Genomic DNA, 57,671 nt, shown 5'->3' with positions numbered 1-57,671 from the left:
CGATGAAGGACAGCCTGGCGGCCGGGGTGGCCAGTTCGACGGTCTGGCCGGCGGCCGAGGCGTTGTCGGCGCGGCCCGCGGGCGAGCCGGGCCAGGTGAAGGTGAGCCCGTCGGCCGTGTCCCGCGTGCCGGGGGTGAGGCCGGCGGCGGCGAGGGCCTGGCGGGAGTAGCTCCAGCCGCCGCCGTCGTAGTCGGCCTCGTCGTGGTCGCCCTGGTCGTCGGAGACGCCGGTGCTGTTGTAGGCGGCGAGCAGGGTGCCGGGGGCGGCCACGGTCAGCGAGACGGGCTGCTCGTAGGAGGTGTCGCCCGAGGTCACCGTGACCTGGGCGGTGGCGAAGCCCTGGGGGGCGTCACCGGCCGCGGTGAGGGTGACCTCCCGGGAGCCGTCGGTGACGGTGCCCTCGGCGGGCTCGGCCGTGACACCGGCCGGGGTCCGCACCCGGAAGCGCACCTCGGGTCCGGTGCCGCCGTTCAGCGCCAGCGCGCGGATGGCGACCTTCGTGCTCCCGCCGGGCGCGAGGGTGGCGGCCGTGGGGCCGACGCCGATCTGGTACGGCTGCTCGCCCTCCCGGAAGGACGGCGGCGGGGAGCCGGCGCCCCAGGTACGGTCCGGGGTGGTGGCGAGGGTGTAGTCGAGGCGGCCGCCGTCCCGCACGAAGGAGGCGGGCAGCCAGGGACGGCCGCTGGTACGGCCGTCGACCTTCAGGGACCGCACGTAGGGCGCGTCGGCCGCCGCTCCCCGGGCGCGGACGGAGATGTCGTTGCCGTGCGGGCGCTTGATCTCCACGCGCTCGAACAGCGGTGAGGCCAGGACGAGTTCGGCACGCGAGGGCACCTGGGGGTACATGCCGAGGGCGGAGAAGACGTACCAGGCGGACATCGCGCCGAGGTCGTCGTTGCCGGGGATGCCGTCCGGGCGGGTCGACCACAGCTGCCGCATGGCCGCGCGGACCGTCTCCTGCGTCCGGTACGGGGCGCCGGCGTAGTCGTACAGGTAGGGGACGTTGAGCGAGGGCTCGTTGTCGAGCTCGGACTTGGTGCCGCCGTTGCCGGTGAAGGCCCAGGCGCCGTCGGCGGTGTGGAAGAAGGAGTCGAGCCGCGCGAGGGCCTTGTCCGTGCCGCCCATCGCGGCGAACAGGCCGGCGGGGTTGTGCTGGACCATCCAGGTGTACTGGGCGGCGCTGCCCTCCACGAAGCCGTTGCCGGTGTCCGGGGTGAAGCCGGTGACCCAGCTGCCGTCGGCCTTGCGGTTGGCGGAGTAGCCGCCGCCCGGGTCGGCCGCGATGTCGAAGTTGTTCTGCCACCACTGGGCGCGGCGGGCGAACTCGGCGGCGGTGTCCTTGCGGCCGGCCGCGCGGGCGAGCTGGGACAGGGAGAAGTCGGCGGTGGACATCTCCAGGGTCTCGGCGGCGCCGCCCCAGGCGTTGGAGACGCTGGGCATGTAGTGCAGCTTCAGGTACTTGTCGAGCGAGGGCCGCTGCCCGGCCGACAGCACCGGCTTGCCGGACGCGGACAGGTCGGCGGGCGTGGGGACGGTGGCCGCGCGGATCAGGGAGTCCAGGGCGCCGTCGAGGTCGAACCCGGTGCCGCCGAAGGCGCGGATGCCGGCCAGCGCGGTCGGCGAGGGGTCGCCGTTCATGACGTGGGTGCCGCTCGCGCCGTGCAGCCAGCGGTCCCAGGTCCCGCCGTTCTGCCGGGCGAGTTCGTACAGCGACTGCGCGATGTCGGAGCCGGTGCGCGGGTCGAGGAGGGTGAGCAACTGGACCTGGTCGCGGTAGACGTCCCAGCCGGAGAAGGTGCCGTACTGGGCGCGGTGGCCGCGGCCCGTCCGGTGGACCTTGCCGTCGCCGCCCCGGTAGCGGCCGTCGGCGTCGCTGATGACGTTGGGGTGCAGCAGGGAGTGGTAGAGCGCGGTGTAGAAGGTCCGGCGCTCGTCGCCGGTGCCGCCGCCGACGCGGATGGCGCCGAGCCGGTCGCGCCAGGCACCCCGGGCCGCCTCGCGGACGGTGTCGAAGGAACGGCCGGGCGGGTTCTCGGCCTTGAGGTTCGCGGCGGCGGCACGCGGGCTGACGTAGGAGATGCCGACCTTGGCGTTCACCGGTCCGGTGCCGGGTGCGAAGCGGACGTATCCGCCGGCGCCCTTGCCGGCGACGGGCCGGCCGCCGTGCGAGAAGCCGCCGGTGCCGCCGGAGGCCTGCGTGGAGCCGGGGTCGAGCTTGTCGTCCTGCCAGGTGCCGGAGGCGGCGAAGTCCCGGTCGAAGCGTGCGGTGAAGTACAGGGTGTAGTAGGACCGCTGGCCCTCCGGGTCGAGGTAGCCGCAGAAGTTGCCGGAGGTGACCGAGCCGGAGACGGTCCGGGTCGCCGGGTCGATGGTGACCGTCGAGTTCTCCGATCCCACCTCGGAGTTGGCGGTGCGCACGAGCAGCGAGGCGGGCTTGCCGGCCGGGTAGGTGAAGCGGGCCGAGCCCGTGCGGGCGGTCGCGGTCAGGTCGGCGGTGACGCCGGAGGCGAGGCCCACCTTGTAGTGGCCGGGCTCGGCGGTCTCGTCGGTGTGGCTGAAGTCCGAGGCGTAGACGGCGTCCTTGGTGTCGCTCGCCGGTGAGGAGGTGACCTCGCCCGCGTAGGGGAAGAACGGGATGTCGCCGCTGCCGCCCGCGCAGCCGGTGCCGGACATGTGGGTCAGGCTGAAGCCGCGGACGCGGGTGGCGTCGTACTGGTAGCCGCCGGGTGCGGCGGTTCTGGTCGCGTCGCCTCTGGTGTTCTCCGGGCTCCAGGAGAGCATGCCGAAGGGCACGACGGCACCGGGGAAGGTGTCGCCGCCGTTGCTGGTGCCGATCAGCGGATCGACGTACGGGGTCGGGTCCTCGACCAGTTCGGGGGGAGCGGCGTTCGCCGCGAGGGCGGGGGTGGCGCCGCCGGCCGCGAGCACCGCGGCGAGCAGCACGGACAGGGGACGAAAACGCATGACGCGGCCCTTCCTCCTTACGGACGGGTCGCGCACCACCGGTCGCACAAGCCGCAGGGACAGTAACGTGCGCCACCGGTACCACGGAAGACCGCGTACGCCGGGGCGGACAGCGGCGCGGCTTCGGCCCGGATCACCCGGCCGGGCTACCTCAAGTGGGTTGACATCGTTGTCGATCGAGGCGGTAGAGTCATGTGCAAACCATCAGACAACGTTGTCGTGCTCCACCCCGGTGAGGCCGCGCGAGCGTCCTCGCCGCACAAGCCACGCAACACCCGCGCGCCGCGCGGTGATCAGTGCGTTTCCCGGATCCGCCGGTCCCGCGACAGTCGCGGGGCCCGCGGGACCGGCCGTTCCCGTGTGCCGCGGGAGCCGCCCGGCAGGTGCGGCACGCGCGCGTGCGGGACCCGCGGGACCGGCGCCGTTCGCGGCGCCCTCAGGACCAGCGTCACCCGGGCGGCAACCACCCCCCTTGCCCGCCCGGCTCGCGGACCCGGTGGACACAGCCCACTCTCACCGGGTCCGCCCGGAGCGGCGAAGGGCCGCACCCCCGTCACCGGGAGTGCGGCCCTTCAGCGCTGTGTGCGGAACCGTCAGTTGCGGATCAGGTTGCGCAGCACGTACTGCATGATGCCGCCGTTGCGGTAGTAGTCGGCCTCACCGGGGGTGTCGATGCGGACGACCGCGTCGAACTCCACACCGGTGTCGGTGGTGACCTTGACCGTGCGCGGGGTGGTGCCGTTGTTCAGCTCCTCGACGCCGGTGAAGGAGAAGGTCTCCTCGCCGGTCAGACCGAGGGACTCGGCGGTCTGCCCCTCGGGGAACTGCAGCGGCAGGACGCCCATGCCGATGAGGTTCGAGCGGTGGATGCGCTCGTACGACTCGGCGATGACGGCCTTGACGCCGAGCAGCGCGGTGCCCTTGGCGGCCCAGTCGCGGGACGAACCGGAGCCGTACTCCTTGCCCGCGAGCACGACGAGCGGGATGCCCTGCTCGATGTAGTTGCGCGAGGCGTCGTAGATGAAGGAGACCGGCGCGCCCTCGACGGTGAAGTCGCGGGTGTAGCCGCCCTCGGTGCCCGGCGCGATCTGGTTGCGCAGGCGGATGTTGGCGAAGGTGCCGCGGATCATGACCTCGTGGTTGCCACGGCGCGAGCCGTAGGAGTTGAAGTCACGACGCTCCACACCGTGCTCGGTGAGGTACTTGCCGGCCGGGGTGTCGGCCTTGATGGCGCCGGCCGGGGAGATGTGGTCGGTGGTGACCGAGTCGCCCAGCTTGGCCAGCACGCGGGCACCGGCGATGTCGGAGACCGGGGCCGGCTCCATGCCCATGCCCTCGAAGTACGGGGGCTTGCGGACGTAGGTGGACTCCGCGTCCCACTCGAAGGTGTTGCCGGTCGGGATCGGCAGCGCCTGCCACTGGGCGTCGCCCGCGAAGACGTCCTGGTAGGACTTGTTGAACATGTCCTCGCCGATGGCGTTCGCCACGACGTCGTTGACCTCGGCCTCGGAGGGCCAGATGTCGGCCAGGAAGACCGGCTTGCCGTCCTGGTCGACGCCGAGGGCGTCCTTGGTGATGTCCACCTTCATGGAACCCGCGAGGGCGTACGCGACGACCAGCGGCGGGGAGGCCAGGTAGTTCATCTTGACGTCGGGGTTGATGCGGCCCTCGAAGTTGCGGTTGCCCGAGAGGACCGAGGTGACGGCGAGGTCGTGGTCGTTGACCGCCTTGGAGACCTCCTCCGGCAGCGGGCCGGAGTTGCCGATGCAGGTGGTACAGCCGTAGCCGACGAGGTTGAAGCCGACCTTGTCCAGGTACGGGGTCAGACCCGCCTTGTCGAAGTAGTCGGTGACGACCTTCGAGCCCGGGGCGAGGGTGGTCTTGACCCACGGCTTGCGGGTCAGGCCCTTCTCCACGGCCTTCTTCGCGACGAGCGCGGCGGCGACCATGACGTACGGGTTCGACGTGTTGGTGCAGGAGGTGATGGCCGCGACCGTCACCGCACCGTGGTCGAGGGTGTAGGTCGAGCCGTCGGGGGCGGTGACGGTGACCGGGTTGCTCGGCACGCCGTCGACGGTGGCCGGGGAGTCGGAGGCCGGGAAGGACTCCTTGCCCGCCTCGTCCGCGGTGTCGACGTAGTTGAGCACGTCCGTCTTGAACTGCTCGGCGGCGTTCGCGAGGACGATGCGGTCCTGCGGGCGCTTCGGGCCGGCGATCGAGGGGACGACGGTGGAGAGGTCGAGCTCCAGCTTCTCGGAGAAGTCGGGCTCGGCGGCCGGGTCGAGCCAGAGGCCCTGCTCCTTGGCGTACGCCTCGACGAGCGCGACCTGCTGCTCGGAGCGGCCGGTCAGCTTCAGGTAGTTCAGCGTCTCGCCGTCGATCGGGAAGATCGCGGCGGTGGAGCCGAACTCCGGCGACATGTTGCCGATGGTGGCGCGGTTGGCCAGGGAGGTGGCGGCCACACCCTCGCCGTAGAACTCGACGAACTTGCCGACGACGCCGTGCTTGCGCAGCATCTCGGTGATCGTGAGGACGAGGTCGGTGGCGGTGGTGCCGGGGGTCAGCTCACCGGTGAGCTTGAAGCCGACGACGCGCGGGATGAGCATGGAGACCGGCTGGCCGAGCATCGCGGCCTCGGCCTCGATGCCGCCGACGCCCCAGCCCAGCACACCGAGGCCGTTGACCATCGTGGTGTGCGAGTCGGTGCCGACCAGGGTGTCGGGGTAGGCCTGGCCGCCTCGGACCATGACCGTGCGCGCCAGGTGCTCGATGTTCACCTGGTGGACGATTCCGGTGCCCGGCGGGACGACCTTGAAGTCGTCGAACGCGGTCTGGCCCCAGCGCAGGAACTGGTAGCGCTCCTTGTTGCGGCCGTACTCCAGCTCGACGTTCTGGCCGAAGGCGTCCTTCGTGCCGAACTTGTCGGCGATGACGGAGTGGTCGATGACCAGCTCAGCCGGGGAGAGCGGGTTGACCTTCGCCGGGTCGCCGCCGAGCTCCTTGACGGCCTCACGCATGGTGGCGAGGTCGACGACACAGGGAACGCCGGTGAAGTCCTGCATGATCACGCGGGCCGGCGTGAACTGGATCTCCTGGCTCGGCTGGGCCTGCGAGTCCCAGCCGCCGAGGGCGCGGATGTGGTCGGCGGTGATGTTCGCGCCGTCCTCCGTGCGGAGCAGGTTCTCCAGCAGGACCTTCAGGCTGTACGGCAGCCGGGCCGAGCCCTCCACCTTGTCCAGCCGGAAGATCTCGTAGGACTCGTCGCCCACCTGCAGCGTGCTGCGGGCGTCGAAGCTGTTCGCCGACACGACAGTCTCCTTCATTGATGTGCGCGTACCACCGCATCCTGCCGCCACGCCGGTCCGGCCGATCCGCTAAGGTAAGGCTAAGTTAGGTAACCCTTACTAGGGTGGCGGCCACGGTGCGCCTGGGCAGATATCTCGATGTCGAGATAACTCTAGTACATGGGGGCTGGATGGTCATGCCCGGATGGGTGACGGGGGCGCCTCCGGGGCCCCAGGAGCGGCACGGAACCCCGGGGGCGACCCCGGAGCGGGCGGGCGGCGTGACGCGCCTCTCATCGTCCGGGCCACCCCCTCTTCCTCCGGATGCACGAAAGGCGGCCACTCTTTTCGGTGAACACAGCATGAAACCGGACCAGTGAACCAGGAGTGGACAACTCCGGCAACTCGCCATAAAGACCCGAAACGCGCTGGTCATTGACGTCGCGTCACCCGAATGGACCCCCCAGGAGGCGCCATCTCATATCTGAGATAGCCTCAACCTCATGTCAGACGACTACCTCGTACGCATCGGCAAGCTCATCCGTGACGCCCGGCAGCACAGGGGCTGGACGCAGACGCAGCTGGCCGAGGCGTTGAGCACCAGCCAGAGCGCCGTCAACCGCATCGAGCGCGGGAACCAGAACATCAGCCTTGAGATGATCGCCCGGATCGGTGAGGCCCTGGACAGCGAGATCGTGTCGCTGGGCTACGCGGGACCGATGCATCTGCGGGTCGTCGGCGGCCGCCGGCTGTCCGGCGCGATCGACGTCAAGACCAGCAAGAACGCGTGCGTCGCGCTGCTGTGCGCGTCCCTGCTGAACAAGGGGCGCACGGTCCTGCGCCGGGTGGCCCGGATCGAGGAGGTCTACCGCCTGCTGGAGGTGCTCAACTCCATCGGCGTGCGCACCCGCTGGATCAACGACGGCGTCGACCTGGAACTCGTCCCGCCGGCCGAGCTGGAGATGGCCGCGATCGACGCGGAGGCGGCCGTCCGCACCCGCTCGATCATCATGTTCCTCGGCCCGCTGCTGCACCGCATGGACCGCTTCATGCTGCCGTACGCGGGCGGCTGCGACCTCGGCACGCGGACCATCGAACCGCACATGATCGCGCTGCGCCGGTTCGGCCTGGACATCGCGGCGACCGAGGGCCAGTACCACGCCGTGGTGGACCGCACGGTCCGCCCCGACCGCCCGATCGTCCTGACCGAGCGCGGCGACACGGTGACCGAGAACGCGCTGCTCGCCGCGGCCCGCCACGACGGCGTGACCGTCATCCGCAACGCCTCCTCCAACTACATGGTCCAGGACCTGTGCTTCTTCCTGGAGGCCCTGGGCGTACGGGTCGAGGGCATCGGCACCACCACCCTGACCGTGCACGGCGTGCCCAACATCGACGTCGACGTCGACTACTCCCCCTCCGAGGACCCGGTCGAGGCGATGAGCCTGGTGGCCGCCGCCGTGGTGACCGAGTCGGAGCTGACGGTCCGCCGCGTGCCCATCGAGTTCCTGGAGATCGAGCTGGCGGTCCTGGAGGAGATGGGCCTCGACCACGACCGCAGCCGCGAGTACTTCGCCGACAACGGCCGTACCCGCCTGGTCGACCTGACGGTCCGCCCCTCCAAGCTGGAGGCGCCGATCGACAAGATCCACCCGATGCCGTTCCCCGGCCTCAACATCGACAACGTCCCGTTCTTCGCGGCCATCGCGGCGGTCGCCCAGGGCCAGACCCTGATCCACGACTGGGTCTACGACAACCGCGCGATCTACCTCACGGACCTCAACCGCCTCGGCGGCAGGCTCCAACTGCTCGACCCGCACCGCGTGCTGGTCGAGGGCCCCACGCGCTGGCGCGCCGCCGAGATGATGTGCCCGCCGGCCCTGCGCCCGGCGGTCGTCGTCCTCCTGGCGATGATGGCGGCCGAGGGCACGTCGGTGCTGCGCAACGTGTACGTCATCAACCGCGGTTACGAGGACCTCGCGGAGCGCCTGAACTCGATCGGCGCGCAGATCGAGATCTTCAGGGACATCTGAGACGCACGCACATGCCGCCGCACCTCGTCCGGCCCGCTGTTCAGCGGGCCGGACGAGGTGCGGCGGCATCTCTGGGACTTCTCGAGGGGCGCGATGCGAGCTTCGGGGCGGGATGGTGAGGGGCAGAAGTACGCGTTGACCTCGGACGAGGACGACAGCGACTTCTGGGGTCGGGCCCGAACCTCTCCACGCACAGATCCGAGCTCTGCCGGAACGGAGCGATCACCTGGTCGAGCTCGCACGTCACGCGGTAGGCGCGCCGGCGAGGTTGTCGCGGGTGGCGAGCGTGGCGGGGTGTTCGCTTCCCCGTGCGCGTTCGTAGTGGGTACGGGCGCGTCGGGGACAGCGGATCGCCGTGTGCGCGAGGCACTGCTGTCGGACGAACAGTCTGGTTCCGGGACCGTCGACGAGCTCCACCATCTGACACGCGCGGCCCGTGAGCGGGGACCGGCGGTGGACGTCGTGACGGTACCGGGCTGCAGCTCGGAATCCGTATACCCTTTCGCAGCCGACCTCAGCGCCGGCTTCCAGCCGGGCCCGGCCCGGAACGAATCAGGGGGACGAGATGACCATCACAAAAACCTCACGCCCGGCAGTATCCGTGCCCGGTCGTACACCGGGCGCCGTCGGCGCCCTCTTCAGCGACGAGGCGTCCGCGGTGACGAGAGCCGTGCCTGGCGCGGCCCGGAACCTGCCGCGGCCACTGGACACCCTGACCTGGCAGGAGCCCTCCGCCCTGGACGACGGAGACGACGGCGCGCGGTGACCGCATGGTCCGAGGCACGTCGCCTCTCGCCGCTCGGCTGATCCGGCCAGGCGCCCAGCGCGGTCAGTGGTTGTGCCGAGCGGCGTGGTCCTTGAGCCTGCGGGATCTGCGGCAGATCCGCCAGGACTTGAGCCGTGCCCTGCCGCGTTCGACGGGGGCTCGGGCCCGGGCGAGTGCGCGTGGATGTTCCTCAACCCCGTAACCCCGTACGACGATCGTTACGTCCAGGGGCCCTGCGGTCTTGACATCGGCCACCTGGTCCCGCTCACCGAAGCGTGAGACTCCGGCGCCCAAGAGGTGCAAAGGCTGTTTCCGTGTCCGGCAGGCCGGCCCTTGACGCCACATAGCTTTACGCGACGCGGACTTGTCGATCTGGCGGCCTGAGCGTTTCGGTTGGAGACGGCGGCGGCCCCCACCCTGCGCGGATGGGGGCCGCCGTCTCTCTGCGGTCGTCGTACGGAGGACGGCGGGGCCGGTCTCCCCGGGTCAGGCGCGGCGGTTGCGGTTCAGTGCGCGGCAGGCGAGGTCATAGGCCATGCCGGCGATCGCGAGGGTCACCGCGGGCCAGACGACGCCGGGCTGTACGTGGCCGGTGACGATCGCGGCCGTCAGGCTGGAACCTCCGCCCGCAGCCGTCAGAGCCGAGACCGCGGAGACCGGGGGGACCGGGATCCCGACGCGCCGCCACGCACGCTCCTGCACGGGGCCGGCGTCGCGGCGGTCGCCACCGTTCTCCGCTTCCGCGGACTGCTCGCGAAACCTCTTGTGCTCCCTGCCTGCAGAAGCACGCCGATTCGTGTCACGCTGGGAAGGCATAGCGCTCCATCTACTGAGTTCGACCGGCTGTTGCCGTTTGGTGGACCGGGGCGTTCAAAGGGGTGGGCGCACCGCGTGCCTAGGAACACGCGGCGTGCCCACCCCTTACTCCGGCTTCTTCATGCACCTCTCCCGCAGCTTTTCGAGCCTCCGGACCACTACGCGGTGGCGCCACGACAGGCTGAGGCTTCTGTCGATGAGCACATTGGCGCTCATGAGGACCAGAGGCGTCGTGACTTGGATGAAGGCGAGAAGGCGGTCGTTGCCGACGAGGCCCATGACGTCGCTCAACGCGACGGCGAAACTGACCGCCATCGCGGAAGCCAACAGCACCGCGCGGCTCCGTGCCCGGTGCACCTTGCGGGCGCGCGCCTCGTGAAGCTTGCGCTGCTTGGCCTGCCGCATGCGCACCTGTGGGGGGACGGCGGGGACGGCGGGAGCGTTGAAGGTCTCTTCCAGGGCTGCGGATTCCGCCCACCGCTCACGGAGCTTGGCGCCGTCCGAGATGATCGACTTCAGTCGGTCGGCCTGGACCGTGGGCGACTCCCGCAGGTCCACGGGCGCCCACAACGCGTTCGAGATCTCCTTGAGCAGCGGATCGTCGCTCTCCCTCAGCGCCATCCGCGTGAACTCGGCCTCGCTGAGCCTCGAGGGCGGGTCGTCCCATCGCGAAGGCATGGCGGGCAGCTCCAGCTCGTCCATGTCGTCGACCGAGTCACGCTGCTGCGGGACCTCGCTGTTCGGCTTCACTTCTCCTCCCCCTCCTTCGTGGCGAGCTCGTTCTCGGGCTTCTTGGGCGCCTTGAGCACCTCCGGCTTCTTCTCCGTCCTCAGCGCCGCGAGCAAGTGGCTGAACTTCGTACGGGCCCGGCTGGTGTGCGTGCGTTCGGTGCTCTCCGGCACTTTCTTGACGGCAGCGCGCTCGCTCGCGGAGTAGCCCTCGGCCATGAGGATCAGACTCAGCCGGTAGTGCTCGGGGAGCGAGGCCAGCACGCGGCGAATCGCGGTCACGTCCTCCGAGTCCGTCCAAGCGTCCTCGGGCGTGGTGTTGACGACGAGCGCTTTCCTCACCTGCTCAGGAATCACGGCATCGTCGCCGTCGGATGCGTGCGGCAGCGGGGTTTCCTGTACGCGGCGCTGGTTCGCGCGGAGACGGTCGATCGCGCGGAGATTGACGACGTGCTGGAAGTACGCCTGAGGGCTGACCATGTCGCCCCACGCGGCATAGACGGCCGTCATGGCGTCGGCCGACACTTCCTTGGCGTCCTCGAGGCTCAGACCGTAAAGCCGCATCGCGAGGCCGGCGCCGCGCGAGAACCACTCGTCGTTGAACCGCGTGAAGGAGTCCGCGGTCTGAGATCGGTCTTCGTGCCCTGTCATGGGCTCCCACCCATCTGATCCGACACCTGCCCACCCCTTCACTCCGAGAGCCGCGCCTACACCTCCTTCGTCGTCCCAGAGATGCCTTGCGTCCCACCGTGTGACGACCGTCACGAAAAAGAGTGAACGGTGGGACCGGAGAGCAGGAGGCAGGCGTTCCAGCCGGACGATGGACGGCCCGCCCGTGGCCTTGCCGTGCTCGGGCCGGCGTCGGGCGGCCTCGTCACCCAGCAGCTGCGCAACCTCTTCCTCGAAGACCGGCACCGGCACCTCGCCATACCGCTCGATCGTGGACGGGTCACCGGTCCGGGCGGGCCACCGATGCCTGGCGGTGCCGTCCCTGAGAGAGACGGCCCCCTCGCGCGGATCGACCAGCTCGCCACGGCGAGCGTCTGCCTGCCGCGGCCGGCGTTCAGTCCAGCCTGGCCGACGGTCTGCCACAGGTTCGCCCAGTGATCCCGATTCCGCTCCTGGGCCCGGCCGCACCGCGAGCCGGCGGCGGACACGCTCATGGCGAACAGCTCCGCGGGGTGCGCTCGCCGTGTACCACCGTGAGCGGATGATCGAAGAGACGATTGCCGAGGTGTTCGCCGCGGGCGGCTGTCAAGGAAGCCTGAGCGCGCTGGAGATCGACGGGCCAGGACGGCTGTCGGTGGCGGGCGGCGAGCTCGCGGTGGCGGCCTCCACCTTCAAGGTCACTATTGGTCTGGAGTTCTTCTGCCAGGCGGCGGAGGGGACGCTGGACCTCACCGAGCGGGTGGTCGTCTCGCCGGCCGAGGCGTCGCTGGGTGGCCAGGGGCTCTGCATCACCGAGGACCCGGTCGAGATGTCGCTGCGGGATCTCGCCCGGTCGATGCTGACCATCAGCGACAACACCGCGACCGACGTGCTGATCCGCCGGGTCGGCATCGAACGGGTCAGAGCGCGCCTCGACAAGCTGGGGTTCACGGGCTTCCATCTGCCGGGCACGATCCAGGACGAGTTCGACACCGCGGCCCGGGACATCGGATTCACCGGCTGGGGCGCGATGGCCGACGCGATGCGGGACGCCGCTTCGCCGGAGGAGGGCGACGCGATCTGGCAGCGGGTGCTGGCGTCGCCGGGGATGCGGCCGGGGCGGATCGGCAGTGGGACCGCCGACGACCTGGCCGGCCTGATCCGCGCGGTCTGGCGGGACGAGGCAGGTCCCGCCGAAGCGTGCGCGAACCTGCGCCGGGTGATGGGACAGCAGCGGCTCACCCGGAAGATCGCCACCGGATTCGGACCCGAGGTGACGGTCGCCTCCAAGTCCGGCACCGTGCCGGGCGGCGTCAGCAACGACGTCGGCGTGGTCACCTTCCCCGACGGCCGGCGGTTCGCGGTCGCCGTCCTGACCCGGCCGCTGACGCCCGGAACACCCACGCGCGAGGGCGTCCTCGGCACGGCGGCGCGGGTGGCCCTGGAACACCTTCGCGCGAACGGGTCGCACCACCGCGAGTGAGGATCACATCACTGCGAGTGAGGATCTCGGCGCACGCCGGGGCGCGGAGGCGCGGTCGGCGGGGTACGTCACCGCGCCCCGGCGTCCTGCCGCGTCCACCTGCCGGGATCGGTGTGGCCCGACAGGGAGGGGGTGCCGCCTGGGCAGGAGATCTCCGACCGGATGCGCAGCCGGTCGGCGAGGGCGTCCTTCGGGCCGCCGCATCTCGTCCTGCTCGCTGCTCAGCGGGTCAGGACGGGGTTGCGGCGGCATCTTCGTGCTTCGTCCGGAGCTGCGGGGCCACGCGGGCGGATCGCCCCTGGGTGCGGGGCGCGGGGCTTTCTACAGCTTGGTCATCTTGGTGTACGGGCTCGGGATCCGCCTCTGCTCCGAGCCGAAATCCACGGTTGCCGCGATCCCGTTCTCGACGCCGATCACCCGGCCGAGGCCGTACATGTCGTGCGTGACCTGGTCACCCGTGGCGAAGTGCTTCGGGTCAGGTGTGAGCGGGGCTTTGAAGGGGCTGCTGGGCAGATGTCTCTTCGGCGTCGCATGATTTGTCATCGCCCTCAGTATGCGCCTATGAACCATGCTGGTGTCGACCTCACCGCAGCCCGTACAGATGGGCGTGGACCGCCGGGGCCGGTCGCCGGCGTCGGACTCGCCCCGAGGGCCGGGTTCCGGCAGGCCCGGCCGGGGTGTCACTCTCCGAGACGCTCGCCCTGATCGCGATGGGCGGGGGCGCCCTCGGGGCTGCTTCTCAGGGCTGCTCCTCGGGGCTGCTCCTCGGCGGCCGGTTCGCCGGGACGGCCGGTCTCAGGGGCCGGGCTCAAGGGTGGCCGGGCTCAGGGGTGGCCGGGCTCAGGGGTGGCCGGGCTCAGGGGTGGCCGGGCTCAGGGGTGGCGGTGATAGGCCTTGTTCGCGATGCGCCAGCTGTCGTGGGTGCGGATCAGCAGGAAGACGTCGGTGAAGGTGTCCGTGCCGTGCGAGAGGGTCATGGCCGCGGTCGCGACGGTGCCGTGGACTTCGACGGCGTCGACGCGGCGGGAGCGGGCCGGTTCGTCGGGGGCCGGGCGGCCGTCGAAGAGGGCGCAGTAGTCGTCCAGGGGCCAGGAGACGAACGCCCCGTCCCGGATTCCCTCGATGTGGGCGGTGGGCAGGAACGCGTCGCGGAAGTGGGCGGGGTCGCCGGTGGCGTGTCCGCGGATGTAGGCGCGCAGCGGTTCGAGCACGGCGTCCTCCAGCGCGCTGTCCTCGGCCGGTGCGCCGGTCGTGTGCGGTGTGGTCATGCGGGTCAGCGTGGTCCACGGTCAGGGCTGCGACAAGCGCGGATCTCGCGGGCCGGCCCTGCGGGGCGCGCATGGCCGCTGGTCATACTGGGGCCATGGAACTGACGGTGTGGCGGACCTTCGTGACCGTGTGCCGGCTCGGGTCGCTGTCGGCCGCGGCCGCGGAGCTCCACCACACGCAGTCGGCCGTCTCCCGGCAGATCGCCGGGCTCGAACGGCAGCTCGGCGTGCCTCTGGTGGAGCGCCATGCGCGCGGGGTGCGTACGACGCCGGCCGGCGAGGTGTTCCGGCGCCATGCCCTGACCACGCTCGACGAGGCCGACCGCGCCGTCCGTGCCGTACGGGACGTCCGTGACGGGGCGTACGAGCGGCCGTTGGCGATCGGGGCGACGCCCTCTCTGGCGGCGGGGATCGTCCCCGAGGCCGTCCGGGGTCTGCTGGAGGACGCCGGAGCACTCCGGTGGAGTCTGCTTCCCGGGCTGAGCGCGGAGCTGCACGACCGCGTGGCCGCCGGCGATCTCGGCGTCGCCGTCGTCACCGACGCACCGCCCGGGCTCCCCGACGACCCGCGGGTCGAGCGGCGGTTCCTCGGACTGGACGACATGGTCGTCGTCCTGCCCGTCGGTCATCCGCGGGCCGGCGGCGGGCCGGTGCACGTGGCGGCGCTGGCCGGCGAGACCTGGGTCGAGGACAACGACGGCTCGGCGGCGCTCCTGCGCCGGCACGCCGCCCGCGCCGGGGCCGGCGTCCGCATCGGTCTCGCCGCGGCCGATCTGCCCGGCAAGCTGGCCCTGGTCGCCACCGGCCACGCCATCGCGCTGATACCCGGGGTGCTGACGCGCGCGCTGCGGAGCGACGTCACCACCGTGGCCCTGGCCGATCCCCCGGCCCGCGGCGTCTACACGATCACCCCGCGCCGTGACCCCCACCCCTGGGCGGCACCCCTGGGCGACCGGCTCGCCGCGGCCTTCGCGGGGCCCCGGCGCTGAACGGCCGCCTCCCCACGAGATTCAGCCGCTCTTCGCCAACCCCCCTTGCTCTGCGGCACCTTGTGGGACGTACACGCGAGACGATCTTCATCGTGCCGCACAAATGCCGCTTTCCGTACCGTATCGACCGGGTGGGCGCCCGCCGGGCGACGGCCATAATCTGCCACGCGGTCCGCGATAAGGACACGCGATCACCATTTCGCCCAATCTGCTGGACGGGGTGACGTGAGTACGGGTTGAGTACGGGTGTACCAGCTCAACGATGTCCGACTCGGAATCCATGCAGTGGACCGCATCATCATCGGTGACTTGTCGACAACTCCCCGCTCTCCGGGGACGATCGCGCGCCCGTCCGGTGGCCAGATGGTGCGAGCGCTCCGGGGCCCCTCACCGCACGGTGCCGGTGACGGGCCCACTTCTCGGTCGCACCCGCGTGGAACACGTCATCGGCGTACGAAGAACCACCAGTTCCGCCGCAACTGCCGACAGCATGGCGACGGCCCGCACCACGCCGTCGAGGGGTGTCGCCCAGAGGAGTCGAACGTGCGCTCGTGACCAGCCATGGCGGACTCCGAGCGCCGCGAAAGGAGTGAGAGGGATGATCGTTACGCCCACTCTTGCGGATGTGCCGGACGCCCCGCCCGCATACCTGTCGGTGTGCTTCTTCGGGCGGTTCACCACCTCGGTGGGCGGAGTGCCGGTCGCGCGATGGAGGGCCGGCAAGTCGCGCAGTCTCTTCCAGTACCTGATGCTGCACCGGAACCGGGTGATGACCCGTGACCAACTGCGGGACGCGCTCTGGCCGGAGGCCGAGTGGCGCGCCTCCTCCAGTTCGCTGAAGGTCGCGTGCTGCGGGGCGCGCAGCACGCTCGGCGCCGGCAAGCACCCGGAGGGCGCCGGATCGCCCATCCTGCTGCTGCACCGCGACGGCGGCTATCTGCTCGACGCCACCGACGCCTGGTGCGACATCGAGGAGTTCCGGGAATGCGTCCACGAGGGGCTGCGGCACCGCGCCCACGGCCGCCCCGATCTGGCCACGGAGAGCCTGACCCGCGCGCTGGACCTGTACCAGGGCGACTTCCTCGCCGGCCAGGACGAGGACTGGATCGCCGAGACGCGGGAGTACTACCGCTCGCTGGCGCTGGGCGCCCTGGACGTCCTGCGCGAGAACGCGATGCGGCTCGGCGACACCGAGGCGGTCGTCGCGATCGGCCGGCGCACGCTGCAGATCGACGCCCTCCACGAGCCCACCTACCAGGCCCTGATCGGCGTCGCGGGTCTGCTCGGACAGCCCGAACAGGCCCTGCGCTGGTACCAGTTGTGCGAGCGCCGACTGCGCCGCGTCATCGGCGTCGAACCGTCCGTCCAGACCCGGCAGGCTCTCCAGCAGGTCCTCGACGGACTCGGCCGGCCGTTCATCCCGGGCCCCCGCGACGCGCGCCCGGTGGAAGGAAGGGCCGGCGTATGAGCGCGACCTCTTCGACCACGACCCCGCCGGCCGTCGTCGGCCGCCTGCTCGGCCATCTGGCCCGGCACGCCGCCGAGCGCCCCGGCGAGCCCGCAGTCCTGACGTCCGACGGCGGACTCGACTGGACCCGGCTCGACGCCTCCGTCGCCACGGCGACGCGGGGCCTGCGCGCGCACGGGATCGGGCGCGGCACCGCGGTGGCGCTCACCACCGGACGCGACCGGCACGCGGTCACCGCTCTCCTGTCCGTCTGGGCGCTCGGGGCGACCGCGGTGCTCCTCGACGAGCGGCATCCGGCGGCACACATCGGCGAGGTCGTCGCCAACTCCGGCGCCGAGTGGATCGTCGCGGCCGAACTGACCCCCCAGGTGCTCGGGAACGGCGTTCCCGTACTGACGACCTCTGACCTGTTCGAGGAGCCGTTCGAGGAGCCCGCCGCGGACACCGGTGCGGACGCCGGTGCGGACGCCGGCGCCCCCGCGGCCGGGGCCGGCCCGGTCCGCCCCGACGATGTCGCCTACGTGATCCACACCTCCGGCAGCAGCGGCCGCCCGAAGGGGGTCGAGGTCTCGTTCGCGAACCTGGAGGCGTTCCTCGACGCGATCGAGACCCTCGGGATGCCGCGCGGGGGCAACGGCATCAACGCGGTGTCGCCCGCCTTCGACGGCTGGCTGTGGTGCACCCTGCTGTACCTGGTGTTCGGCAACGCGCTCGGCATCGTGGACCTCGCGCGGTCGGCGGCCGACGGACCGGCCGCCGCGATCGCCGCCCTGGCCCCCCGGGTGGTGTGCCTGACCCCGTCCCTGCTGGCCGCCTGCGAGGCGGGGGTGGACAGCGCGGAGGCGATCGTGGTGGCCGGCGAGCCCTGCCCCCCGGACCTGACGAAACGGCACGCGGACGGCCGCCGGATACTCAACGTCTACGGTCCGACCGAGGCCACCATCGCCGCCACCTGGGCGGACAGCGCCCGGGGCGACGACCTGGACACGATCGGCACGGCGATCCCCGGCTACACCGTCCATGTGCTGGGCCCCGAGGGCCGGCCGGTGCCCGACGGCACCCAGGGCGAGCTGTACATCGGCGGCCCCGGGGTCGCGCTCGGCTACCGGAACGAACCCGCCCTGACGGCCCGGCACTTCGTGACCGACCCCCAACTCGGCCGGGTCTACGGCACCGGGGACCTGGTCCGGCGCCGGGACGACGGCCTGCTGGAGTTCTGCGGCCGCAGCGACGCCCAGGTCAAGGTGCGCGGATTCCGCGTGGAACTCACCGAGATCGAACGACGGGCCGTCGGCCCGGGCGTGGCGCAGGCCGTCGCCTACCTGCTGCCGGGAGGCCGGACCATCGGTCTCGCGGTGGTGACCGCCGAGGGCTATCCGGGCGACGGCGAGCTGCGCGACCGGCTCGCCGCGTCGCTCCCCGCGCACCAGGTGCCGAGCGGCATCCGGCGCCTGGAGAAGCTGCCGCTGACCCCGAACGGCAAGACCGACCGGGCCGCGCTCGCCACGGCACACGCGCACGCGTCGGCCTCGGCAACGGCGTCGGCGTCGGCGGACATGGACGCCGACGGCGCCGGGCCGCACCCGCCGGAGATCACGGACACGCTGCTCGGCACCGTGACGAAGGTCTGGAACTCGGTCCTGGAGCAGTCGGTGACCGACGCGGACGCCGACTTCTTCGCCTCGGGCGGGCACTCCCTGCTGGCCGCCGAGATGATCACCACACTGCGCCGGGAGACCGGGGTCTCCCTGTCGATGCGCGATCTGCTGGGCAGTCCCACCATCCGGGCTTGCGCGGATCTCGTCCGCACCCGGCTGGCAGAAACCGCGGCGGCGTCATGACCTACCTGCGCACCTGGACGAAGGACACGCCGGCGGACCGGCCCGTCCTGCTCTGCCTGCCGCAGGCCGGCGCCGGCGCCCTGCAGTTCCAGAACTGGCAGCTCCGGCTCGGCTCCCGCGCCACGGTGTGCGCCGTACAACTGCCCGGCCGGGAGGACCGGTGGGGCGATCCGGCGCCGTCCGGCATCGCCGAGGTGGTCGGGACCGTGATCGCGGAACTGGCGGACGCCGCCCTCCTGGACGGCCCGCTGGTCGTGTTCGGGGACAGTTTCGGCGGGCTGCTCGCGTACGAGCTGGCCCGGGCCCTCGGTCCGGCCGCACTCGTGGTCTGCGTCTGCCGGGCGCCGGTCCACTGGGCGCGGCAGAACGGACTGGACGACGACGACGTCGAACAACTGGCCTCCGCGAGCGTCGAGGGCTCGTCCCTGCCGCCGGAACTCGCCGCCGAGATGCGGGAGATCGCCGCCGAGGTGCTGCGGCGCGACGCGGTGCTGTCGACGACCTTCCGGCTCCCGCCGGACACGGAGCCGCTGCGCTGTCCCGTGTACGCGTGGGGCGCCGTCCACGACGAGAAGGTCACCCCCGCGCAGCTCGACGACTGGCACGAGGTGACCACCGGGCCGCTGCACCGGCACGACTTCACCGGCGGGCACCGGATCAGCCGCGACGACCCGCTCGCGCTGCTCGGGCGGCTGTCCGAGGTCCTGTCCGCTCTCGCCGAGGAGGAACCCTCGTGACCCCGCAGGCACCGCCGGTGATCGACCTGCTCGATCCCGGTCCCTTCGCGCGCGACGACTTCTGGGACACCCTGGCCTGGCTGCGCGCGCACGCGCCGGTGTACCGGCACGAGGGCGGTGGCGCCCCGTTCTGGGTGTTCACCAAGCACCGCGACATCACCGAGGTGTACGCCGACTCGAACCACTTCGGTTCCCGCTTCGGCATGCGCCTGGGCAGCGACGTGGGCGCCGTGGCGGCGGTCGCCCAGCGCATGCTGATCGTCTCCGACCCGCCGCAGCACACCGCCGTGAAGCGGACGCTGATGGAGTGGTTCGGGCCCGCCCGGATGCCGCGCGTCGAACGGCTCGTACGCCAGGTGGTGGACGAGCTGGTGACCGACGACATCCTCGGCCGGCCGCTGGACTTCATCGAGGTGGCCAAACGGCTGCCGAACCACGTGGTGTGCGCCCTGATGGACCTGCCCCGGGCGGACTGGGACTGGGTCGGCGCGGTCACCACCGAGGCGTTCGACGACGCGTCGGGCAAGCACGCCAACGGCGAGATCTTCCTGTACTTCGCCGATCTCCTCGCGACGCGCAGGGCGCGGCCGGGTGACGACTTCGTGAGCTGGGTCGCCGCGCACGGCAGGGTGGACGGCGACGGCGGCCGCCCGCTGACCGACGAGGAGATCATCTTCAACTGCAACGGGGTGCTCTCCGGCGCCAACGAGACCACCCGCTACGTCGCCGCCGGGGCGCTGCTGGCCTTCGCGAGGTTCCCCGGGCAGTGGGAGCGGCTGCGCGCCCTGGGCGCGCCCGGGGGGCCCGCGGCCGTCGAGGAGGCGCTGCGCTGGACCTCGCCGGGGGTGCACGCGATGCGCACCGTCCTGCGCCCGACGGAGGTGGCCGGGCAGCGGCTGCGGCCCGGGGAGCGGGTCACGCTGTGGAACGCCTCCGCCAACCGGGACGAGGACGTCTTCGACGAGCCGGACCGGTTCCTCGTCGACCGCAGCCCCAACCGGCACCTGGCGTTCGGCCACGGCAGGCATCTGTGCCTGGGCGCGCGGATGGCGCGCTGCGAACTCGCCGCCCTGCTGGGCCGGCTGGCCGAGCGCGTCGGGCACGTGGAGCTGCTCGGCACGCCCTCGTTCACGCCGTCCAACTTCACCTGGGGAGTCAGCTCGCTCCCGCTCCAGCTCCACGAACGTGCGTAACCAGCGGGTAATCGCCGGCCCCGACGATGCCGCGAGGACAACCATCCGACGGAGGTCACCATGGGGGAGCCCATCCGCAACATCGTCATCCTGGGCGGCGGCACGGCAGGCTGGATGGCCGCTTCCTACCTGGGGAAGGCGCTGTCCGGCCAGGCGGCCATCAGCGTCGTCGAGGCACCGGCCATCCCGCGCATCGGCGTCGGTGAGGCGACCGTGCCCAACCTCCAGCGGGTCTTCTTCGACTACCTCGGTCTGCCCGAGGAAGAGTGGATGAGCAAGTGCAACGCCGGGTTCAAGATGGCGGTCAAGTTCGTCAACTGGCGCACGCCCGGACCGGGTGAACCGGTCAGCAGGCAGGACGCCTCCGGGTCGGACCACTTCTACCATCCGTTCGGCCTGCTCCCCTCCCCCGACGGTGTACCGCTGTCGCACTACTGGACGCGCAAGCAGCTGTCCGGCACGACCAGTGAGGCCTTCGACTACGCGAGCTTCGTCGAGCCCCCGCTGATGGACGCGAAGCGCTCGCCCCGGTTCCTCGACGGCACCCGCTGCACGAACTACGCCTGGCACTTCGACGCCGCCCTGGTGGCCGCCTTCCTCCGAGACTTCGCCACCGTCAAGCAGGGTGTGCGGCACATCGAGGGCACCGTCTCGGACGTGCGGGCCGACTCCCGCGGGTACATCGAGTCGGTGACGCTGGAGTCCGGCGAGGTGATCGGGGGCGATCTGTTCGTCGACTGCAGCGGACTGCGCGGGCTGCTGATCAACAAGACGCTCGGCGAACCCTTCATCGACATGAGCGACCACCTGATGAACAACAGCGCGGTCGCCACCCAGGTGCCGCACGACGACGAGGCGAACGGGATCGAGCCGTACACCTCCTCGATCGCGATGCCCGCCGGGTGGACGTGGAAGATCCCGATGCCCGGCCGGTTCGGGTCCGGTTACGTCTACTGCGACAAATTCGCGGACAAGGACGAGGCCGCCCGCGACCTGTGCGCGCTGTGGGGCCTGGACCCCGAGAAGGTCCCGCTCAACCACATCAAGTTCCGGGTCGGCCGCAACCGCCGTGCGTGGGTGGGCAACTGCGTCAGCATCGGCCTCTCCTCCTGCTTCGTGGAGCCGCTGGAGTCGACGGGCATCTACTTCATCACCGCCTCGCTGTACCAGCTGGTCAAGCACTTCCCCGAGCGGAACGTGGACCCGGTGCTGCGGGACCGGTTCAACCGCGAGATCGTCGACATGTTCGACGACACCCGGGACTTCCTCCAGGCGCACTTCTCCCTGTCTCCGCGTACCGACACGCCGTTCTGGCGGGCCACCAAGGAACTCACCCTGGCCGACCAGATCAAGGAGAAGATCGAGATGTACCGCTCGGGGGTGCCGATCAATCCCCCGGTGACCGACGAGGGCACCTACTACGGCAACTTCGAGGCCGAGTTCCGCAACTTCTGGACCAACGGCAGCTATTACTCCGTCTTCGCCGGGCTCGGCGTGCGGCCGCGCTCCTCGCTGCCGATCCTCTCGTACCGGCCCGACTCGGTGGCCGCGGCCGAACGGGCCTTCGCCGACGTGAAGGCCCGCCAGAGCCGGCTGCTGGCCGAACTGCCCTCCACCTACGAGTACCTGCGCCATCTGCACCAGGCGGACCAGCCGCGGCAGGTCCCCGCGGAGGCGCGACGGCGGCCGGTGTGACCCGCGTCCCGGCGCCGCTCGTCACGACGGAGGAGACGTTCCGCCGGGTCATGGGTTCGCTCCCGGCCGGGGTCACCGTGGTCACCGCGCCGGCGGACGACGGCCCCCGCGGGATGACCTGTTCCTCGCTGACCAGCGTGTGTCTCGGACCGCCGACGCTGGCGGTGTGCCTGCGCACCGCCAGTTCGACGCTGGACGCCGCCCTGCGGCAGGGACGCTTCGCGGTGAACCTGCTGCACGGCGGGGCCGAGCGCACGGCCCGGGTGTTCTCCACCGACGTGCCCGACCGGTTCGCGCTGGTCCGCTGGCACACGTCCGGGACCGGCATGCCGCTGCTCACCGAGGACGTCTGCGCGTACGCCGAGTGCGAGGTGAGCCGCGCGGTCGGGATCGGCGACCACACGATGGTCTTCGGCACGGTCACCGAGGGCGGCGTGGTGCCCGGGACGCCGCTCGTGTACGCCCACCGGTCGTTCCGGTCCTGGGACGCCCTGCCCACCACCCCCGAACGCCCGGAAGGCGACCGCTGATGCCCACTCCTGCCGTAGAACCGCTGCCGGCGCTGCTCGCGGACCGGCCGGCCGAGCCCGACGAGCCGCGCGAGCCGGACCGCCCCTGGCACCTGGCGCCGGCCGGTGACGCCCTCGGCCGCGACCACCGCTGGTGGTCCGGCGTGTGGGCGGCGCTCCTCGCCCGGCAGAGCGGGCACGACCGGGTGTGGCTGGCCGGCCGGGGCGGCTGGTACGAGATCCCGGTGGACCAGGAGGCGCCGGTCGGAGATCTGGTCGCCGCCACGGCGGAGGCGCTCGGCGGGACCGCGTTCCAGCCGTCCCGGCCGCCGGCTCTCCCGGTGGCCCTGGTCGCGGGCGGGCCCGGGGCACACCGCGGCGCGGGCGACCTCGCGGTGGAGATCACGGACGGCGCCGTCGGCGTGGCCGGTGACGCCCGGCTGTGGGAACCGGCGACGCTGCGCCGGCTGGCCGGACAGCTGCGGCTGCTCGGCGCGCAGGCGGCGGCCGACCCGGGCACGCCGCTGGCCGCGGTGGACCTGCTGACCGACGCGGACCGCGAGCTCATCACCGGCGAGTGGAACCGGACCTCCGCCGCCTGGCCGTCGGGCGGCTACCTCGAACTGATCGCGCGGCAGGTGCGCACCCGCCCGGACGCCCCGGCGGTCGAACAGGGCGCGTACGTCGTCTCCTTCGCCGAACTGGACCGGCGCGGCGACCAGATCGCCGGTGAGCTGCGCCGGGCCGGGGTCGAACCCGGTGACCACGTCGGGCTGTTCTGCCCGCGCGGCGCCGACTACGTGCTCGCCGTCCTCGGCATCCTGAAGGCCGGCGCGGCGATCGTCCCGCTCGACCCGGTCAACCCGGACGCGCGGATCGCGTTCATGCTCCGCGACAGCGCGGCCACAGCCGTCCTCACCGTCGACGGGCTCGGCGACCGGCTCCCGCAGGGCCCGCCCGTGCTCGACATCGCGGCCACCGCGACCGCGCCCGCCGAGCCCGCGGACACCCCGGTGACCGCGGACCCCTTCAGCCACCTCATCTACACCTCGGGCTCGACGGGAGAGCCGAAGGCGGTCCTGGAACGCCTGCACGCGATAGAGAACCTGGTGCACTGGAGCGGCCGTGCCTACGACGTGCGGCCCGGCGACCGTGCCTCCTGGCTGTCGGCGCCCGGGTTCGGCGTCCAGATCATGGAGTGGATGCCGCACCTCGCGCTCGGCGCCACGGTGTGCGTCCCCGCCGCACGGCACGCGCTGTCCCCGGCACAGTTGCGGGACTGGCTGGTCGCGGAGCGGATCACCCACTCCATGCTGGTGGCCGCCCTCGCGGAACCGGCCTGGGCCCTGGACTGGCCGGCCGACGCCGCGCTGCGCATCATGGTCACCACCGCGGAGCGCGTGCACAGCTGGCCGCCCGTGGACACCCCGTTCCGCGTCGTCATGACGTACGGCACCACCGAGAGCACCAACGCGCTGACCTGCCTGGACCTGGGCGCGGGGATCGACCTGACGAGTCAGGCGACCTCCGCGCACGTGAAGGCCCAGCATCCGGTGCCCGCGGGACGGCCGATCGCCAACGTCCGCGCCTATGTGCTGGACGCGCTGGACCGTCCGGTGCCGCCGGGGCTGACCGGCCGGCTGGTGATCGGCGGGGCGGGCCTCTCCGCCGGGTACCACAACCGGCCCGAGCTGACCGAGCGACTGTTCCGCACGGACCCGGTGACCGGCGACGGACTCGTGTACGAGACCGGTGACCTCGCCCGGTACCGCGCGGACGGCGCGATCGAGATCCTCGGCAGGGCCGACGCCCAGGTGAAGATCCGAGGCTTCCGGGTCGAGCTCGGTGAGGTGGAGACCGCGCTGGTCAACTGCCAGGAGGTGGCCGAGGCGGTGGTCACCACCGTGCAGACGGGCCAGGGCGGCCGGCAGCTGGCCGCCTACGTCACCGCGGACGGCGGCGCCGGACTGGACGGGGCCGCGCTCAAGGCCAGGCTCAGCGAGCGCCTGCCGTACTACATGGTCCCGGCGACGGTGACCGTGCTCCCGGAGATCCCCCGGCTGCCGAACGGCAAGACGGACCTGCGCGCGCTGCCCGCCCCGGACCCGGCGGGGCGGAGCGACGACGGCTTCGTCCCCGCCCGCAGCGAGACCGAGGCCGCCATGGCAGGCCTGTGGTCCGAGATCTTCGACGGCCGGACGGTCTCGATGACCGACAACTTCTTCCATCTCGGCGGCCATTCACTGCTGGCCTTCCGGCTCATCGACGAGCTGCGCGGCCGGTTCGGCACCGAACTGTCCATGACGGAGCTGTACGCCAACCCGACCGCGGGCGAGCTGTCCGCGGCCGTGGAGGCGGGTCTGACGGGCTCGGCCGCCTTCGCCGGACTGCCGCCGGTCGAACCGGACCCGGCCGCGCGCTGGGAACCGTTCCCGCTGAACGACGGGCAGCAGGCGATGTGGATCGGCCGCGGCGGCCTGGTCGACCTCGGGAACGTCGGCTGCCACGGCTACTTCGAGTGGGAGTCGGACGACCTCGACCTCGGCGCGTTCGAGCGGGCCTGGCAGGCCCTGGTCGAGCGCCACGACGCCCTGCGCACCGTCGTCCTGGCCGACGGCACCCAGCAGGTGCTGGCGAAGGTGCCGGATTTCGTGATCCGGCACCACGACCTGCGGGACTCGGCCGACCCCGAGCCGGAACTGCTCGCCCTGCGCGAGGAGTTGTCGCACACCATCCTCGACGCGGCCACCTGGCCGCTGTTCGACCTGCGGCTGACCCTGCTCCCCGGCGGCAGGACCCGGATCCACCTGGTGCTCGACTTCCTGGTCGCCGACGCCTGGAGCTACTTCCAGGTGATCGTGCCCGAGCTGAGCGAGCTGTACGCGGGCCGCGGCGCGGGGCTCGAACCCCTGCGGCTGACCTTCCGCGACTACGTGCTCGGCCTCGCGGCGAACCTCCCGGACAGCGACGTCTACCAGCGCTCCCAGTGGTACTGGCGCGACCGGCTCGAATCGCTGCCCGGCGCGCCCCGGCTGCCCGAACGACCTGCCCATCAGGCCGAGTTGCCGGCCAGGATCGAACGGCACAGCGGTGTCCTCGGCGCCGAGGAGTGGGCGGCGGTCGGCGCCCTGGCCGGCGAGCACGACGTGACCGGCTCCGGCGTGCTCGCCGCCGCCTACGCCGAGGTGCTGCGCTCCTGGTCCGCCGAACCCTCCTTCTGCCTCAACTTCCCGCTGTTCAGCCGGCTTCCGCTGCACCCCCAGATCGGCAAGGTGATCGGCCACACGACCACGACCCTGCTCCTGGAGGCCACCGGCGCCGGGGAGACCTTCGCGGACCGTGCCCGCACCCTGCAGCAGCGGCTCTGGGCCGATCTCGAACACCGTCACTTCACCGGGATGCAGGTCCTGCGTGCCCTGACCCGCCTGCGCGGGACGCTGACCCCCGCGATGCCGGTGGTGATGACCAGCCTGGTCGGCTACCCGCCGGACCAGCGGGAGACCACGTTCGGCTCGGCGGTGTACGGCGTCTCCCAGACGCCCCAGGTCAGTCTGGACTTCCAGGTCTTCGAGACCGAGGACGGGGGGCTGCGGTTCAACTGGGACTACATCCAGGCGGTCTACCCCGACGGACTGATCGGCGAGATGTTCACCGCCTTCCTCGACCTGCTGGGCCGGCTCGCCACGCGCGAGGGCTGGGACGCCGCCGACCTCGGCTACGGCACCGCCCGGCCCGTGACGGCTGCCGGGGACACCGCCGTGGACGCCGGCCCGCGGCGCACCGGCGAGTCGTGGGAGCGGTACTGGGCGTCGGTGGACGCCACCGGCCGCGGCGGGGACGTGCTGTGGGACGCCGACGACGCCGAGGAGATGGGCTGGCTCCTGGACACCACGGCACGGCACCTGGACCCGGAGCTGCCGGTCATCGACCTGGGCTGCGGCAACGGCCGGTACGCCAGGGCGCTGGCCACCCGGTTCCGCACGGTGGTCGGGGTCGACGTGTCGCCCACCGCCGTCGCCCGGGCGCGCGAGGAGAGTCCGGGGCAGGACGGCCTGTCCTTCGACGTCCTCGACCCCGGCGACCTGGACGCGGTCGAGGCGCTGGCGAAGCGGACCGGCCCCGCCAACGTCTTCATCCGCGCCGTCCTGCACATCCTGGGCGACGAGGAACGGGCCGCGACGGCCGCCGCGCTGGCCGTGCTCACCGGGGGCCGGGGAGGTGTCCTCATGGTCGAACCCGACTACGCCGCCGACTCGTTCGGCTACCTCGGCCATGTGGGCGGTGCCCGCGGCCGGGCCGCGCATCTGGTCAGGCCGCTCGAAGCCGCGGGGGTGCGCCACTCGACCCGCTTCGGCCCGGCGGACCTGGACCGCCACTTCCCCGAGGACCGGTGGCGCCGGCTGTCCTCGGGGCCCGCGCAGATGTACGCCGTCGACCCCGAGTCCGACGGCGGCACGATCCGCGTCCCCGGCTACCTCGCCGCCGTCCGGCCCCGTACCCGAGGAAGGTGAGACGAGGTCCGGCGGACCTCGGGGTCGGCTGAAACCCGTCCGCCGGACCACTCTCCCCTACTACAATCGGCGGCTTCCGAAACGCTGTCGGCCACCACGGCGACGCGGGCGGCCCCCGTCGGCTCCGGCACGAAAGCAGGATGACCCCATGGCCTTCACCGGGATTCCGGACGAGGCGTTCGACTTCTACAAGGAGCTCGCCGAGGACAACTCGACCTCCTTCTGGCACCGCAACCGCGACCGGTACGAGCAGGCGGTACGGGAGCCGATGGAGGCGCTGGTGGCCGAGCTGGTCCCGGAGTTCGGCGCGATCCGCATGCTGCGGCCCCAGCGGGACACCCGGTCCTCCAACGACAAGTCGCCGTACAAGTCGTACCAAGGGGCCCTGGTGGATCTCCAGCCGGGCCTCGGCTACTGGCTCCACCTCGACGTGAACGGCCTGCGCGCCACCGGGCGTTACTACTCGCGTGCGCCGCAGGAGATGGCCGCGCTCCGCGCGGTGGTGGCCGAGGACAAGGGCACGGAACTGCAGTCGCTCGTCGACGGTCTGGAGGAGCTCGGCCACACCGTCGGCGGGGTCGCGCTGCAGACCAGGCCGCGCGGCGTCCCGGCCGACCACCCGCGGGTGCGGCTGCTGCGCCACCGCACGCTGGACATCGGCCGCGGCTGCGACCGGACCGCCGCCGGCCGGTCCTCGGCCGCCGAGTGGGTGGCCGGGACCTGGCGCGAGCTGCGCCCCACCCTGGACTGGCTCGCGGCCCACGCCTGCACACGGGCGCGCGAGTTGCGCGCCGCGGGCGCTTAGCGGAAGGAAGACGGAAGGGCCGGCCCGCGGCGACGGGCCGGCCCCTCTCGTGTGTCGGCTGTCATGTGTCCGCGCGGCCGGTTCTCAGGTCTCCGCGCAGGCCACCGGTGCGCGGGCCGCCGCGGGTTCTCAGGTCTCCGTGCGGCCGGCGGACGGGACCGTCTCACCGGGGGCGGGCGCCGGGTCGCGGCGCCGGGCGAGGAGCGCCAGCAGCGGGCTGGTCATGGCCGTCGTGATCAGGGCCACCAGCACCAGGACGGTGAAGAGGCGCCCGTGGATGATCCCGGCGCTCAGGCCGACGTTCAGCGCGATCAGCTCGGTGAGCCCACGGGTGTTCAGCAGGACCGCGACGGTGGCCGACTCGCGCCGCTCCAGCCGGTTGGCCCGGCTCACCAGATAGCCGGGCAGCACCTTGCCGACGACCGCGATCAGCAGGAGCACGAGGAGCGCGAGGACACTGTTCCCGTCGAGCGAGCCGACGTTCAGGGAGAGCCCGGTCACCACGAAGAACAGCGGCAGCAGCAGGTCGGTGGCTCCCTCCATCGCCCGCAGCACGTCGGCGTCGGGCGCCCCGTCGCGCCGCGGCATGAGCAGTCCGGCCAGGAAGCCGCCGAAGACCGCGTGCAGCCCCAGCTGGGAGGTGGCCCAGGCGCAGCTCGTCGCCAGGACGATCGCCACGGGCAGCTGGGGGATGAACAGGCCGCCGGGCCGGTCGATCCACCGGCTCAGCAGCGGACGGACCACCAGCGCGCCGACCAGCACGAGGGCGACGGTCAGCAGGACGGTCTTCGGGACCGACATCCCGTGCGACTCGCCCGGCATCGCGGCGGCGAGCGCGGTCCACGCGCCGATGTCCATGAGACCGGCGGCGGACAGCGCGACGACACCGGCCCGCGTCCCGGCGAGCCCGGTGTCCCGGATGATCGCCGCCAGCACCGGCAGGGCGGTGATCGACACGGCGACGGCCATGAACAGCACGAAGGAGCGCGAGCCGACGCCGTGTTCCCCCACCGAGGAGAAGACGGACGGCAGGAACTCGACCGCGCCCGCACCCAGGGTCATCGGGACGAGCAGGGCCACGGCCGCCACCGACAGGGTCGTCCTGCCGCTCGCGCGCAGGGAGCGCAGATTGAGCTCGTAGCCGACCACGAACATGAAGGTGACGATGGCGACCTGGGCGAGGACGGACAGATACGGCAGGGCCTCCGGCGGGAACAGCCGGCCGGTCGGATTCCCCGGGAGCCGGCCCAGCAGGGTCGGGCCGAGCACCACCCCGGTCAGGATCTGCCCGATGACCGCGGGCTGGCCGAGCCGTCTGGCCAGTGCGCTGAGCAGGGTGGACACGAGCAGGATGACGGCGATGTCGCCCAGTACGGCGGTGGTGACGTCAGCGACGCTCAAGGTGAGACTCCCGGTGGTCGGTCACGGCGATGGGGGCACCGCGTCCGCGCAGTGGCGGTCTGGGGGACGGCGGGGCCCCACCCGGTCAGGGGACGCGGGGGTCCGCGTACCCGGGGACGGGGTGCTCGGCGCAGATGCGGCGGACCTCCGCCCGGATCTTGGCGGTCGTGCTGGGGTGCACGGCCCCGGCGGTGCGCAGTTCCTCGACGACGTCCGCGACGAGTTCGGCGCACTGGGCGGCCGTCTCGGGCGAGACACCGCGTGCCGCCAGCGTGTTGGTGCCGATCCTGATCCCGCCGGTGACGCGGGGCGGCGTGTCGTCGCCGGGCACCCGGTTGCGGTTGACCAGGATCCCGCAGGCCTCCAGGGCCTCCTCGGCGTCCGCGCCGGTGACGTGCTCGGGGCGGAGGTCGACGAGGACCATGTGGGTGTCGGTGCCTCCCGTGATGACGCACAGGCCGCGGCGGCCGAGCTGGTCCGCGATGGCCGTGGCGGTGTCCCGGACCCGTGCCATCAGCGTGCGGAACGCGGGCTGGGCGGCCGCGTGCAGGGCCCTGGCCTTGGCGGCCACGTTGCCGAGGTCCGGCGTTCCCTGGACGAGCGGGAACACCGCGCGGTCGGCCAGCTTCCGCAGCGGCAGCCGGCCGTCCGGTCCGGGCGCGTCCGCGTCCCTGCCGAGCAGGATGAGGCCGCCGCGCGGCCCGTAGAGCTGCTTGTAGGTGCTCGTGGTGGTCAGGTGCGCGTGGTCGACCGGGCTCGGGTGCAGTCCGGCGGCCACCAGGCCCGCGATGTGCGAGATGTCCGCGATCAGGTACGCGCCGACCGTGTCGGCGATCTCCCGGAACCGGGCGAAGTCGATCTGCCGGGCGTAGGCGCTGGCGCCGGCGATGACGACCTTCGGCCGGTGCTCGGCGGCCAGTGCGGCGATCTGCTCGTAGTCCAGCAGGTCGTCGGCGCCGGTGCGGTAGTGGACCGAGCGGAAGTAGCGTCCGGTGACCGAGGCGGCCGAGCCGTGCGACAGGTGGCCGCCGCAGTCCAGGCCGAGGCCGAGGATGGTGTCGCCGGGCTCCAGCAGCCCGGTGAGGACCGCGAGGTTGGCGGAGGATCCCGAGTGCGGCTGGACGTTCGCGGCCCGGGCCCGGAAGAGCGACCGGGCCCGGTCGAGGGCGAGGCGCTCGACCTCGTCGGCGATCTCGGCTCCCGCGTGGTAGCGGCGCCCCGGATACCCCTCCATGGTCAGGTTGGCCAGTGCCGAGCCCGCACAGGCCAGGACCGAGGGCGGCGCCACGCTGGAGGAGGCGACCAGCACGAGGGTGTCGTGCTGCCGGACGTCCTCACGGGCGAGCAGATCCGCGAGCACCGGGTCGTCCTCGGCGAGCGCGCCGGGGGGCGGCACGGCGCCGGGGGCCGACGAGGTGTCCGGCCCGGCGGGCGACGGGGTGTCCGGCCCTGGGGCCGGGTGCGCGTCCTGCCCGGCGCCCGGGCGCATGTCCGGCCCCGCGGTCTGTCGCGTATCCGGGCCGGTGGCCGACCGCTGGTCCGGCGCGGCGCCCGATCGCATGTCAGGCCCGACGCCCGACCGCGTATCCGGCCCCCCGGTCTGTCGCGTGTCCGGGCCGGTGGCCGACCGCAGGTCCGGACCGGCGGCCGGAGGCGGGGCCGGGGCCGTGGCCGGTTCGTCGCGCGGGCTCATATCCGGGTCTCCACGTCGGGCTCCCCCGCAGGGTCCGCGTGCGGCTCCCCGGTGGGGCCCGAGTCCGGTTGCCCGGCGGGGTCCTCGTCCATCTCCTCCAGGGTGTGCAGGAGTCGGGCGACCCGGATCGCCTGGGGTCCGGCGGCCGGGTCGGCGGCGATCGCCGACGCGAGGTCGCTGAGCACCGGATTGCCGAACACGGTACGGATCGGCACCGGGGCACCGAACAACTCCTGCAGGCGGGAGGCCAGTCGGGTGCCGCTGAGCGAATCACCGCCCAGCCGGAAGAAGTTGCCGGTCGTGGGGGCCTCGTCTAGCCCGAGCAGCTCGGCCACGCAGGCGGCGACCAGCTCCGCCAGCAGCACGGCGTCCGTTCGCGGCGCGTCGGCCGCCGGCGCCTCGGGCGCGGCCGGAGCCTCCTCCGGGGCGGCCGCGAGTCGCGCGAGCTCCAGACGGTCCACCTTTCCGTTGGCCGTGAGCGGGAGTTCGGGCAGCAGCCTGATCGCGGCCGGCACCATCGCGGCGGGCAGTTCCGCGGACAGGTGCCCGCGCAGCGCCTCCTCGCTCGGGCGTGCTCCCGCCTCCGGTACGACGAAGGCCTGCAGCCGGACCACGTCCGCGCTGCTGCGCGGCGCCATCACGACGGCGGTCCGCACCCCGTCGGCACGGTGCAGCAGCGCCTCGATCTCACCGAGTTCGATCCGCTGTCCGGCGACCTTGACCTGGAAGTCCTCCCGGCCCAGGATCTCGATCTCCCCGTCCGGCAGCAGGCGTCCGAAGTCACCGGTCAGATAGGCGCGTTCGCCGGTCTCCGGCAGCGTGACGAACTTGGCCGCGGTGCGCTCGGGGTCGTTCAGATAGCCGAGGGCGAGGCCCAGCGGGCTCGCGACGGCCATCTCACCGCGCGCCCACGTCGGGCGCGGCCGCAGGTCACGGTCCACGATGTAGTACCGCTGGTTGGCGATCGGCTTGCCGTAGGGGATGCTCGTCCACGCCGGGTCCACCTCGCCGACCTGGTGGAAGAGCGACCAGCAGATGGTCTCGGTGGGGCCGCCCGATCCGACGAAGCGCAGCCCCGGCGCCTGGGCGCGGGCCCGGCCGGGAAGGTCGAGCGGGATCCAGTCGCCGGACACCACCGCGAGCCGGAGCGTGGCCAGCGGCCGGTCCTCGCGCGACTCCGCCTCGCCGACGAGCAGTTCCAGCAGCACCGGCACCGAGTTCCAGAACGTCACCCGCTCGTCCCGCACGAGCTCCGCCCAGACGTCCGGTTCGGCGCGCCGGAACGGCGGCGGGACGACGACGGTGGCCCCGCAGGCCAGCGGGCCGAACACGTCGTAGACCGACGCGTCGAAGTGCAGGCCGGAGAGCGCGAGGAGCCGGTCCGCCGGGGTGACCCCGAACCGTCGCCGTACGTCCCGTACGAGGTTCGTGACCCCGCGGTGCGCCACCACGACGCCCTTGGGTTCCCCGGTGGACCCCGAGGTGTAGATGACGTAGGCCGGGTCGTCGGGGCCCTGGGCGGGGGTGAGCGGAGCGGTGGAGGCGGTCTCGAAGTCGGTGTCGGCCCGCAGCACGGTCATGCCGCCGGGCAGGCCGAGGCCGTCCTTGATGCGGGACTGGGTGAGGACGACGCGGACGCCCGCCGACTCCAGCAGCCGGGCGACACGGGCGGGCGGTGACGCCGCGTCGATGGGCAGGTAGGCGCCGCCGGCGGCCAGGATGCCGTACACCGCGGCGTACTGCTCCCAGCCCTTCTCCATCACCACGCCGACCAGGTCTCCGGGCCGGACGCCGTGCTCGCGCAGCGTGTTGCCGATGCGGCAGGCCTGGCGGGCCAGTTCGGCGTAGGTCAGCCGCCGGCCGGGCGCCACGACGGCCTCGGCGTCGGGGGTGCGGCGCGCCTGGGCGAAGAACCGCTCCTGCAGCAGCACGGCGGGCACCGGTTCGGCGGTGTCGTTGGTCTCGTTCCAGACCGCCCGGTCGCCCTTGCCGCGCAGGTCGGCGAAGGGGGCGTCCCAGATGCCCTGGCCCGGCTCGTCCGCGAGCATCCGCCCGACCAGGTCCAGGAACGCCTCGAACGCGCCCTCGACGACGCCGGGCGCGAAGGCGCCGGACCGGTGGTCCCACACCAGCCGCAGCTCGCCGTCCTCCGGCCGGATCTGGAAGTCCAGCGACACCTGCGGGGTCTGCGTGATCGAGTGGACCTCGGTGCCGAACTCGGTGACGGACCGGGCGGCGGACGGCAGTCCGAGCAGGCTGGTCACCACGACCGGCATGGCCGCGGCGGCGAGGCCGCGGCGCCGGGCCAGTTCGCGCAGCACCTCCACGCCGTTCACGCTCGCGTGCCGGGTGTCGGTGCGCAGCCGGGCGGCCAGGGCGGTGATCCGCTCGGCCACGGTCCGGCCCTCGGGCCGCGCTTCGAGCAGGATCGGGTTGGTGTAGTCGCCGATCACGTCCTCGGCGCCGGGGACGTCGAACCGCTGGAAGACCGGCACGTTGAGGGTGAAGGCGGGGTCGGAGCTCCAGCCGCGGAGCACCTCGGCGAACGCGCCGACGAGCAGTTCCGTTTCGGTGAGGCCGTGGGCGAGGGCCCGTTCGCGCAGCAGCGCGAACTCCTCGGCGGGATACCGGACCGTGCACCGCTCGAACCTGCCCGGCCCCTCGGCGCCGTAGCGCGCCGCGGGCAGGTCGGGCGCGGGCGGCAGGCCGTCGAGGCGCTCCTGCCAGTACGTCCAGTCGGCCGACCAGCGCGCTCCACCGCGTACGTCCTCCTGCAGCCACCGGGCGAAGTCCCGGAAGGCGAGCTTCTGGGGGGCCAGGGCCGCGTCGGGGTCGTCGTAGAGGGTGACCAGGTCGGAGAAGAGGTTGAGGAACAGGCTGCTCGCGTCCATGAGCTGGAGGTCGATGCCGAGCTGCACCCGCACCCGGCCGGACAGCAGCACCACCCGCAGGTCGAACATCGGCCAGATTCCGGGGTCGAGGGCGCGGTGGCCGCGCTCGTCCCGGCTCTCGTCCAGCCGCTCTGCCGCGTCCGGGTCCCCGCGCAGGTCCTCGACGGTGACCGGCACCGGTCCGGGGCTCTCCAGCACGTGCTGGGTGCCGTCCGGGCGGACCACGGTGCGCAGGCCGGGGTGGTGGGCGACCAGGCGGTCCCAGGCGCGGCGGTAGCGGGCCAGGTCCAGTTCGGGCCGCTCCCACTCGAAGTAGCCGTAGCACCCGATGTCGCCGAGGTCGACGGCGTCCGCGCGGCCGACCCACAGCGCCTGCTGGGTCGGAGTCAGCGGGAACGGCTTGCCGGCGGCGTCCGGCTCCGGCACCAGGGGCGGCAGCGCGGGCGTCCCGCCGCCGGTCGCGGTACCGCCGTCCGGTGCGCGGAGCGTGCTGTCCCCCGGGACACTGATCGTCATCGCGACTCCTCGAACATGGCGGCGGACAACAACGCCCGACTCTAGGAACCGCAGTTATCCGGGGGTTACGTCACCGGCTGATAACCGACGGGGCCGATGCTGCGCGTATGGAGACTTCGAGCGCAGAGATTCCCGCGGCGGCCCGTCGTTCACGCTCGGTCCAGTGGATCGACGGCGACTGGCGTGCCGCACGGTCCGACGAGGCCGTCCCGGTCGTGGATCCGGCGACCGGTCTCACCCTCGCGGAGGTGCCCGCGGGCGGGAAGGAGGACGTGGACGCCGCCGTCGCGGCCGCGGCCCGGGCCTTCCCCGCCTGGTCCGGGACGCCCCTCGGGGAACGCCTGCGGTACCTGGACCGGCTCGCCGAGCTGCTCGAGAAGCACGCCGACACCGTGGCCGGCGTACTGACCGCGGAGACCGGGATGCCGGTGACCCTGGCCCGGCACGCGCAGGTGCCCTTCGGCCTGGAGGCGCTCCGCTCCACCGTCGAGGCGGCCCGCGAGCACGTGTGGGAGCAGCGGATCGGCAACTCCCTGGTGCGCTCGGAGGCCGCCGGACCCGCCGGGTGCATCACCCCGTGGAACGCGCCGGTGGCGCTCAACCTGCAGAAGGTCCCCGCCGCGCTGGCGGCCGGCTGCACCGTGGTGCTCAAGCCCAGCGAACTGGCGCCGCTGAGCGGCTATCTGCTGGCCGAGCTGCTCGCGGAGAGCGACCTGCCGCCCGGGGTGTTCAACCTGGTCTGCGGGACGGGCCCGCAGGCGGGCGAGGCGCTGGCCGCGCACCCCGACATCGCCGTCGTGTCCCTGACCGGCTCGATCCGCTCCGGGAGCCGGGTCAGCGAACTGGCCGCGCCCCGGGCCGCCCGGGTCAACCTCGAACTGGGCGGCAAGAGCGCCTCGCTCGTGCTGCCCGACGCCGACCTTCCCGTCGCGGTGGCCGCGACCGTCGAGCAGGCGAACTTCAACACCGGCCAGGTCTGCTTCGCCTGGAGCCGCCTGCTGGTCCCGGCCGACCGGTACGACGAGGCCGTGGCGCTCGCGGCCGGCACGGCCGGGGCCCTGCGGGTCGGGAACCCCTGGGACCCGGCCTCCCAGCTCGGACCGCTGATCCATCCCGAGGCGGCCGCGCGGGTGCGCGGCATCCTGGACGAGGCGGTGGCCGGCGGCGCGACCCTGGTCACCGGCGGCGAGACCCCGGCCGGGACGGCCGGCGGCGGCTGGCTGACCCCGGCCGTCCTCGCCGGTCTGCCGGCGGGGGCGCGGGCGGTCACCGAGGAGATCTTCGGGCCGGTCGTCGTGGTGCTGCCCTACCGGGACGAGGACGACGCGGTCCGGATCGCCAACGACACCGGTTACGGCCTGTCGGGCGCCGTGTGGTCGGCCGACGTGGCGCACGCCACCGCGGTGGCCGGGCGGCTGCGCACGGGCCGGGTGGACGTCAACGGCGCCCCGTTCAACATGCGCGCGCCCTTCGGCGGCTACAAGAGCTCGGGCAACGGCCGCGAACTCGGCGCCTGGGGCCTGGCCGCCTTCAGCGAGACCAAGGCGATCCAGCTCCCGCCCACCGGCGAGGACCCGGCCGGGCTCACGCTCAGCTCGACGGCGGGCTGACCGGCGCCGCCGTCGAGTCCGGCCGCCGGATCCGGATCCCGGACAGCGGCTCCGCCGTCAGGTCCCGGAGAGCGGCGCGGAGGGCTTGCCGACCGGTCGTCAGATCCCGGACAGCAGCTCCGCCAGCTCCTTGGGACGTGACAGCATCGGCCAGTGCCCGGTGGGCAGGTCGGTGACGGTCCAGCCCGGACCGGCCAGCATCGCGAAGGCCGGCAGCCCGGCCGCGACCATGGCCTCGACCTGCTCGGACGTGAAGGTGGAGGCGATGAGGGTGCGGGGGGTGTCCGGGATCTCGGCGGGCCGGCGCGCGGGCTCCAGCAGCATCGCGGCGGGCTGCGCCGAGGCGCGTTCGCGCATCAGCGCCAGGTCCCGCTCCGAGAGTCCGGCCAGGGAAGCCGGGTCGCGCTGCTGGTCGTCGCCGTCGAAGGGCCGGGCCGGCAGCAGCCAGCCCTGCCCCTCCTCCGCGACCTGCTGCCGCTGCTGCGTCTGCAGGCCGGGCGGGAGGAACTCGATCTGCGCCATGCCGTCCGGGAACGGGGCGGTGTCCACGTAGACGATGTGCCGCAGCCGCTCCGGCATCCGGTCGGCGGCCGCGGTGCCGGCGATCGTCGCGCCGCTGTGCAGGACGAGCACCACGTCGTCCAGGTCACCGATCGCGTCGGTGATGTCGGCGACATGGGTGGAGACGCCCACGTCGGGCGTCGCCTCGCCGGCGCGCTCGCCCTGGCCCGTGAGCGACACCGTCCGCACCTCGTGCCCGGCGTCGCTCAGCAGCCTGGCGGTCTCCTCCCAGACCCAGGGACCGAAGAAGAACCCGGGAACCAGCACGTACGTCGACATCCACGCTCTCCTTGCTTCGCCACACGCTCCGACCCTCCGACGGTAGACTCGTATCAGGACGAAATCGGTCCGGATACCCGTCGGGAGAAGAGGGGTTGTGCCGAAGGAGCGACCCACGGCGCGCGTCCTGGCGATGCTGGAACTGCTGCAGGACCGGCCCGGGATCAGCGGCGCCGACCTCGCGCGGCGGCTCGGAGTGGGCGAACGGACCGTCCGCCGCTACGCCGCCCACCTCGCCGACCTCGGCATCCCGGTCACCGCCGAGCGCGGCCGCTACGGCGGCTACTGGCTGCCGCCCGCCTTCCGGCTCCCGCCGCTCGCGCTCACCGACGGTGAGGCGGCCGCGGTCGTCCTCGGGCTGCTGGCGGGCTCCCCGCACGGTGTGCCGGGCAGCGCCACCGAGAGCGCCCTCGCCAAGATCAACCGGGTGCTGCCCGAGGCCGTCGCGGACCAGGTCACCGCGCTGCGCGACACGTTCGCCCGGACCCGCCCCGACGGGCAGGCCGCCGCGCCCGACTCCCGGATCGCCCTGGGGCTGGCGACCGCGGCACGCGATCGCCGCCGGGTGCGCATCACCTACCAGTCGTGGCGCGGCGAGACCTCGGCGCGCGACCTGGACCCGTACGGCCTGGTCCTGCACGGCGGCCGGTGGTACGTGACCGGGCTGGACTCGCTGCGTGCCGCGATCCGGGTGTTCCGTGTCGACCGCGTCCGCTCCCTGGAGCCCGCCGAGGATCCGCGCGCCGAACCGCCGCCTCCCGGGTACGACCCGGCCGCGCAGCTCACCGAGGCCCTCGGCGAGGTCTCCGGCCGGCACCGGGTCCGGGTGCTCCTGCACACCACCCTGGACCAGGTCGCGCGCCGGGTGCCGCCGGCCGCGGCGACCCTCGTCCAGACGCCCCGGGGAGTGCTGCTGGAGACGCGCGCCGAGCGGTTCGACACCATGGCCGGCTATCTGGCGGGGCTCGGCTGCCCTCTCACCGTCCAGGAGCCGGCGGAGCTCCGCGAGGCTCTCGCGGAGCTGTCCGACCGGCTCGCCTCCTGCGCGGCCCGCACCGGCGAACCCTGAGGCCCGGCACCGTGGTTCAGTGCTTGACGGCCGTGATCATGGCGTGCTCCATGGGCAGTCCCCCGACGGCGCCGACCTGGTCGAAACCGGCCTTGCGCAGCATCCGCTCGTAGTCGGCCACCGGGTACGCCATCCCCTCGCCCGTGGCGATCACGTTCAGGAACAGGGAGAGGGAGGTGGCGATGACGCCGCCCGCCTCGTCCGGCGCCGTGTTGCACGAGTAGATCAGCACCCGGCCGCCGGGGCCGAGCGCGTCGTAGGCCTTGGCGAGCAGCGTCTCCACCCGCTGGGCGTCGAAGACGTCGAGCACGCTGCTGAACAGGATGGCGTCCACGCCGGCCGGGAACGGGTCGGTGAACATGTCTCCGGGCTGGAAGCGCACCCGGCCCTCCACCCCGGGCGGCAGTTCGCGCGCGGCGAGCTGCGTCACCGACGGCAGGTCGAACACCGTGACCTTGATCCCCGGGAAGTGCCCGGCTATGGCGGCCGCCTTGGCGCCGCTGCCGCCGCCGACGTCGAGCAGATGCCCGGTGCCCTCGAAGTCCGCGGTGTGCAGCAGGCCGTGCATCTCCTGGTGGGCGAAGGCGGCGATCGACTGGTGCAGGATCGCCTCGGTCTCCGGGTCTGCGCCGAGCCGTTCGTAGACCGAACCGCCCTCCCCCGCGTGGACCTTCAGCCCGTCGTTGGTGCCCGAGCGCAGCGCCTGCGTGGTGTGGGCCATGCCGGCGTAGTCGGTGCGGTGGCGGGAGAGGAAGATGTTGCGCCAGCTCTCCGGCCCCCGTGGCGCGAGCAGCCGCTCCGCGAGCGGCGCGTTGCTGTACCGGCCCTCCGCCCTGACCAGGAGGTCGATCGAGCACAGCGAGGCGAGCAGGACGCGCATCTTGTGCGGGGCGATAGCGGCCTGCTCCGCGAGTTCGTCGAGGGTGGCCCCCGGGTGCGCGGACAGATGTCCGAACACGTCCAGTTCCAGGCCCGCCACGACGGCGTTGAACAGCGTGTGCCCGTGGGCGACGAGCAGGAACCGCTGGTAGGCCTCGTCTTCGGCAGAGATCGCCATGGCGGTGTGTTCCTCCTGGGTCGGTTCGGACTTGTCGAGTTCGTCCAGCAGCGCCGCCACCTCGTCGTCGCTCATCGCGTCGACCTGGCGCTCGAGTTCGCCGGTGGCGTTCTCCTCGTCGACCAGCGCGGCCAGCGCCTCGACGGTCGGTGCGGCGAGGAAGGCGGCGAGGCCGACCGCGGCCCCGCGGCCGGTCGTCACCCGGTGCAGCATCTTGACCGCGAGCAGGGAGTGGCCGCCGGCGCCGAAGAAGTCCTCGTGCACACCGACCCGTTCGCGCTCCAGGAGTTCGGCCCAGAGCCGTGCCAGCCACTCCTCGGTCGGGGTGGCCGGCTGGTCCGCGGCGCCCTCGCCCTCGGTGAGGACGGTGTCGGCGAGGTCCCGCTCCGCGAGCGCGCGCCGGTCCACCTTGCCGCTGGAGTTGTGGGGGAACTCCGCCAGGGCGACGATCCGGGCCGGGACCATGTACGCGGGCAGCAGGGCGCGCAGGGCGTCCTTGAGTTCCGCCTCACCGGTGCGCACGCCGTCCGCGAGCCGGACGAACGCCACCAGCCGCAGGTCGCCGTCGCCGGACTCCCGGCCGAGGGCCACGGCCTCACGCACCCGGTCGTCGCGTTCCAGCGCCTCGGCGACCTCGTCCGGTTCGATCCGGTGTCCGCGGATCTTGAGCTGGTGGTCCACGCGCCCGTGGCAGCTGAGCGATCCGTCGGCGTGCCGCCGGAAGAGGTCGCCGGTCCGGTACAGCCGCTCGCCGGTCACCGGATGCCGTACGAAGCGCTCGGCGGTCAGCTCCGGCTCGCCGAGGTAGCCGCGGGCCAGTCCGGCGCCCCCGAGGAACAGTTCGCCGAGCACCCCGGAGGGCACCGGGCGCAGCTCCTCGTCGAGGACGTGCGCGGTCGTGCCGGCGATCGGCGGGCCGATCAGCGGGGCGGCGCCGTCCCATCGCCGGACCAGGGAGTAGACCGTGGTCTCGGCGGGGCCGTACAGATTCCACACCGGGCCCACGGCGGCGCGCAGTTCGCGGGCGAGTTCGGCGGGCAGCGCCTCTCCCCCGGACAGTACGGAGCGCAGCCCGGACAGGTCGGCCCCGGCGTCGAGCAGCATCCGCCAGGTGGACGGCGTGCCGTGCTGCACGGTCACGCCCCGCAGCAGGGCCGCCAGCCGCTGCGCGTCCCGCGCCTCCGCCCGTTGGCACACGGTCACCGCCGCGCCGACGGCCGGCGGCAGGAACAGCTCGATCACCGAGCCGTCGAACGGCAGGCTGGCCAGTGCGAGGGTCACGTCGTCGGCGCGCATGACGTCGAGCTCGGCCATCGAGGCGAGGAAGTTGCCGAGGCTGCGGTGGGTGACCGCGACGCCCTTCGGACGCCCCGTCGACCCGGAGGTGTACATGACGTACGCCAGCCGGTCCGGGTCACCGGCGTCCGCGGGCTCAGGGTCCTCGGGCCGCGCGTCCGGGGTGGACGTACGGTGCGGCAGCGCGCGGACGTCCAGCGAAGGGGGCGGCGCGGGGAGCACCAGGCCCTGGAGGTCGGGGAGTCCGGCCCCCGCGGTCAGCAGCAGCCGTGCGCCGCTGTCGGCCAGCAGGCGGGCGAGCCGGGCCGCCGGGTACTCCAGCTCCAGCGGCAGATAGACGCCGCCGGCCTTCCAGATCCCGAGCACGGCCGGCAGCAGCTCGATCGAGCGGCCCGTGCCGACGGCCACCACGGGCTCCTCGCCCAGGGCGCGTTCGCGGACCGCCGCGGCGACGGCGTCCGACGCCGCGTCGAGCTCGGCGAAGCTGAGGACGGCGCCGTCGCAGCGCACGGCGGGCGCGTCGGGCCGTAGCGCGACCTGACGGGCGAACATCTCGCCGAACGTGGTCCCGTGCGCCGGGCTCGCCGGTACGGCGGCCGCGCGCAGCGCCGCCAGGCGCGCGGCCTCGGGCTCCAGCGGGTAGCGTCCGATCGGCAGGTCCGGCTCGGCCGCGACGGCGGCCAGCAGGCAGGCGTACCGTTCGAGCAGCCGCTCGGCCGTCGCGGCCTCGTACAGGTCGCAGTTGTAGTCGAGCCGTCCGCCGAGGCTCTCGCCCGACTGCTCCACGGTCAGTTCGAGGTCCAGCCGCGCGGTGTTGTTGCAGAACGCCACCGGGCGCAGGCCCAGTTCGGGGGTGACGGCCACCTCCGCGTCCCCGAGCGGCAGGCTCCCCATGCTGAACAGCACCTGGTAGAGCGGGTTGCGGGTGGTGTCGCGCGTTCCGCCGAGCCGCTGGACGAGCGATCCGAACGGCAGGTCCTGGTCGGCAAGGCCGGTCACGAGGCTGTCCTGGACCTGGTCGACGAGCGTGCCGAACCGCGGTCCGCCGGCGGAGTCGATCCGCATCGGCAGCGTGTTGGCGAACGGGCCGATGAGCGCCTCGGTGCCCGGCCGCGCGCGCCCGGAGACCACGACCCCGGTCACCGCGTCGTCCAGCCCGCTGTACCGGGCGACGAGCACGTGCAGGGCCGCGAGCATGACCGGGAACAGCGTGACCCCGCGCTCCCGCGCCAGTTCGCGCAGGTCCGCGGCGACGTCCGCGGGCAACCGGAACGGAATGCTGCGCCCGTTGAAGGTCTGTACGGCGGGCCGGTCGCGGTCCGCGGGGACGAACGCCGCCCCGGCTCCGGCCAGCCGGGCCCGGTAGGCCTCGACGCGGTCGCCGGCCTCGTCGAGGCGGCGCTGCTGCCAGGCGGCGAATTCCGCGAAATGCGTGGTCAGCGGCGGGAGTTCGGGAGCGGTGCCGGCCAGCCGGGCCCGGTAGGCCGCGCTCAGTTCCTCGATGAGCACCCCGACCGACCAGCCGTCGGCGGCGATGTGGTGCACGATCCACAGCAGCAGGTGGTCCCGCGGCCCGAGCGGGATCAGCTCGCTGCGGACCACGGGGCCGTGCTCCAGGTCGAACCGGAGCCGGGCGCGCTCCTCGGCGTAGGCGAACGCCGCCCGTTCCCGTCCGGCCTGCGTCGCGTCCGGCTCCGGCAGGGGTACGACGGACAGCTCGGGCGGTGGCCCGGGGACGGCCATCGCGGTGCCGTCCTCGAACCGGAAACGGGAGGAGAGCACCGGGTGCCGCGCGGTGACGTCCGCCAGGGCCAGCCGCAGGGCGGGAACCGACAGCGGACCGGTCAGCCGGAGGGCGAAGGGCACCACGTACGGGGCGCCGTCGCCGGTCCAGAGCCGGTCGAGGAAGAGCTGGTGGGCCTGGCCCGGCCCGGCGGGCACGGGGCCCTGCGCGGGGACAGATCCGGCGGCGGGCTCGGGGACGGGTCGGGAAGCGGCCCCGGGTCCGGAGGCCGTGTCGGCCGCGGGTCCGGAGGCCGTGTCGGCGGTGGTCCCGGGCGGTCCGGCGGCGGGCTCGGCGGCCGCCTCCGCGCGGCCGAGGAACGCGGCACGTTCCTCGGCCGTCATCCCGGCGAGCCGTTGGAGCGCGTGTCGCATGGAGAACTCCTCTCGTCGGGTTCCCCCGGCCCCGGGCCGGGGGAAAAGGCGCGTGGCCGAGCGCGCCGGGCCCCCGGCCGGGGCCGTGGCGCGCGTCCAGGGGGTCTGTCCGGTCCGCACGGGCCCACGAGGACCGGACAGACACCCTCTTAGGCGGCGACCGGCACGGTCGCCTCGTCGGCGGACGCGGGCTTGATCGTGCGGTTGGCGATCAGGTAGCAGACGACCGCGCCCACCACGAGCACCGCGCCGGCGATCACGAAGGAGAGCGACCGGCCCTCCTCCGCCGCCTTCGCGGCACCGGTGCCCGAGACGCGCAGCGCGTGCGCGTGGCTCAGCCCGATGGTCATGATCACCGAGAGGCCCAGCGACTGGCTGATCTGCTGGAGCGACGTCAGCACGCCGGAACCGAGGCCCGCGTTCTGCGGGGAGACGTCGTCGAGCGCGGAGAGCTGGAGCGCGGGGGCCGCGAGACCGGAGCCGAACGCGGCGAGCCCCATGCCCGGCAGCAGACCGCCGACGAAACCGCTGTCAGCGCCGAGCATGCTGAAGAGGAAGATCCCGACCCCGATGACGAAGAGACCCACCGAGAGCAGCAGACGCGATCCGAGCACCGGCATCAGCCGGGTGGAGAGCACCAGTCCGGGGGCGAACAGCACGGTGTACGGCAGCCAGGCCAGGCCGCTCTGCAGCGGCGAGTAGTGCGCGGTCTGCTGCATGAAGAGGACCACGAGGAAGAACATGACCGAGGTGGAGACCGCCATGAACACCTGGCCCGCGTACCCGGTCAGCCGGGTGCGGCTGGTGAAGAACCCCAGCGGGATGAGCGGATTCGCGCTGCGCAGCTGCAGGAGGGCGAACACGGCGAGGGCGACGAGGCCGCCGACCAGGGAGACGAGCACCGCGGAGGAGCTCCAGGGGTGGGTGATGCCGTTGAGCAGGCCGTGCACGACGGCGATCATGCCGCCGGTCAGCAGGACGGCGCCGAGCCAGGTCGTCCGCCCGCCGGGCGTCGCCGTCTCCTTGGTCTCGGGCACCAGCTTGAGGGTCATCACCAGCGAGACGACGCACGGCGGGACCCCGATGTAGAAGATCCAGTGCCAGCTCGCCAGGTCGGTGAGGATCCCGGACAGCAGGACGCCCGAGGCGGCGCCGAGGCCCGCCAGGCCGCCCCAGATGCCCAGCGCCTTGGTCCGCTCCCGCTCGTCGGTGAACAGCAGCGCCACCATCGACAGGGCGGTGGGAGCCGCGAGCGCCTCGCCGATGCCCTGCGCGAACCGGCTCCCGATGAGCATCGTCGACGACGTGGACAGCGCGGCCGTGAGCGAGGACACGGCCAGCAGCGCCGCGCCGGCGGTGAACACGCGGCGGCGTCCGACGAGGTCGCCGAGGCGGCCGCCGAGCAGCAGCAGACCGCCCGCGGCGATGAGGTAGGCGTTGACCACCCAGGTCAGCTGGGACTGGCTCAGGCCCAGGTCGTGCTGGATCGACGGCAGCGCGACGTTCACGTTCGTCGCGTCCAGGAAGATGATGAACTGGACGATAGCCAGCCCGATCAGAGCCTTCCAGCGAAGGGGGTTCGGCGCTGGTACGGCCTCGGTGTCGCCAGCCATCTGTGCTCCTGGTTCGTCGTGCGCGGTCATGGTCCGTGGGGCGCGCGGTACGGTACGAACGATCAGTTATGAGCCGGTTACGCAGGCCGGTTTCGCAGGTGAGCGGCCAGTTCCCGCAGCGTCGCCCGTTCGTAGACGTCCCGGGCGGCCGCCCGCGCGAGGCCCCGGGCGCGCAGCTCGGCGACGAACCTGCTGATGGTCACCGAGTCGGCGCCCGCGTCGAAGAGGTTGTCGTCGCCGCGGACCCGCAGACCGGTGAGCGACTCCCAGATTCCGGTCAGCAGGTCCTCGGACGCCACTGTCGTACCCGAGAGCGCCGGAACACCGGAACCGGAGGCCTCCGAGGAGCCGGAGCCCTCCGAAGAGCAGGTGACCTCCGAGGCACCGGATTCCGCCGGGACACCGCGGTCCGTCCGGGTGCCGGACGCCGGACCGGTGCCGGGCAGCGGCAGCCGCGCCCGGTCGAGCTTGCCGTTCACCGTGAGCGGGAACGCGTCGAGCGCGGTGATCGTGGCCGGGACCATGTACGGGGGCAGCAGCGCGCGCACCTTCTGACGTACGGCCGGGGCGTCCACCCCCGCGGGCGTCACATAGGCGTCCAGACGCGGGGCGTCCGGCGTGCCGCCGAGCACCACCGCCGCGGCGGTGACGCCGTCCGCGGTGAGCAGCGCGGCCCGCACCTCCCCGGGTTCGATGCGGTAGCCGCGCAGCTTGACCTGGTCGTCCAGCCGGCCGAGGCACTCGATCGTCCCGTCCGGCAGCATGCGGCCGCGGTCGCCGCTCCGGTACACCCGGGTGCCGTCCGGATCCGTGACGAACCGTTCGGCGGTCAGGTCCTCCAGGCCGAGGTAGCCGAGCGCCACCCCCGCTCCGCCCACGTGGATCTCCCCCGGCACCCCCGGCGGAAGGAGCCGGCCGGCCCGGTCCCGGACGGAGAGCGACTCGCCCGGCAGCGGCACACCCACCGAGCGGGAGCCCGCCGCGGCGGTCTGCGGCGTCACCGTCGTCCAGGTGCTGTGCACCGTGGTCTCGGTGATGCCGTAGAGGTTGACCAGCCGGCACCGCTGCGGCGCGTACCGCCGGAACCACGGCAGCAGCGTCCGGGTGTCGAGCGGCTCCCCGCCGAAGGTGACCAGGCGCAGCGCCAGCCGGCGCGGCGCGCCCCGGTCGGCGTCGATCAGCATGCCGAAGGCGGTGGGGGTCTGGTTCAGGACCGTCACCCGCTCCTCGGCGAGCAGCCGGTGCAGTTCGTCCGGGGCGCGGGTCACCGGCTGCGGCACCACGACCAGCCGGCCGCCCGTGGTCAGCGCGCCCCAGATCTCCCACACGGACATGTCGAACGCGACCGAGTGGAAGAGGGCCCATACGTCGGAGCCGGTGAAGGCGAACGCGGTGCCGGTACCGGCGATCAGCGCGGTGACGCTGCGGTGGGCGACGGCGACCGGCTTCGGCGCGCCGGTGGAGCCCGAGGTGCAGATGACGTAGGCCGCGTCGCCCGCGTCACCGCCGCGGGCCGGCGGTGCCGAGGGCCGGCCGGCGGCGAGGGTGCCGAGCTCCGCGGGGGACACGGTCCGGCAGGCTCCGGACGGGAAGCCGGCCTCCGCGGTCACCACGAGCCGGGGGTCCGTGGCCTCGACGATCCCTGCCAGCCGCCGCGCCGGGTGGTCCGGCTCCATGGGCAGGTAGGCGGCTCCGGCGCGCAGCACCCCGAGCAGTACGACCACCAGCTCCCAGCCCCGGGACATGCGGACGCCGACCAGGTCGCCGTCCTCGACGCCGAGGTCGCGCAGCGCCCGGGCGACCCGGTTCGCGGCCTTGTCCAGACCGGCGTAACTCAGGCGGCTGTTGCCGTCGGTGACCGCGACGGCGTCCGGTGCCGCGGCGGCGCGGGCGGCGACGAGTTCGTCGATCCTCCTGTGCTCGGTGGGCGCGGCGAGCCCGGTGCCCAGGCGCCTGACGCGCTCTCGGCCGGCCTCGTCCAGCAGCTCGATCCGGTCCAGGCGGCCTTCCCCGGCGGCCAGTTGTCCGGCGACATGGGCGACGGCGCTCGCGAACCGCTCCGCGGCTCCGGGGCCGATCAGGTCGCCGCGGACGGCCGCGGTGAGGCTGTCTCCGACGGTCAGCGTGAGCGGGAACCCGGTCTCCGCCGGTTCGTGGAACCGGATCTCGACGACCGGGGTCCCCTCCTCGCCGAGCAGGCCCGCGAGGAGGGGACCCCGGCGCGGCCAGGTTCCCTTCAGCGCGTCCTCCGCGACGGCGAGCAGGTCGGCGGCGGGGGTCGCCGCGCCGGTCGGGAAGGCGACGAGGGCCGGGTGTCCGGCCTCCGCGCTCTCCCGTACCGCCAGGACGGTGACGGGCGAGCCCTGGTAACGGCCCAGGACGACCGCGGCCGCCGCGAGCACGCAGGACCGTGGGACCGCGCCCGGTTCGTGCGTGCTCGTGGAGGCGGCTCCGGCGGCCTCCGGGAGTCCCCAGTCGGGGCTCGGGCACGGTGCCGCGCTCAGCGCGCCGATCTTCTCCTCGACTCCGTCGGCCAGCCATTCGACCAGCTCCAGGACCGGGGCGGAGTCGTCCGCCAGGTACATGTGGCCGCCGGCGGTCTCCAGGGCACGCAGCGGGTGGGTCGTCGCCTCCTGCCAGCGTGCCGCGTCGGCGGTGCTCACCAGCGCGTCGGCCGAGCCGCGGAGCACGGTGACCGGTACGTCGAGAGGGGTGAGCGAGGTCCGGCGGTAGTCCTCGTACATCTCCTGGTCGGCGCGGAGCACGGGCAGCAGCAGCGCCGCCATCTCCGGGTCGGCCATGGCCGGGTGGCGGTAGCCGGCCAGCTCCTCCAGCCGGGTCAGGAACTCGCCGTCCGGCAGTCCGGTGGTGCGCCGGGGCCGGGGCACGGTGGGGCCGGGCGTGCCGCTGATGATCAGGTGCCGGAGCCGTACGCCGTGCTCCAGGAGCAGTTCCGCCAGTTCGAAGGCGATGGTGCCCCCGAGGCAGTGGCCGAACAGCACGGCCTCGTCCCGGCCGTCCAGGGCCGACAGCACCCGGGGCAGCAGGTCGGCGGCCGCCGCGGCCACCGTGCGGTGCGGCGGCTCGCCGAACCGCTTGTCGTGCCCGGCCAGATCGGGCGCGATGATCTCGAAGGCCCCGGTCGTCCGCCAGGGACGGAAGAACGAGGCGCCGGCGCCGGTGTGCGGAAGGCAGACGACCGGCAGCCGGGACCCGGCCTCGGCGGGGGACGCCGCGCCGATGATCCGGGCCAGCTCGGCGGCGTGGTCCCGGGCGAAGTAGTGACCGCCGCCCTCGACGAGTTCGAGCCGCACGGTGTCGGCGAACACCGACCAGCCGCGGTGGCCGCGCTCCGGATCCGGGGTGACCGGATCGGCGGTCCCGAGCACGCAGTACAGCGGGGCGCGCAGCCGGGGTTCCGGGGTGCGGTGCGCCGCGGCCTGGAACCTGGTCGCCCCGGCCATGTCGTGCCGTACCGCGGCGAGCACCTGGTGGCGGTCGTCCTCGTCGAGGGCGCCGTCGAAACCGCCGATGGCCTTGATGTAGGTGTAGAACTCCTCGCCCGAACTGTTGTCGACGCGGGGCAGGTTCGCCTCGGCGTCCGGGTCGGTCAGGCTGGCGCCGACGTGCACGGCACGCAGGTCGGTCCCCCGCGCCTCCAGTTCGCGTGCCACCGCCACCGCGAGGGAGGCGCCCGCGCAGTGCCCGTAGACCACGAGGGGGCCGGTGACCCGTTCCCGCACCTCACCGGCCAGCCGTGCGACGGCGGTGTCGAAGTCCAGGAACTCCTGTTCGTCGCCCTCGTGTCCGGGCAGGCTCGCCGCCAGCAGCCGGAACCGCGCGGGGAGGGCGTCCGCGAGCGGCTGGTAGGCGACCGCGGCCCCGCCGGCATAGGGGATCGCCACGACGGTGAGCTCGGCCTCGGAGTCGTCGCTCGTGAGCGGCCACAGCAGCCGGCCGGCCGACGGCAGCGTGCCCTCGGCCAGATGGGCCGCGAGCGCGCCGGCGGTCCGGTGGCGGAACAGTTCGGCGAGCGGGATGCCGCCCCCGAGCAGCCGGCGCACCTTGAGCATGGCGAAGGAGTTGCCGCCCAGGTCGAAGAAGTCGCTGTGCGGCTGGACGTCCTCCGCGCCCAGAACCTCCCGCCAGACCCGGCGGACCCGCTCCAGCTCCTCCGACGCGGCTGAGGTCTCCGGGGCCGCTGGGCTCTCGGGTGCTGCCGAGGTATCCGGCGCCGCCTGCTGGACGGGCTGTGGGGTGAAAGCGTGGGCCGGTGCCGGAACCGAAGCTGCGGCCGGTGCCGGTGCCGGAACCGGGGCCGGGGCGGCGGGGAGGACGGCCGTGCTCACCGTGGCCGGGGGGCGTGGCGGCTCGGGCAGCAGCAGGTCCTCGATGCCCAGGTCGGGGCGGTCCGCCACCGCCTCGGCCACCCGCGCGTAGAACGCGGCGAGCCGGTCGGCGGTCGCCGGGTCGAACAGATCCCGCGCGTGCACGAGGTCCAGCACCAGCGCTCCCGCGTCGGCGCGCACCATGAAGTTGAGGTCGAACTTGGCGGCCGTCAGCTCCGGGACGAGTCCCTCCGCGGTCAGTCCGTCGTACGCCGGCAGCCGTTGGTACGCGGTGGACCCGCCGTCGCTCTCCTCGAACTGGACGTGCACCCTGACCAACGGGGTCCGGGTCTCGGACCGTTCCGTCCGCAGGGCGTCGACGAGCAGTCCGAACGGCAGGGCGCTGCCCGCGTAGTCGGCGATCAGCTCCCGGCGGGTGCGCGAGAGCAGCTGCCGGAACGTCGGGTTGCCCGAGAGGTCGGCGCGGAGCGGGAACACGTTGGTGAACAGCCCGATCAGGTCGCGCAGTTCGGGCTGCTCGCGCTGGGCCGCGGTGGAGCCGAACAGCAGGTCCCGCTGTCCGGTCCAGCGGGCGAGGACCACGCCGAGCAGCGCCGCGACGGTCATGAAGCGGGACGCGCCCGCGCCCCGGGCGATCCGGTCGAGCCGGTCCACGGTGGGCCGGGGGACCGTGGACCGGGACAGCCCGCCCTCGGCCGCCCGCGCGGGGTCGGCGGGGCGGTCGACCGGCAGCGTCATGCCCGCGCCGGCCAGCCGGGTGCGCCAGTAGCCGGTCAGCCGCTCCCGTTCCACCGCGTCGAGCCGGTCCCGTTGCCAGCTCGCGAAGTCCGCGTACTGGACGGGGAGCGGGGCGAGACCCGAAGGGGCCCCGCGCAGGGCCGAGTTGTAGGAGTGCGCCAGTTCGGCGTGCAGGAGCGGAACCGACCAGCCGTCGCAGGCGATGTGGTGCGCGGCGAGCACGAGCAGGTGCTCCCGCGGTCCGAGGCGCAGCAGCTCCGCGCGCAGCAGGGGGCCGGCGGCGAGGTCGAACCGGGTCGCCTGCGCCGCGGCGAGCCGGCGGGAGACCTCGGCGGCGGCCGCGCCGGTCAGATCGCGGACCGGCAGCGGCACCCGGGCGGCGGCGCCGACGACCTGGTACAGCTCGCCGTCGCGCTCGGTGAACGTGGTGCGCAGCGCCTCGTGCCGCGCGACCACGCGGCTCAGCGCCGCGCCCAGCGCGTCGGTGTCGAGAGGGCCGCGCAGCGACACGGGCAGCGGCACGGTGTACGCCGACGCGCCCTGTTCCAGCGCGTCGGCCATCCACAGTCCGGCCTGTGCGTACGAGGCGGGGACCAGGCCTGCGCCCGGGTGCCGGCGCCGGATGCCGGGGCGCTCCGACCGGCGCTCCGCGAGAGCCCTCAGCAGCCGAGCCCGTTCCGGTGATCGCGCGGATGACCCCGGGGAAGGGATAGTCGCCACCTGTTCTCCTTGGACTCGGCATATCTCCCGGGACCGTAGGAGGGGGCGGTTAGCCCGGGGTTACGCGGCGAGGAAGCGGGCGATGTCGCGGATCTCGGCGTCGAGGGCCTGCGCGTCGGGGGCTTCGGGGCGCGGGGTCTTCGCGTCGAGGGTTCCCAGAGGCGGGGTCTTCGCGTCGGAGGCTCCCGAGCCCGGGGCCCTCGTGTCGGGCGTCTTCGCGTCCGGGCCGGGGGTCGCCGTTTCCGGGGTCTTCGCGTCGGAGCCGGGGGCCGCCGTTTCCGGGGTCTTCTCCGCGCCCGTGCCGTCCGGAGCGCCGTCGAACAGGTCCAGGGTGACGGTACGGGTCCGGTCACGGCGCCACACCCCGCGGACCAGTCCGTCCACGACCACGGTGGCGCTGATCTGGCCGCCGCCCGGCCAGACCTTGCGGGCGTGTCCGGGCTCGACGGACAGCCGGCGGTCGGTGAATCCCACCAGGTAGTTGTCGTAGACCGGCAGCAACCGGACGTCGCCCGTGGGCTCCAGAGCGGACGGCGCGCCGGCCGGCAGCACGTACCCGTCCTGCCCCTCGACACGGCACGGTTCGGCCAGACCGGCCCCGAGCAGCTTCTTCCACGCCGGGCGGACGGCGGGCAGCCCGATCCCCGACCAGGTGGCGAAGTCGGCGGCCGTCGCCGGTCCGTGCGCCGTCAGGTATCTGCGCAGCAGCTCCTCGACCGCGTCCGCGCCGGAGGGTCCGGCGGCGTCGGGGAGCCGGCCTTGCGCGAGCACATAGGTGGCGGATCCGTCCTCCCTGACCGGACCGGAACAGACGGTGCCGAGCAGGGCCGAGCGGCGGACGAGGTGGAACGGGACCTGTCCGGAGGCCTGGAGGCCCGCGCCGGTGAGCCGCGCCGCGATCTCCTCCCGGGTCAGGGGGCCGTCCGCGAGGGCATCGGCGATCACCCGTTCCCCGAGGTCCAGTTCGGCCGGTCCCAGCCCCAGTTCGCGGTACCGGCGTTCACTGCGGCGCAGCAGCTGCGGGGCGAGCAGTTCACGGAGCCAGCCCGCGTCACGGGCCGGGACGAGATAGAGCGTGCCCCGCATGAACCAGCCGCGCACGGCGCTCGGCGCGGCGCCGAGCGCCCGGTACACGTCCGCCTCGGTCAGCCCGGAGCCGCGCGCCCTGATCCCGAGCGCCGCCGCCCTCAGGTCCTGCGCCTGCACCGCCAGGCACATGTCCAGGACTTCGGGCACCGACTTCGCGCGCCGGTCGCCCCCCACACCCTGCGACCACGCGCGGAGCAGTCTTCCCTCGGACGGATCGAGCTCCCGCACGTTTCTCCCCCTGCCTCACGGCTGCCGACGGTCCCGCACTGTAGTTGGTCGCCGTCCCGCACGCACGCGCGGCCGTCACGGACTTCACGAACAACGGCCATAAGCTCCCGCGCGCCTCTCGATAAGCACCCTTCACCGGTGTTTCCCGGAATTCTCTGGGCGCGGCAACGCATTCATGGTTGAGTCTTGGGCGTCGACCCGACCGATCAAGAAACGAGATTATGATGCCTTCCAGGAAATGGATTTCCCGAGCCTTGGCGATATGCGCGCCGGCGGCTCTCGTGGCCGGCCTCGCCAGTCCCGCGCACGCCACCGGTGACGACAAGGTCGGCCTCAGCATCGACGGCCACACCGTGGGAACCGTCGCCTACAAGGACAATGGCGACAAGTTCACCCTCTGCGACACCTATGCCGACGGTCACGGCGTCCAGGGCCGTGTCTACATGTACTACAGCGGATTCGGCTGGGTGAAGGAGAAGGAGTGGGACAAGGGCGGCTCCGGCACCTGCGGCACCGTCACTTATGACATTCTGAACAACCAGCTCTACTGGGTGACCATCACCCGGAACGGCAATTCCAAGGTCGCGAGCTTCGAGATCCACGGGGACGGGGAATAAGAGGCGACCGCGCCGCATGCGGCGGGCCCCCTTCCGACGACCGGACGGGGGCCCGCCGGCGCGCACCTGCTATTGCGCACCCTCCTGTTTCAGGCTCGTCCCGACCTCGGCGACAAGGTCGCTGACGTCCGCCCCGGTGGTGGCGTGCGAGGTCATGAAGCGGGCCTCCCCGGCCGGCGAGAGATGGAACGCCCAGCGTTCGCGCAGGGCGTCCGCCGCGGCGCGTGGCAGCTCGGCGAAGACCGCGTTGGACTGCACCCGCCGGGTCAGGCGCAGCCCCGGCAGCGGCTCCAGCCCCGCGGCGAGGCGATCGGTCATGCCGTTCGCGTGCCGCGCGTTGTCCAGCCAGAGTCCCCCGTCGAGCAGCGCGGTGACCTGGGCGGCGAGAAACCGCATCTTGGACGCCAGCTGCCCCTGCTGCCTGCGCAGGTAGGGCGCGCGCTCGGCGACGCCGGGAGCCATGAGGAGCAGGGCGTCGGCGCCGAGTGCCCCGTTCTTGGTGAAGCCGAAGCTCAACGCGTCGGCGAAGCGGGCGATGTCGGCCACCTCGCAGCCCAGACGGGCCACGGCGTTGGCGAGCCGTGCCCCGTCCATGTAGACGCGCAGTCCTCTGCGGTCGCAGAACTCCCGCAGTTCCGCCAGTTCCGCCAGGGTGTAGCACGTGCCCACCTCGGTGGCCTGGGTGAGCGCCACGACGGACGGACGCGGCATACGCACGTCCGTGCACCGCTCCAGCAGGGCTTCGATCGCCCGTGGGGTGAGCTTGCCGTCCGGCGCCGGGACCGGGAGGAGCTTCCGGCCCAGCATCGCCTCGACCGCGCCGCACTCGTCCATGGCGAGATGGGAGTGCTCGGCGCAGACGATCGCGTCCCCCGGGCCGAGCAGCACCGAGAGGCCGAGCACATTGGCGGCCGTGGCGCTGAAGACCAGCAGGGGAACCGCCCCCGGTCCGGCCAGGTCGCGCAGGCCCGCCTCGGCCGCCGCCGTCCACCGGTCGCCCCCGTAGGCGGGCGCCGGACCTCCGGCGGCCCCCAGGAGTGCGGCGAGCACGGCGGGGTGCGCCTCCGCGTGGTTGTCGCTCGCGAAGTCCTCACGACGGGGATCGGACGGTCCCCCCGTCACGCGACGAGCTCTCGGGGTTCACCGATCGACGCGGAGCCGGTCTCGGCGAACGGATAGCCGTCCAGCGCCTGGCGGAAGGCCTTCTTCACGATCGCGTGCACGCCGGAGGATGTCGCTCCGGTGGGCAGCACCATCATCACCGGGATGGGACCCGGCGGGCAGGGGAGCCCGAGCTTCGCCGCCCGCGGCAGCCCCCACAGGTCGTCCCCGTTGGCGACGAGGCAGGCCAGCCCCAGTCCGGCCTTGACCGCCGCGCGCAGTCCGACGAACTCGGCTCCCTCGTACGAGATGCGCCAGGAGATGCCGGACGCGTCGAGGGCGTCCACCAGCCGGCCCCGCAGGACGCAGGGCTCCGTGAGCAGCGCCAGCGGCAGTGCGGCCTCCGTGCCGTGCACCGGCTGCCCGAACCACGCCATCCGCATGCGCCCGAGTTCCTGCTCCCCGGCGAGCGTCTCCGGGGTGTTCCACCGGAACAGCAAGGCCAGGTCGAGCTGTCCTGTGGTGACCTGGCCGGCCAGCCACTCGCTGGGACCGGTTCGCACGCTCACCTGGGCGCCAGGCAGGCTTATCGCGAGCATCCGCAGGAACTCCGGTAACGCTTCGGCGAGTTGGTCCACCACACCGATCGAGAGCCTGGTCGTACCGGTGCGCGGCATCAGGCGGTCGACGACCTCGTCGTTGAGCGCCACGACACGACGCGCGTAGCCGAGCAACTCCTCGCCCCGCACGCTGAGTTGCAGGTGGTGTCCAGTGGAGGTGAAGACCGGCCCCTGGATGAAGCTCTCCAGCTGGCGTATCTGCTGGCTGACAGCAGACTGGGTGATGTGCAGGGTTGCCGCAGCCCTCCGGAATCCGCCGCATTCCACCACGGCCACCAGGGTTCGCAACCGAGTAACTTGCAGATCGTGGTACATGTCCCCCCGCTCGTCATCATGACGCATCGGCATCACCGCTCCATGCGGGCGGCGACACCGTCACACAATTCCTGAAGGAAGCCGTTTTCACGATCGCCCGGGACGAACGAAGACGGCCGCCTTGAATCACCCGTCACCCATTGCCCATTGCCTGTCGACCGGAGAATCTCCCCTCGCCGGTCGGCGGGTTCGGGTCGGCGCCCCTCTTCGGTGAATCCGGAGCAAATTCGAGGCATCTGGAGATGAAGAAAAGGACGTCCACGAGTGTTACCGACGTACTCATCAGCTATGTCACATCGCGCACCATTTCTTCATCCATTCCACCATGGCTCCTCCGGATCACTCAAGCCTCCACGGATGTTGCTCATGACGGCTCCGTGGTGTACGCGACGGCGAGCGTGCGCGCGTACGTGCGTGTGCGCGCGTGGACCGGGGCCGGGCGTCGCGCGGACCGCACGGGGCACCGCAGGGCGGGGTGAGCGCAGGAGGCGAACCGGAGCGGACGTCCGCGATCGCCGAAACCTCGCCGGCGCGCGCGAGGAGAGGGGTTCGGCCGGCCGTGGCGGTGTCCGCCGCGAACCGGCATGAGAGTCGGGCATTCGCGCCGTCGGTCGTCGGCATACCCGCTGTTCGTCTCCGGCGCGGACCGCGACAGAGCCTGCCCGTAGCCCTGACCTGCCACAAGAAGCCGGCAGGACTCCCCCGTACAAGACATTCCCCAGGCACGGTATTCGCAATACTCCCCCTTTCGCCCCGCGGGAGCGACATGGGCCACAATCACGCACACCAGGATGAACGTCAACAATATTTGACCGACTTGAGCAAGAGTTGAGCTTGACAACAGCGGCTCTGCGAAGCGTGATGCCGCAGAGGCTGACGCTTCCTGTCACCTGTGGGAAGGCATCACGAATTCAAGATCGGCAATCGCCTGCGCGCCCGCCCGGCAACCCGTCCGAAGATCCCGATCCACGCACCCGGCGACGCCGAAGCGTGTTCCGCTTGGACCGTGGAAACCATCATCGCGAGCGCCATAGCCGTCCTGGGAACCCTGCTCGGCGCGGGCATCACCCTGGTGTTTCAGCAACGCGCCACCGACAGAGGCCGCCGTTTCGCCCGCGACGAACGGCTCCGGCAGGAGCGGCTCGAGGCGTACTCGGCCTACGGCAGCGCGGTGCTCGACCTTCGCAGCTGCTTGATACACCTGTGGTACTGCAAGCACGAGCAACCGCCGTCCGAGGACCCCGAGGCTGTACGGAAGCGTGGATTCGCTCTGCGGTCCAGCGCGCAAGAAGCGCTGTTCAAGGTGCAGATGCTCACGGAGGAGTCGGCTCTGAGCCGAGCCGCGGATGCCGTGCTCGACGAGGTCAACGCTCTTGCCGGGGTGGACGACAGAGCCCAACTGGAGGACGGCAGAGTACGGACTCGTGCCGCGATCAGGCAGCTCATCGGATCGGCCAGGCAGCACCTCTGAATCAGGCCCACGACGCCGTTCACGGTCCGGCCGGAGCACGCAGCGGCGGGGCGTGGGCGCCGGACCCGGAGGTACGCGTTCCCGCTGTTCAGGCGGTGTCGTTTCGTCAATTGTCTTGCGAACGGGATGAGATAGCTTGGCGCTCTGTCACGGATGGTGGGCGGAGGGCGAGTGTCGGGAGTGGTTGCTGTGGCGGTGTCGGTCGACGTGGTGCGCGAGTCGGCTCGGGCCGGCCGGGTGGTGCTCTGGGAGGAGTCCGCTCGTGACGGCGCGCAGGCGAAGACGCTCATGAGCGCGGAGTGCCGGGTCCGGCTCGCCCGGGAGACGGGCGCGGTGTTCGGGGCCGACGGCCCCCGGCACGTCGTGTTCGCCGCCGGCTTCCCCGCGGTCTGTGCCGAGGAGTTCGAGGCCGTCCGCCGGGTCGCCGTCGAGGCCGAGGGCACCGTGAGCGTGGCCGCCGTGTGCCGGGGTGCGCGCGCGGACGTGGAACAGGCCGTGGCCTCGGTGCGGGGCAGCCGGAACGCGCGGGTGATGGTCGTGGTCCCGGCCTCCGAGGCGATGGCCAAGGTGATGGTCCACCGGACGGCGGCCGAGGCCCTCCAGGCCGGGACCGATCTGGTCAAGCACGCGCGCGACCTCGACGAGTCCGTGGCGGTGGACGTCTGCCTGGCGGACGCCTCCCGGGCCGACACCTCCCTCATGGGCTTCCACGCCGAGGCCATGACGCGCGCCGGCGCCGGCCTGGTCGTCCTCGCGGACACGGTCGGCGCCCAACTCCCGCACGCGTGCCGGGACATGTTCACCGAGGTCCGGGCCGCGAGCGGCGACGACGTCGTGCTCGCCTCCCATCTGCACAACGACCTCGGCCTCGGGCTGGCGAACACTCTGCAGGCGCTGGCCGCGGGAGTCCGCGTGGTGTCCGGATCGTGGCTGGGCATCGCCGAGCGGGCCGGGATGGTGGCGACCGAACAGCTGCTGTTCCTCCTCGCCCGGCACGGGGAGGACTTCCTGGGACCCGGCGCGGCGCCCTGGTGGACGGCACCCGATCTGACCCGGCTCCCCGGCATCGCGCACACGGTGTCCGAGGAGACCGGTGTCCCGCTGAGCGTGACCACCCCGATCGTCGGCACGGGCGTCGGCACGATCTCCACGGGCACACCGTTCGTCCATCCCCGTCTCTTCCAGCCCTACGACCCGGCCGAAGTGCTGGGTGTCCGGCCGACGGTGCTGCTCACGCAGCTCGCCAGCGCGCGCGTCGTCAGGGCGGTCGCCGAGCGGCTCGGCCACCGGCTCGACCGCGAGCAGACCCGCGCGGCCATGGCCTGGGCCAAGTCCCGCGCCTTCCGCACCGGGACGGCCGTCATCGACGACACCGCCTTCGCCGCCTACCTCGACGGCCTTCTCCAGGGTGCGGGGGCCGGCGCGTGAGCGGCACTGCGGCACACGGGTCCGGCCGGGACCCGGTCTCCCTGGACGAGGCCCGCCGGGCCCTGGGCGACGGTACGGCGGTCGTGCTGCCCAACCCCGCTCCGCTCACCCATGTCGTCACCGCCCGGCGGGCCGCCACCGTGAACGCGGCCAAGGGGCGCCCGACCGGCCGGCCGGTCGCCCTGTGGTCGCACCATCCCGGCACGCTGCGCACCCTCGACGGGGTCTGGCGGCTGCCGCACGACCGGCGTGAGCTGGTGCGCCGGCTGCTGGCCGAGGAGCACCTGACCGTGCTGGTGCCGGTGCGCGAGGGCGCCGGGCCGCACTGGCTCGCCCCGGCGGTCGAGGACGGCTGGATGCTGCTGTTCGGCGCCCGCTGGCAGCCCCTGCGGCCGCTGCTGGACGAGCACCCCGTGCTGTACGTCAGCAGCGCCAACCGGACCGGCCGGGCGCCCGCGGCCACCGCCGCCGAGGCGCTCGGGATGTTCCCGGACGGCGTCCCGGTCCTCGCTTCGCCGCACACGGAGGAAGCGGCACCGGCCCGGCGCGCCACGACCACCGTACGGGTGCCTGCGGACGGCGATCTGACCCTCCACCGGCCCGGCGCCCAGGACGAGCCCCACCCCACCCCGGACCACTACCTGCGCCACCTCGCGGACCGGTACCCCCTCGCGGGCGGCCGGTGACCCGGCTCAGGGACGCGGTGACAGGGGGCGGCAGAAGCCCGGGCGGGACGGGCCGTACGGCTCGTCCCGCCCCCGGCCGTCAGGCCGACGGGTTGAGGACCACCTCGGCCGAGTCGTTGTCGCCGTCGGGGTCGAAGGCGAAGGACGTGCCGTAGTCGGGACGGGCGACGACGCGGCCCTTCGCGTCGGGGACCACCCGGTCGACGCGCAGCCGGAACGGGAAGTCGGCCTTCGCGTCCGGACTGGCCCACATGGGCAGGGTGCAGGCGTAGTGGCCGATGGCCGGGTCGTCGCCGGACTTCCAGGCGGTACGGCAGGTGTCGGGCACGGACGTGGCGGTGGTGCCCTCCGGGAGGTAGAAGTCGATCACGGCGACCGGGTCGCCGGAGCTGACGTTGCCGACCCAGGCCGGGCCGTGGTTGACGAA

Annotated in this window: 35 protein-coding genes and 1 pseudogene (2 of these 36 running past the window's edge); 18 read left to right on the top strand and 18 right to left on the bottom strand. The window is 72.9% G+C overall.

Annotation, left to right across the window (positions count from 1 at the left end; translation table 11 throughout):
* Nucleotides 1-2,965, bottom strand: partial view of a GH92 family glycosyl hydrolase gene (locus ACIPRD_RS16545; protein WP_401563635.1) — the 5' portion only. Its footprint begins 302 nt before the window's first position; the window shows 2,965 of its 3,267 coding nt (coding positions 1-2,965); the start codon lies at nucleotides 2,963-2,965; its stop codon lies beyond the left edge, outside the window.
* A gap of 593 nt (nucleotides 2,966-3,558) precedes the next feature.
* The gene (acnA, locus tag ACIPRD_RS16540) at nucleotides 3,559-6,273 is read right to left on the bottom strand and encodes an aconitate hydratase AcnA (RefSeq protein WP_356405852.1); all 2,715 of its coding nucleotides are present in this window, start codon (nucleotides 6,271-6,273) and stop codon (nucleotides 3,559-3,561) included.
* 479 nt (nucleotides 6,274-6,752) lie between these two features.
* On the opposite strand from acnA, the gene ACIPRD_RS16535 reads away from it, so the two are divergent.
* Both ACIPRD_RS16535 and ACIPRD_RS16530 read left to right on the top strand, forming a co-directional pair.
* Nucleotides 6,753-8,282 (top strand): helix-turn-helix domain-containing protein, encoded by a 1,530-nt coding sequence (locus ACIPRD_RS16535; RefSeq protein WP_401563632.1) that lies wholly within the window; start codon nucleotides 6,753-6,755, stop codon nucleotides 8,280-8,282.
* A gap of 601 nt (nucleotides 8,283-8,883) precedes the next feature.
* The gene (locus ACIPRD_RS16530; protein WP_401563629.1) at nucleotides 8,884-9,048 is read left to right on the top strand and encodes a hypothetical protein; all 165 of its coding nucleotides are present in this window, start codon (nucleotides 8,884-8,886) and stop codon (nucleotides 9,046-9,048) included.
* Nucleotides 9,049-9,534: 486 nt separating this feature from the next.
* On the opposite strand, the gene ACIPRD_RS16525 is transcribed toward ACIPRD_RS16530, so the two are convergent.
* The 3 genes from ACIPRD_RS16525 to ACIPRD_RS16515 all read right to left on the bottom strand — a co-directional run bounded on the left by ACIPRD_RS16525 (nucleotide 9,535) and on the right by ACIPRD_RS16515 (nucleotide 11,243).
* Complete coding sequence (locus ACIPRD_RS16525; RefSeq protein WP_401563626.1) at nucleotides 9,535-9,750, bottom strand: hypothetical protein; 216 nt, start codon at nucleotides 9,748-9,750, stop codon at nucleotides 9,535-9,537.
* Nucleotides 9,751-9,969: 219 nt separating this feature from the next.
* Complete coding sequence (locus ACIPRD_RS16520) at nucleotides 9,970-10,614, bottom strand: hypothetical protein (RefSeq protein ID WP_401563624.1); 645 nt, start codon at nucleotides 10,612-10,614, stop codon at nucleotides 9,970-9,972.
* Complete coding sequence (locus ACIPRD_RS16515; protein WP_401563622.1) at nucleotides 10,611-11,243, bottom strand: RNA polymerase sigma factor; 633 nt, start codon at nucleotides 11,241-11,243, stop codon at nucleotides 10,611-10,613. The genes ACIPRD_RS16520 and ACIPRD_RS16515 overlap by 4 nt, the downstream gene beginning before the upstream one ends.
* A gap of 559 nt (nucleotides 11,244-11,802) precedes the next feature.
* On the opposite strand from ACIPRD_RS16515, the gene ACIPRD_RS16510 reads away from it, so the two are divergent.
* Entirely contained in the window at nucleotides 11,803-12,723 is a 921-nt protein-coding gene (locus ACIPRD_RS16510; RefSeq protein WP_401563619.1) for a serine hydrolase, read from the top strand.
* Between the two features lie 321 nt (nucleotides 12,724-13,044).
* Here the strand turns inward: ACIPRD_RS16510 and ACIPRD_RS16505 are convergent, their stop codons facing one another.
* A complete protein-coding gene (locus ACIPRD_RS16505; RefSeq protein WP_401563617.1) occupies nucleotides 13,045-13,266 on the bottom strand; it encodes a hypothetical protein in 222 nt (73 codons plus the stop codon).
* 329 nt (nucleotides 13,267-13,595) lie between these two features.
* A pseudogene (locus tag ACIPRD_RS16500) lies at nucleotides 13,596-13,949 on the bottom strand (nuclear transport factor 2 family protein); the annotation flags it as partial.
* Nucleotides 13,950-14,086: 137 nt separating this feature from the next.
* Between ACIPRD_RS16500 and ACIPRD_RS16495 the strand changes: the two are divergent.
* From ACIPRD_RS16495 to ACIPRD_RS16455, 9 genes are all read left to right on the top strand, one after another.
* Nucleotides 14,087-14,980 (top strand): LysR family transcriptional regulator, encoded by an 894-nt coding sequence (locus tag ACIPRD_RS16495; protein ID WP_401563615.1) that lies wholly within the window; start codon nucleotides 14,087-14,089, stop codon nucleotides 14,978-14,980.
* Between the two features lie 598 nt (nucleotides 14,981-15,578).
* Entirely contained in the window at nucleotides 15,579-16,448 is an 870-nt protein-coding gene (locus ACIPRD_RS16490) for a BTAD domain-containing putative transcriptional regulator (protein ID WP_356405866.1), read from the top strand.
* On the top strand, nucleotides 16,445-18,289 hold the full coding sequence (locus tag ACIPRD_RS16485) for an AMP-binding protein (protein WP_401563611.1): 1,845 nt from the start codon (nucleotides 16,445-16,447) through the stop codon (nucleotides 18,287-18,289). Before ACIPRD_RS16490 ends, ACIPRD_RS16485 begins: the two co-directional genes overlap by 4 nt.
* Nucleotides 18,286-19,026 (top strand): thioesterase II family protein, encoded by a 741-nt coding sequence (locus tag ACIPRD_RS16480; protein WP_401563608.1) that lies wholly within the window; start codon nucleotides 18,286-18,288, stop codon nucleotides 19,024-19,026. Before ACIPRD_RS16485 ends, ACIPRD_RS16480 begins: the two co-directional genes overlap by 4 nt.
* Nucleotides 19,023-20,219 (top strand): cytochrome P450, encoded by a 1,197-nt coding sequence (locus ACIPRD_RS16475; RefSeq protein WP_401563605.1) that lies wholly within the window; start codon nucleotides 19,023-19,025, stop codon nucleotides 20,217-20,219. The genes ACIPRD_RS16480 and ACIPRD_RS16475 overlap by 4 nt, the downstream gene beginning before the upstream one ends.
* Before the next feature lie 60 nt (nucleotides 20,220-20,279).
* Entirely contained in the window at nucleotides 20,280-21,914 is a 1,635-nt protein-coding gene (locus ACIPRD_RS16470; RefSeq protein ID WP_401563602.1) for a tryptophan halogenase family protein, read from the top strand.
* Nucleotides 21,911-22,444: a flavin reductase family protein gene (locus ACIPRD_RS16465; RefSeq protein WP_356405877.1), complete on the top strand. Its 534-nt coding sequence runs from the start codon at nucleotides 21,911-21,913 to the stop codon at nucleotides 22,442-22,444. The genes ACIPRD_RS16470 and ACIPRD_RS16465 overlap by 4 nt, the downstream gene beginning before the upstream one ends.
* Nucleotides 22,444-26,934 (top strand): amino acid adenylation domain-containing protein, encoded by a 4,491-nt coding sequence (locus ACIPRD_RS16460; RefSeq protein ID WP_401563599.1) that lies wholly within the window; start codon nucleotides 22,444-22,446, stop codon nucleotides 26,932-26,934. The genes ACIPRD_RS16465 and ACIPRD_RS16460 overlap by 1 nt, the downstream gene beginning before the upstream one ends.
* A gap of 148 nt (nucleotides 26,935-27,082) precedes the next feature.
* Nucleotides 27,083-27,739, top strand: coding sequence for a DUF2461 domain-containing protein (locus ACIPRD_RS16455; protein WP_401563597.1), 657 nt, complete (start codon nucleotides 27,083-27,085; stop codon nucleotides 27,737-27,739).
* A 129-nt stretch (nucleotides 27,740-27,868) separates the two neighbouring features.
* On the opposite strand, the gene ACIPRD_RS16450 is transcribed toward ACIPRD_RS16455, so the two are convergent.
* The 3 genes from ACIPRD_RS16450 to ACIPRD_RS16440 all read right to left on the bottom strand — a co-directional run bounded on the left by ACIPRD_RS16450 (nucleotide 27,869) and on the right by ACIPRD_RS16440 (nucleotide 34,240).
* A complete protein-coding gene (locus ACIPRD_RS16450) occupies nucleotides 27,869-29,140 on the bottom strand; it encodes a cation:proton antiporter (RefSeq protein WP_356405883.1) in 1,272 nt (423 codons plus the stop codon).
* An 85-nt stretch (nucleotides 29,141-29,225) separates the two neighbouring features.
* Nucleotides 29,226-30,629 (bottom strand): serine hydroxymethyltransferase, encoded by a 1,404-nt coding sequence (glyA, locus tag ACIPRD_RS16445; RefSeq protein ID WP_401563595.1) that lies wholly within the window; start codon nucleotides 30,627-30,629, stop codon nucleotides 29,226-29,228.
* Between the two features lie 200 nt (nucleotides 30,630-30,829).
* Entirely contained in the window at nucleotides 30,830-34,240 is a 3,411-nt protein-coding gene (locus ACIPRD_RS16440; RefSeq protein WP_401563592.1) for an amino acid adenylation domain-containing protein, read from the bottom strand.
* A gap of 107 nt (nucleotides 34,241-34,347) precedes the next feature.
* On the opposite strand from ACIPRD_RS16440, the gene ACIPRD_RS16435 reads away from it, so the two are divergent.
* Nucleotides 34,348-35,850 carry an aldehyde dehydrogenase family protein gene (locus ACIPRD_RS16435; RefSeq protein WP_401563589.1) on the top strand — a complete coding sequence of 501 codons (1,503 nt, stop codon included), beginning with the start codon at nucleotides 34,348-34,350 and terminating at the stop codon, nucleotides 35,848-35,850.
* 99 nt (nucleotides 35,851-35,949) lie between these two features.
* Here ACIPRD_RS16435 and ACIPRD_RS16430 read toward each other — a convergent pair whose 3' ends face one another.
* Nucleotides 35,950-36,690, bottom strand: coding sequence for an alpha/beta fold hydrolase (locus ACIPRD_RS16430; protein WP_401563586.1), 741 nt, complete (start codon nucleotides 36,688-36,690; stop codon nucleotides 35,950-35,952).
* Between the two features lie 97 nt (nucleotides 36,691-36,787).
* Between ACIPRD_RS16430 and ACIPRD_RS16425 the strand changes: the two genes are divergently transcribed.
* Nucleotides 36,788-37,759: a helix-turn-helix transcriptional regulator gene (locus ACIPRD_RS16425; protein WP_401563584.1), complete on the top strand. Its 972-nt coding sequence runs from the start codon at nucleotides 36,788-36,790 to the stop codon at nucleotides 37,757-37,759.
* Nucleotides 37,760-37,775: 16 nt separating this feature from the next.
* Here the strand turns inward: ACIPRD_RS16425 and ACIPRD_RS16420 are convergent, their stop codons facing one another.
* The 4 genes from ACIPRD_RS16420 to ACIPRD_RS16405 all read right to left on the bottom strand — a co-directional run bounded on the left by ACIPRD_RS16420 (nucleotide 37,776) and on the right by ACIPRD_RS16405 (nucleotide 51,006).
* Complete coding sequence (locus ACIPRD_RS16420) at nucleotides 37,776-42,269, bottom strand: amino acid adenylation domain-containing protein (RefSeq protein ID WP_401563582.1); 4,494 nt, start codon at nucleotides 42,267-42,269, stop codon at nucleotides 37,776-37,778.
* Between the two features lie 149 nt (nucleotides 42,270-42,418).
* Nucleotides 42,419-43,882: an MFS transporter gene (locus tag ACIPRD_RS16415; protein WP_401563579.1), complete on the bottom strand. Its 1,464-nt coding sequence runs from the start codon at nucleotides 43,880-43,882 to the stop codon at nucleotides 42,419-42,421.
* 77 nt (nucleotides 43,883-43,959) lie between these two features.
* Nucleotides 43,960-49,689 (bottom strand): amino acid adenylation domain-containing protein, encoded by a 5,730-nt coding sequence (locus ACIPRD_RS16410; protein ID WP_401563576.1) that lies wholly within the window; start codon nucleotides 49,687-49,689, stop codon nucleotides 43,960-43,962.
* Between the two features lie 60 nt (nucleotides 49,690-49,749).
* Nucleotides 49,750-51,006, bottom strand: a complete 1,257-nt coding sequence (locus ACIPRD_RS16405; protein WP_401563573.1) for a winged helix DNA-binding domain-containing protein — start codon at nucleotides 51,004-51,006, stop codon at nucleotides 49,750-49,752.
* 254 nt (nucleotides 51,007-51,260) lie between these two features.
* On the opposite strand from ACIPRD_RS16405, the gene ACIPRD_RS16400 reads away from it, so the two are divergent.
* Nucleotides 51,261-51,623, top strand: a complete 363-nt coding sequence (locus ACIPRD_RS16400) for a hypothetical protein (protein ID WP_356405906.1) — start codon at nucleotides 51,261-51,263, stop codon at nucleotides 51,621-51,623.
* A 69-nt stretch (nucleotides 51,624-51,692) separates the two neighbouring features.
* Here the strand turns inward: ACIPRD_RS16400 and ACIPRD_RS16395 are convergent, their stop codons facing one another.
* Entirely contained in the window at nucleotides 51,693-52,745 is a 1,053-nt protein-coding gene (locus ACIPRD_RS16395) for a threonine aldolase family protein (protein WP_401563571.1), read from the bottom strand.
* Complete coding sequence (locus tag ACIPRD_RS16390; protein WP_401563568.1) at nucleotides 52,742-53,686, bottom strand: LysR substrate-binding domain-containing protein; 945 nt, start codon at nucleotides 53,684-53,686, stop codon at nucleotides 52,742-52,744. The genes ACIPRD_RS16395 and ACIPRD_RS16390 overlap by 4 nt, the downstream gene beginning before the upstream one ends.
* A 979-nt stretch (nucleotides 53,687-54,665) precedes the next feature.
* Between ACIPRD_RS16390 and ACIPRD_RS16385 the strand changes: the two genes are divergently transcribed.
* The 3 genes from ACIPRD_RS16385 (at nucleotide 54,666) to ACIPRD_RS16375 (ending at nucleotide 57,244) form a co-directional block, all read left to right on the top strand.
* Nucleotides 54,666-55,130: a hypothetical protein gene (locus ACIPRD_RS16385; protein ID WP_401563567.1), complete on the top strand. Its 465-nt coding sequence runs from the start codon at nucleotides 54,666-54,668 to the stop codon at nucleotides 55,128-55,130.
* A 189-nt stretch (nucleotides 55,131-55,319) separates the two neighbouring features.
* Complete coding sequence (locus ACIPRD_RS16380) at nucleotides 55,320-56,558, top strand: 2-isopropylmalate synthase (RefSeq protein ID WP_401563564.1); 1,239 nt, start codon at nucleotides 55,320-55,322, stop codon at nucleotides 56,556-56,558.
* Nucleotides 56,555-57,244 (top strand): hypothetical protein, encoded by a 690-nt coding sequence (locus ACIPRD_RS16375; protein WP_401563561.1) that lies wholly within the window; start codon nucleotides 56,555-56,557, stop codon nucleotides 57,242-57,244. Before ACIPRD_RS16380 ends, ACIPRD_RS16375 begins: the two co-directional genes overlap by 4 nt.
* A 79-nt stretch (nucleotides 57,245-57,323) precedes the next feature.
* Here the strand turns inward: ACIPRD_RS16375 and ACIPRD_RS16370 are convergent, their stop codons facing one another.
* A protein-coding gene (locus tag ACIPRD_RS16370) for a hypothetical protein (RefSeq protein ID WP_401563558.1) crosses the window boundary here: on the bottom strand, nucleotides 57,324-57,671 show its end. It continues 1,002 nt past the right edge of the window; only the last 348 of its 1,350 coding nucleotides appear in the window; its start codon lies beyond the right edge, outside the window; it ends in the stop codon at nucleotides 57,324-57,326.

The sequence above is a fragment of the Streptomyces sp. NPDC090108 genome (assembly GCF_044747185.1).
Lineage (GTDB): Bacteria > Actinomycetota > Actinomycetes > Streptomycetales > Streptomycetaceae > Streptomyces.
Note: the sequence above shows the minus strand (reverse complement) of the source record. Positions and strands in the feature narration are given on the sequence as shown.

Excerpts from the sequence above, each read along its gene's own strand:
- ACIPRD_RS16510 (WP_401563619.1), top strand. The coding sequence starts at position 11,803 with ATGATCGAAGAGACGATTGCCGAGGTGTTCGCCGCGGGCGGCTGTCAA.
- ACIPRD_RS16420 (WP_401563582.1), bottom strand. The coding sequence starts at position 42,269 with ATGCGACACGCGCTCCAACGGCTCGCCGGGATGACGGCCGAGGAACGT.
- ACIPRD_RS16455 (WP_401563597.1), top strand. The coding sequence starts at position 27,083 with ATGGCCTTCACCGGGATTCCGGACGAGGCGTTCGACTTCTACAAGGAG.
- ACIPRD_RS16495 (WP_401563615.1), top strand. The coding sequence starts at position 14,087 with ATGGAACTGACGGTGTGGCGGACCTTCGTGACCGTGTGCCGGCTCGGG.
- ACIPRD_RS16430 (WP_401563586.1), bottom strand. The coding sequence starts at position 36,690 with ATGTCGACGTACGTGCTGGTTCCCGGGTTCTTCTTCGGTCCCTGGGTC.
- ACIPRD_RS16470 (WP_401563602.1), top strand. The coding sequence starts at position 20,280 with ATGGGGGAGCCCATCCGCAACATCGTCATCCTGGGCGGCGGCACGGCA.
- ACIPRD_RS16485 (WP_401563611.1), top strand. The coding sequence starts at position 16,445 with ATGAGCGCGACCTCTTCGACCACGACCCCGCCGGCCGTCGTCGGCCGC.
- ACIPRD_RS16415 (WP_401563579.1), bottom strand. The coding sequence starts at position 43,882 with ATGGCTGGCGACACCGAGGCCGTACCAGCGCCGAACCCCCTTCGCTGG.
- ACIPRD_RS16535 (WP_401563632.1), top strand. The coding sequence starts at position 6,753 with ATGTCAGACGACTACCTCGTACGCATCGGCAAGCTCATCCGTGACGCC.
- ACIPRD_RS16490 (WP_356405866.1), top strand. The coding sequence starts at position 15,579 with ATGATCGTTACGCCCACTCTTGCGGATGTGCCGGACGCCCCGCCCGCA.
- ACIPRD_RS16390 (WP_401563568.1), bottom strand. The coding sequence starts at position 53,686 with ATGCGTCATGATGACGAGCGGGGGGACATGTACCACGATCTGCAAGTT.
- ACIPRD_RS16505 (WP_401563617.1), bottom strand. The coding sequence starts at position 13,266 with ATGACAAATCATGCGACGCCGAAGAGACATCTGCCCAGCAGCCCCTTC.
- glyA (WP_401563595.1), bottom strand. The coding sequence starts at position 30,629 with ATGCGCCCGGGCGCCGGGCAGGACGCGCACCCGGCCCCAGGGCCGGAC.
- ACIPRD_RS16435 (WP_401563589.1), top strand. The coding sequence starts at position 34,348 with ATGGAGACTTCGAGCGCAGAGATTCCCGCGGCGGCCCGTCGTTCACGC.
- ACIPRD_RS16440 (WP_401563592.1), bottom strand. The coding sequence starts at position 34,240 with ATGACGATCAGTGTCCCGGGGGACAGCACGCTCCGCGCACCGGACGGC.
- ACIPRD_RS16480 (WP_401563608.1), top strand. The coding sequence starts at position 18,286 with ATGACCTACCTGCGCACCTGGACGAAGGACACGCCGGCGGACCGGCCC.
- ACIPRD_RS16460 (WP_401563599.1), top strand. The coding sequence starts at position 22,444 with ATGCCCACTCCTGCCGTAGAACCGCTGCCGGCGCTGCTCGCGGACCGG.
- ACIPRD_RS16515 (WP_401563622.1), bottom strand. The coding sequence starts at position 11,243 with ATGACAGGGCACGAAGACCGATCTCAGACCGCGGACTCCTTCACGCGG.